General features: G+C 72.2%; 50 protein-coding genes and 1 pseudogene (1 of these 51 only partly in view). 19 read left to right on the top strand and 32 right to left on the bottom strand.

Annotated elements, in window-relative coordinates:
- Window positions 1-1,310 carry the 5' portion of a DUF2252 domain-containing protein gene (locus ACZ53K_RS21830; RefSeq protein ID WP_468839025.1) on the bottom strand. It extends 94 nt beyond the left edge of the window, so 1,310 of the gene's 1,404 nt are visible here — the first part of the coding sequence; its start codon is at window positions 1,308-1,310; the stop codon falls past the left edge of the window.
- Window positions 1,311-1,517: 207 nt separating this feature from the next.
- Between ACZ53K_RS21830 and ACZ53K_RS21825 the strand changes: the two genes are divergently transcribed.
- Entirely contained in the window at window positions 1,518-2,867 is a 1,350-nt protein-coding gene (locus ACZ53K_RS21825; RefSeq protein WP_468839023.1) for a diacylglycerol/lipid kinase family protein, read from the top strand.
- A gap of 30 nt (window positions 2,868-2,897) precedes the next feature.
- On the opposite strand, the gene ACZ53K_RS21820 is transcribed toward ACZ53K_RS21825, so the two are convergent.
- The gene (locus tag ACZ53K_RS21820) at window positions 2,898-3,359 is read right to left on the bottom strand and encodes a DUF7144 family membrane protein (RefSeq protein WP_468839020.1); all 462 of its coding nucleotides are present in this window, start codon (window positions 3,357-3,359) and stop codon (window positions 2,898-2,900) included.
- Between the two features lie 179 nt (window positions 3,360-3,538).
- Here ACZ53K_RS21820 and ACZ53K_RS21815 point away from each other — a divergent pair, with 179 nt between their 5' ends.
- The gene (locus ACZ53K_RS21815; RefSeq protein WP_468839017.1) at window positions 3,539-3,832 is read left to right on the top strand and encodes a hypothetical protein; all 294 of its coding nucleotides are present in this window, start codon (window positions 3,539-3,541) and stop codon (window positions 3,830-3,832) included.
- A gap of 193 nt (window positions 3,833-4,025) precedes the next feature.
- Window positions 4,026-4,439, top strand: a complete 414-nt coding sequence (locus ACZ53K_RS21810; protein WP_468839014.1) for a response regulator transcription factor — start codon at window positions 4,026-4,028, stop codon at window positions 4,437-4,439.
- Here ACZ53K_RS21810 and ACZ53K_RS21805 read toward each other — a convergent pair.
- The 3 genes from ACZ53K_RS21805 to ACZ53K_RS21795 all read right to left on the bottom strand — a co-directional run bounded on the left by ACZ53K_RS21805 (window position 4,345) and on the right by ACZ53K_RS21795 (window position 7,899).
- Complete coding sequence (locus ACZ53K_RS21805; RefSeq protein WP_468839012.1) at window positions 4,345-6,741, bottom strand: winged helix-turn-helix domain-containing protein; 2,397 nt, start codon at window positions 6,739-6,741, stop codon at window positions 4,345-4,347. The genes ACZ53K_RS21810 and ACZ53K_RS21805 overlap by 95 nt on opposite strands.
- Before the next feature lie 121 nt (window positions 6,742-6,862).
- Entirely contained in the window at window positions 6,863-7,348 is a 486-nt protein-coding gene (locus ACZ53K_RS21800) for a DUF1269 domain-containing protein (protein ID WP_468839009.1), read from the bottom strand.
- A gap of 2 nt (window positions 7,349-7,350) precedes the next feature.
- Window positions 7,351-7,899 (bottom strand): DUF1269 domain-containing protein, encoded by a 549-nt coding sequence (locus tag ACZ53K_RS21795; protein ID WP_468839006.1) that lies wholly within the window; start codon window positions 7,897-7,899, stop codon window positions 7,351-7,353.
- A gap of 132 nt (window positions 7,900-8,031) precedes the next feature.
- Here ACZ53K_RS21795 and ACZ53K_RS21790 point away from each other — a divergent pair, with 132 nt between their 5' ends.
- Genes ACZ53K_RS21790 through ACZ53K_RS21780 form a run of 3 tightly spaced genes read left to right on the top strand, consistent with a single transcriptional unit; the run spans window position 8,032 to window position 13,648 of the window.
- Window positions 8,032-9,483: a hypothetical protein gene (locus tag ACZ53K_RS21790; RefSeq protein ID WP_468839003.1), complete on the top strand. Its 1,452-nt coding sequence runs from the start codon at window positions 8,032-8,034 to the stop codon at window positions 9,481-9,483.
- Window positions 9,480-12,167 carry an MGH1-like glycoside hydrolase domain-containing protein gene (locus ACZ53K_RS21785; protein WP_468839000.1) on the top strand — a complete coding sequence of 896 codons (2,688 nt, stop codon included), beginning with the start codon at window positions 9,480-9,482 and terminating at the stop codon, window positions 12,165-12,167. Before ACZ53K_RS21790 ends, ACZ53K_RS21785 begins: the two co-directional genes overlap by 4 nt.
- Window positions 12,164-13,648, top strand: coding sequence for an alpha-amylase (locus ACZ53K_RS21780; RefSeq protein WP_468838997.1), 1,485 nt, complete (start codon window positions 12,164-12,166; stop codon window positions 13,646-13,648). The genes ACZ53K_RS21785 and ACZ53K_RS21780 overlap by 4 nt, the downstream gene beginning before the upstream one ends.
- 37 nt (window positions 13,649-13,685) lie before the next feature.
- Here ACZ53K_RS21780 and ACZ53K_RS21775 read toward each other — a convergent pair whose 3' ends face one another.
- The 3 genes from ACZ53K_RS21775 to ACZ53K_RS21765 are packed head-to-tail and all read right to left on the bottom strand — an operon-like array spanning window position 13,686 to window position 16,820.
- On the bottom strand, window positions 13,686-15,455 hold the full coding sequence (locus ACZ53K_RS21775; protein ID WP_468838994.1) for a SulP family inorganic anion transporter: 1,770 nt from the start codon (window positions 15,453-15,455) through the stop codon (window positions 13,686-13,688).
- Complete coding sequence (locus ACZ53K_RS21770; RefSeq protein WP_468838991.1) at window positions 15,452-16,384, bottom strand: polyphosphate kinase 2 family protein; 933 nt, start codon at window positions 16,382-16,384, stop codon at window positions 15,452-15,454. The genes ACZ53K_RS21775 and ACZ53K_RS21770 overlap by 4 nt, the downstream gene beginning before the upstream one ends.
- A 13-nt stretch (window positions 16,385-16,397) precedes the next feature.
- Window positions 16,398-16,820 (bottom strand): DUF7144 family membrane protein, encoded by a 423-nt coding sequence (locus ACZ53K_RS21765; protein ID WP_468838988.1) that lies wholly within the window; start codon window positions 16,818-16,820, stop codon window positions 16,398-16,400.
- A gap of 188 nt (window positions 16,821-17,008) precedes the next feature.
- Here ACZ53K_RS21765 and ACZ53K_RS21760 point away from each other — a divergent pair, with 188 nt between their 5' ends.
- Window positions 17,009-18,418, top strand: coding sequence for an MFS transporter (locus ACZ53K_RS21760; protein WP_468839284.1), 1,410 nt, complete (start codon window positions 17,009-17,011; stop codon window positions 18,416-18,418).
- 17 nt (window positions 18,419-18,435) lie between these two features.
- Here the strand turns inward: ACZ53K_RS21760 and ACZ53K_RS21755 are convergent, their stop codons facing one another.
- The 3 genes from ACZ53K_RS21755 to ACZ53K_RS21745 form a co-directional block, all read right to left on the bottom strand.
- Entirely contained in the window at window positions 18,436-18,921 is a 486-nt protein-coding gene (locus tag ACZ53K_RS21755) for an RDD family protein (RefSeq protein WP_468838986.1), read from the bottom strand.
- Window positions 18,918-19,499, bottom strand: a complete 582-nt coding sequence (locus ACZ53K_RS21750) for a hypothetical protein (protein ID WP_468838984.1) — start codon at window positions 19,497-19,499, stop codon at window positions 18,918-18,920. The genes ACZ53K_RS21755 and ACZ53K_RS21750 overlap by 4 nt, the downstream gene beginning before the upstream one ends.
- Window positions 19,500-19,596: 97 nt before the next feature.
- The gene (locus tag ACZ53K_RS21745; RefSeq protein ID WP_468838981.1) at window positions 19,597-20,907 is read right to left on the bottom strand and encodes a phytase; all 1,311 of its coding nucleotides are present in this window, start codon (window positions 20,905-20,907) and stop codon (window positions 19,597-19,599) included.
- Window positions 20,908-21,207: 300 nt separating this feature from the next.
- Here ACZ53K_RS21745 and ACZ53K_RS21740 point away from each other — a divergent pair.
- Window positions 21,208-22,485 (top strand): annotated as a pseudogene (locus ACZ53K_RS21740) (MFS transporter); the annotation flags it as partial.
- On the opposite strand, the gene ACZ53K_RS21735 reads toward ACZ53K_RS21740, so the two are convergent.
- Entirely contained in the window at window positions 22,382-23,230 is an 849-nt protein-coding gene (locus ACZ53K_RS21735; protein WP_468839281.1) for a glutamate racemase, read from the bottom strand. The pseudogene ACZ53K_RS21740 and the gene ACZ53K_RS21735 overlap by 104 nt on opposite strands.
- Window positions 23,231-23,696: 466 nt before the next feature.
- Between ACZ53K_RS21735 and ACZ53K_RS21730 the strand changes: the two genes are divergently transcribed.
- Window positions 23,697-23,930, top strand: coding sequence for a hypothetical protein (locus ACZ53K_RS21730; RefSeq protein ID WP_468838979.1), 234 nt, complete (start codon window positions 23,697-23,699; stop codon window positions 23,928-23,930).
- 102 nt (window positions 23,931-24,032) lie between these two features.
- Here the strand turns inward: ACZ53K_RS21730 and ACZ53K_RS21725 are convergent, their stop codons facing one another.
- Complete coding sequence (locus ACZ53K_RS21725) at window positions 24,033-25,196, bottom strand: PP2C family protein-serine/threonine phosphatase (protein ID WP_468838976.1); 1,164 nt, start codon at window positions 25,194-25,196, stop codon at window positions 24,033-24,035.
- A gap of 99 nt (window positions 25,197-25,295) precedes the next feature.
- Here ACZ53K_RS21725 and ACZ53K_RS21720 point away from each other — a divergent pair, with 99 nt between their 5' ends.
- Window positions 25,296-25,820, top strand: a complete 525-nt coding sequence (locus ACZ53K_RS21720) for a MarR family winged helix-turn-helix transcriptional regulator (RefSeq protein ID WP_468838973.1) — start codon at window positions 25,296-25,298, stop codon at window positions 25,818-25,820.
- A 191-nt stretch (window positions 25,821-26,011) separates the two neighbouring features.
- The gene (locus ACZ53K_RS21715) at window positions 26,012-26,407 is read left to right on the top strand and encodes an STAS domain-containing protein (RefSeq protein WP_468838971.1); all 396 of its coding nucleotides are present in this window, start codon (window positions 26,012-26,014) and stop codon (window positions 26,405-26,407) included.
- Window positions 26,408-26,467: 60 nt separating this feature from the next.
- Here the strand turns inward: ACZ53K_RS21715 and ACZ53K_RS21710 are convergent, their stop codons facing one another.
- Complete coding sequence (locus ACZ53K_RS21710) at window positions 26,468-26,893, bottom strand: SRPBCC family protein (RefSeq protein WP_468838968.1); 426 nt, start codon at window positions 26,891-26,893, stop codon at window positions 26,468-26,470.
- A gap of 312 nt (window positions 26,894-27,205) precedes the next feature.
- On the opposite strand from ACZ53K_RS21710, the gene ACZ53K_RS21705 reads away from it, so the two are divergent.
- A complete protein-coding gene (locus tag ACZ53K_RS21705) occupies window positions 27,206-27,643 on the top strand; it encodes an ATP-binding protein (protein WP_468838965.1) in 438 nt (145 codons plus the stop codon).
- Here the strand turns inward: ACZ53K_RS21705 and ACZ53K_RS21700 are convergent.
- The 5 genes from ACZ53K_RS21700 to ACZ53K_RS21680 are packed head-to-tail and all read right to left on the bottom strand — an operon-like array spanning window position 27,635 to window position 31,925.
- Window positions 27,635-29,152: a PP2C family protein-serine/threonine phosphatase gene (locus ACZ53K_RS21700; protein WP_468838962.1), complete on the bottom strand. Its 1,518-nt coding sequence runs from the start codon at window positions 29,150-29,152 to the stop codon at window positions 27,635-27,637. The two genes, ACZ53K_RS21705 and ACZ53K_RS21700, sit on opposite strands and share 9 nt — an antisense overlap.
- Window positions 29,149-30,177 (bottom strand): SpoIIE family protein phosphatase, encoded by a 1,029-nt coding sequence (locus tag ACZ53K_RS21695; protein ID WP_468838959.1) that lies wholly within the window; start codon window positions 30,175-30,177, stop codon window positions 29,149-29,151. The genes ACZ53K_RS21700 and ACZ53K_RS21695 overlap by 4 nt, the downstream gene beginning before the upstream one ends.
- On the bottom strand, window positions 30,162-30,650 hold the full coding sequence (locus ACZ53K_RS21690; protein WP_468838956.1) for an ATP-binding protein: 489 nt from the start codon (window positions 30,648-30,650) through the stop codon (window positions 30,162-30,164). The genes ACZ53K_RS21695 and ACZ53K_RS21690 overlap by 16 nt, the downstream gene beginning before the upstream one ends.
- Complete coding sequence (locus ACZ53K_RS21685; protein ID WP_468487823.1) at window positions 30,634-31,044, bottom strand: STAS domain-containing protein; 411 nt, start codon at window positions 31,042-31,044, stop codon at window positions 30,634-30,636. The genes ACZ53K_RS21690 and ACZ53K_RS21685 overlap by 17 nt, the downstream gene beginning before the upstream one ends.
- Window positions 31,041-31,925: an STAS domain-containing protein gene (locus ACZ53K_RS21680; RefSeq protein ID WP_468838954.1), complete on the bottom strand. Its 885-nt coding sequence runs from the start codon at window positions 31,923-31,925 to the stop codon at window positions 31,041-31,043. Before ACZ53K_RS21680 ends, ACZ53K_RS21685 begins: the two co-directional genes overlap by 4 nt.
- Window positions 31,926-32,203: 278 nt before the next feature.
- Between ACZ53K_RS21680 and ACZ53K_RS21675 the strand changes: the two genes are divergently transcribed.
- A complete protein-coding gene (locus tag ACZ53K_RS21675; RefSeq protein ID WP_468838951.1) occupies window positions 32,204-33,094 on the top strand; it encodes an RNA polymerase sigma factor SigF in 891 nt (296 codons plus the stop codon).
- Window positions 33,095-33,268: 174 nt separating this feature from the next.
- On the opposite strand, the gene narI is transcribed toward ACZ53K_RS21675, so the two are convergent.
- The 9 genes from narI to ACZ53K_RS21630 form a co-directional block, all read right to left on the bottom strand.
- Window positions 33,269-33,970 (bottom strand): respiratory nitrate reductase subunit gamma, encoded by a 702-nt coding sequence (narI, locus tag ACZ53K_RS21670; RefSeq protein ID WP_468838948.1) that lies wholly within the window; start codon window positions 33,968-33,970, stop codon window positions 33,269-33,271.
- On the bottom strand, window positions 33,967-34,581 hold the full coding sequence (gene narJ, locus ACZ53K_RS21665; protein ID WP_468838945.1) for a nitrate reductase molybdenum cofactor assembly chaperone: 615 nt from the start codon (window positions 34,579-34,581) through the stop codon (window positions 33,967-33,969). Before narJ ends, narI begins: the two co-directional genes overlap by 4 nt.
- A complete protein-coding gene (narH, locus tag ACZ53K_RS21660; RefSeq protein ID WP_468838942.1) occupies window positions 34,578-36,179 on the bottom strand; it encodes a nitrate reductase subunit beta in 1,602 nt (533 codons plus the stop codon). The genes narJ and narH overlap by 4 nt, the downstream gene beginning before the upstream one ends.
- Complete coding sequence (locus ACZ53K_RS21655) at window positions 36,179-39,865, bottom strand: nitrate reductase subunit alpha (protein ID WP_468838940.1); 3,687 nt, start codon at window positions 39,863-39,865, stop codon at window positions 36,179-36,181. Before ACZ53K_RS21655 ends, narH begins: the two co-directional genes overlap by 1 nt.
- A gap of 958 nt (window positions 39,866-40,823) precedes the next feature.
- Window positions 40,824-41,471, bottom strand: a complete 648-nt coding sequence (locus ACZ53K_RS21650; RefSeq protein ID WP_468838937.1) for an acetoacetate decarboxylase family protein — start codon at window positions 41,469-41,471, stop codon at window positions 40,824-40,826.
- Between the two features lie 260 nt (window positions 41,472-41,731).
- Window positions 41,732-42,832 (bottom strand): aminotransferase-like domain-containing protein, encoded by a 1,101-nt coding sequence (locus ACZ53K_RS21645; protein WP_468838934.1) that lies wholly within the window; start codon window positions 42,830-42,832, stop codon window positions 41,732-41,734.
- A gap of 90 nt (window positions 42,833-42,922) precedes the next feature.
- Entirely contained in the window at window positions 42,923-44,044 is a 1,122-nt protein-coding gene (locus tag ACZ53K_RS21640) for an alpha-hydroxy acid oxidase (RefSeq protein WP_468838931.1), read from the bottom strand.
- A gap of 150 nt (window positions 44,045-44,194) precedes the next feature.
- Window positions 44,195-44,962 carry a TSUP family transporter gene (locus tag ACZ53K_RS21635; protein ID WP_468838928.1) on the bottom strand — a complete coding sequence of 256 codons (768 nt, stop codon included), beginning with the start codon at window positions 44,960-44,962 and terminating at the stop codon, window positions 44,195-44,197.
- A 57-nt stretch (window positions 44,963-45,019) separates the two neighbouring features.
- Window positions 45,020-46,009, bottom strand: coding sequence for a TauD/TfdA family dioxygenase (locus ACZ53K_RS21630; protein ID WP_468838925.1), 990 nt, complete (start codon window positions 46,007-46,009; stop codon window positions 45,020-45,022).
- Between the two features lie 673 nt (window positions 46,010-46,682).
- Here ACZ53K_RS21630 and ACZ53K_RS21625 point away from each other — a divergent pair.
- Both ACZ53K_RS21625 and ACZ53K_RS21620 read left to right on the top strand, forming a co-directional pair.
- On the top strand, window positions 46,683-47,045 hold the full coding sequence (locus tag ACZ53K_RS21625) for an STAS domain-containing protein (protein WP_468838923.1): 363 nt from the start codon (window positions 46,683-46,685) through the stop codon (window positions 47,043-47,045).
- A gap of 72 nt (window positions 47,046-47,117) precedes the next feature.
- Window positions 47,118-48,086, top strand: a complete 969-nt coding sequence (locus ACZ53K_RS21620; RefSeq protein WP_468838920.1) for a DUF5995 family protein — start codon at window positions 47,118-47,120, stop codon at window positions 48,084-48,086.
- Here the strand turns inward: ACZ53K_RS21620 and ACZ53K_RS21615 are convergent.
- The 3 genes from ACZ53K_RS21615 to ACZ53K_RS21605 are packed head-to-tail and all read right to left on the bottom strand — an operon-like array spanning window position 48,058 to window position 51,126.
- Window positions 48,058-48,588: a hypothetical protein gene (locus ACZ53K_RS21615; RefSeq protein ID WP_468838918.1), complete on the bottom strand. Its 531-nt coding sequence runs from the start codon at window positions 48,586-48,588 to the stop codon at window positions 48,058-48,060. The genes ACZ53K_RS21620 and ACZ53K_RS21615 overlap by 29 nt on opposite strands.
- On the bottom strand, window positions 48,569-49,879 hold the full coding sequence (locus ACZ53K_RS21610; protein WP_468838915.1) for a phenylacetate--CoA ligase family protein: 1,311 nt from the start codon (window positions 49,877-49,879) through the stop codon (window positions 48,569-48,571). Before ACZ53K_RS21610 ends, ACZ53K_RS21615 begins: the two co-directional genes overlap by 20 nt.
- A complete protein-coding gene (locus tag ACZ53K_RS21605; protein ID WP_468838913.1) occupies window positions 49,876-51,126 on the bottom strand; it encodes an FAD-dependent monooxygenase in 1,251 nt (416 codons plus the stop codon). Before ACZ53K_RS21605 ends, ACZ53K_RS21610 begins: the two co-directional genes overlap by 4 nt.
- 412 nt (window positions 51,127-51,538) lie before the next feature.
- On the opposite strand from ACZ53K_RS21605, the gene ACZ53K_RS21600 reads away from it, so the two are divergent.
- On the top strand, window positions 51,539-52,066 hold the full coding sequence (locus ACZ53K_RS21600) for an LppU/SCO3897 family protein (protein WP_468838911.1): 528 nt from the start codon (window positions 51,539-51,541) through the stop codon (window positions 52,064-52,066).
- On the opposite strand, the gene ACZ53K_RS21595 is transcribed toward ACZ53K_RS21600, so the two are convergent.
- Window positions 52,056-52,937 carry a LysR family transcriptional regulator gene (locus ACZ53K_RS21595; protein WP_468838909.1) on the bottom strand — a complete coding sequence of 294 codons (882 nt, stop codon included), beginning with the start codon at window positions 52,935-52,937 and terminating at the stop codon, window positions 52,056-52,058. The genes ACZ53K_RS21600 and ACZ53K_RS21595 overlap by 11 nt on opposite strands.
- Window positions 52,938-53,152: 215 nt before the next feature.
- On the opposite strand from ACZ53K_RS21595, the gene ACZ53K_RS21590 reads away from it, so the two are divergent.
- The 3 genes from ACZ53K_RS21590 (at window position 53,153) to ACZ53K_RS21580 (ending at window position 56,010) form a co-directional block, all read left to right on the top strand.
- Window positions 53,153-54,127, top strand: a complete 975-nt coding sequence (locus tag ACZ53K_RS21590) for an MBL fold metallo-hydrolase (protein WP_468838908.1) — start codon at window positions 53,153-53,155, stop codon at window positions 54,125-54,127.
- Window positions 54,128-54,241: 114 nt separating this feature from the next.
- Entirely contained in the window at window positions 54,242-55,210 is a 969-nt protein-coding gene (locus ACZ53K_RS21585) for an ATP-grasp domain-containing protein (protein ID WP_468838905.1), read from the top strand.
- Window positions 55,207-56,010: an ATP-grasp domain-containing protein gene (locus ACZ53K_RS21580; protein ID WP_468838902.1), complete on the top strand. Its 804-nt coding sequence runs from the start codon at window positions 55,207-55,209 to the stop codon at window positions 56,008-56,010. Before ACZ53K_RS21585 ends, ACZ53K_RS21580 begins: the two co-directional genes overlap by 4 nt.
- Window positions 56,011-56,100 lie beyond the last annotated feature (90 nt).

Below are 56,100 nucleotides of genomic sequence, written 5' to 3'. Positions count from 1 at the left end.
CGTGCCAGCGCGCGGTCGAAGGTGTCGGAGCGGCCCAGATAGGCGGCGATGGCCACGCGGTCGCCGGACCGGGCGTGGGCCCGGGCCAGTGTCGCGCCGCACAGCCGGCCGAACAGGCACATGACGTCGGGCGACATCGTGTCGGCCTGGGGGATGGCCTTCCAGTCGCGCAGCTGGCGCAGGTAGAAGTCGCGCTGCCGCCCGTCCAGCCCCTCGACCCGTTCCCAGCCGAGGAACAGGTCGCTGGCCGCCTGCATCAGCCGCTGCCCGGAGACGACCCGTTCCCCTTGGTTCACACCGGGGTCCGGGGCGGTATGCGGCGCGAGGACCGACTCCTGCGCCTCCTTGGCCTGGAGGAAGAGGGGGTCCGCGTCGTCCCGGCCGAGCAGCAGCAGGACCCAGCAGCGGGTCCCCACACTGCCGACGCCGACCACTTTGCGGGCCATGTCGACCACGCGGTACTGCGCGAGGAGCGCCTGCCGGTCGGCCTGCAGGGTCCGCGCGTAGCGGTCTACGAGCTCTCGCAACTGCTGCTCCAGGCGGTCGCGTTCGACGCCGGGGAGGAGGTCGCCGAGCGGTACGACGAGGGGCGGGTCGGGCGTGATCCGCAGTTCGCCCTTGACGGAGTGGGCGAGCCGCTCCATCGCCTGGAGGTGGTCGCGGGTGCGGGCCTTGGTGAGGGCCCGGGAGACCCGCCGTCGGGCCTGTTTGCCCAGTTCTCCGCCCAGTGTGGCGTGCAGCTCGTCCGCGTCGATCCGGGCGTACCAGACGTCGAGGTTGCGCATCCCGGCGAACGCGGCCATCGCCTCGCGGTACGCGCGGACCGTCTCCCGGACCACATGTGACCGCTCCGGCGTGCCGAAGCCGTTGGCGCGGCCGGCGATGACGAGGCTGGCCGACAGCCGCTTGACGTCCCACTCCCAGGGGCCGGGCAGCGTCTCGTCGAAGTCGTTGACGTCGAACACCAGGTGCCGCTCCGGGGAGGCGAGCAGCCGGAAGTTCAGCAGGTGCGCGTCCCCGCACAGCTGGGCCGTCAGCCCGGTGGACGGCATGGCGGCCAGGTCGCCCGCCATGATGGCGGCGGCTCCGCGGAAGAAGCGGAACGGGGATTCGAGCATCCGCCCGTACCGGATCGGTATCAGCTCCGGGAGCCTGCTCGCCGACTGCCGTTCGAGCACGGCGACCGGATCGGGCCGGTCCGCGGCGGGGGCGAACTCAGCGTGGCCGGAGCGCGGCGCGAGCGTGCGGGCCGCCCGGCCGAGGGCGGCCCGTTCTTGGGCGGTGAGATGGGTGTGCTCGGTGGCGGACATAGCGGCTCCCTCCTGGGGACACGAAGTTCGGCCCGTACGGCCGGTTCGCCATCACCCGGGCGGTGTGAGGCGGGTGGCGGGGGGAGAACTCCGCGGTGGCCAGGGGTGGAGGCCGGTCCGTTTCCCCTTGGCCCGGTGCGCCGGGCCGTCGCGGGGTCGCCTTGCCCGGGTGATGCCCGTACCGGCCGTCCGGCGCACGGTGGCGGCATGGAACCGACCATGCGAAGGCAGCGGTGGCTGGCGCGGGCGTCACTGGCGGCCGCCGCCGCGGCGGTGCTGGTGCTGGGCGTGTTCGCGGGAATCCGCACGCTCGCCCTGGTGGGAGTCGGACTCGCCGGTCTGGTGGTCACGGCCGCCGCGGTCTGGTGGGCCCTGAGCCGGCGGGGCGTCCTGCGGGTCCTCGCCTTCCTGCTGGCCCTGGCCGCCCCGGCGTGGGTCGCCCTGGAGTTCACCGGCGCCCATCTGGCCTGGGTCGCCGCCCTGTCGGCGGGGCTGTGGCTGGCCGCCGTCGGCGCGGGCCGGGCCGCCCTCGTCCTGCACCACCGGCCGGTCCCGATGCCCGAGCGGCCCGCACCGGAGTTCCGCCACCCCGTCCTGATCATGAATCCGCGCTCGGGCGGCGGCAAGGTCGGCCGGTTCGGGCTGTCCGAGAAGGCCGGGGACCTGGGCGCCGAAGTGCTGCTCCTGGAGGGGCCGGGGGAGACCGACGTGGCCGAGCTGGCCCGCAAGGCCGCGGCCGGCGGCGCCGATCTGCTCGGTGTCGCGGGCGGGGACGGCACCCAGGCCCTGGTCGCCGACGTCGCCGCCGCTCTCGGCCTGCCCTTCCTGGTGATCCCGGCCGGTACGCGCAACCACTTCGCCCTCGACCTGGGCCTGGACCGCGACGACCCGTCGAAGGCCCTGGACGCCCTGCACGACGGCGTGGAACTCCGCGTCGACCTCGGCCGGGCCGCCGGCCGGCCCTTCGTCAACAATGTGTCGTTCGGCGCCTACGCCGAGGTGGTGCAGAGCCCTTCGTACCGCGACGGCAAGTCCCGTACGACCCTGGAACTGCTGCCGGACCTGCTCATGGGCCACCGGGGCGGGCAGCTCACGGCACGCGCCGGGGAGCACGTCTTCGACGGCCCGCAGGCCCTGCTGGTGAGCAACAACCCGTACGGTACGGGCGACATCGCGGGGCTGGGGCGCCGGGCGCGCCTGGACGGCGGTGTACTGGGCTGCGTCGGTGTGCGGGTCAGCAGCGCGGCGCACGCCGCCGGCCTGGTGCGGGGCGGGCGGTCCGCCGGTCTGACGCGGGTGACGGCGGCGCACGTCGTCGTCGACGCCGATCAGGAGCGGATCCCGGTCGGCGTCGACGGAGAGGCACTGCGGCTGCGCGTGCCGGTGCACTGCGAGGTGCGGCCGCTGGCCCTGCGGGTGCTGGTGCCCCGGCGACGGCCGGGTGTGCGGCCGGCCCGGCCGCCGCTGGACTGGCGGCTGATCGTCAGGCTGGGGCTGTACCGGCGCGGAGCCCGCGGGGAACGGCGCGGTGCCGGGGCAGGCGGCGGACGGTTCTGACGGACCTCCGCCGGGGCCCGGCGGGCCTGCCTACAGCGGCGCGTTGTACGCCTTGTGCGCCTCCCGGTGGCCGTAGGTGGCCAGGGACCAGATCACCAGGACGTCGAGAGCGATGATGATCGCCGACCACACGGGGTAGTACGGGGTGAAGAAGAAGTTCTCCAGCGCACTGAAGATCGCGACCCCGATGCCGACGGCACGCGCCCAGGTACGGCCGTTGAAGACCTGGAACGCGGCCGCGACGACGACGAGGCCGGAGACCAGCTGCAGCCACCCCCATCCGTTTATGCTGAAGTCGTAGGCGTAGTTCTGCTGCGCCCGGTAGAAGTTGTGGTCGATGATCGCGGCAAGCCCCGCGATCACGTGGTAGGACCCGATGACGGCCATGATGCACACGGCGAACACGACTCCGCCGAGCGCGACCGGGGATACGTGCGGCTCGGGTCCCGGTGCGCCCTGCCGGCTCTGTCCTGCCGACATCTGCTCGGTCATGCCTGCACCTCCTTGCTCGGTGGGCCGGAGCATCCCCCACGCGGCACCGCGCCCGGTTCACCCGCGGAGGATGAGACCGGGCGGGCACCGGCTCCCCGTCACCCGCCCGAGGTGAGGCCGGGCCGCGCCGCCCGGCGACAATGGCGGGGAGGCCAGTCCGCCCCAGCGGAGGTGACGCCATGGGCGCACAGGCGGGTGCGGGGCCCGAGCGAGCGGGAACGCCGTCCGGCGGCGGCGATTTCGAGATCCGGGTCCGGGGCAGGGTCGGAGCTGCCCTCACATCGGCTTTCGGCGAGCTGACGGTCCGGCTGCGCCCGGCCGAGACGGTCCTGTACGGGGCCGGTCTCGACCAGGCCGCGCTGTACGGCGTCCTCGACCGTATCCAGGCGCTGGGACTGGAGTTGCTGGAGGTCCGCCGGCTGCCCGCTCCGGGCGGCTCCGGCGGGCGGAACACGTGCGCCGAAGGGCCGTAAGAGCCTGTCTTTGAACCCCCGCCTGCGCCCCGACGGGGGCTCAAAGACAGGCTCTAAGGCATCTTCCAATACCGACCTGTCCCGCGCGACGCTGAGCGGGTACCGCCTGCCGCCGGGAGGTAAGGACATGCCTGCTGCGCTCCGTGCCGCGCGAAGATGCCGGATTCCGGCCGGGTCCCGAGGTGCCGGACGGGTGACCGACCTGCGCGGCCGGTTACGGGAACTGGGCTGCGACGCCGGGGCGGCGGACACGGCCGTGACGGCCTGCCTGATGTGGATCGCCGACATCCTCGTGGAGACCGCGGAGGGACTGGGCGATGCGCGGGCCGCGGAGGCGCTGGTGGACGAGGCGGCGGCGGTGCTGGTGTCGGCGCCCCGGCGAAGCCGTGCCGTACCGCACCCGGCGGCGGCCGAGCCGCTGACGGACCGCGAACTGACCGTGCTCCGGGCGCTGCGGACGGAGCTTCCGCTGCGGCGGATCGCCGACGACCTCTTCGTGTCGTACAACACCGTCAAGAGCCATACCCGCGCGGTGTACCGCAAGCTCGGTGCCCACTCCCGGGCCGAGGCGCTGTACCAGGCCCGGGAACGGGGGCTCCTCCGGTAGGGGGGCAGCGATCGCCCTCGCCGACGAGCAGTTTCAGCTCGCGGGCCCGCCGGACCGCGGCCGACCGCCGGGTCACCGCGAGCTTGCGGTAGACGCTCTTCAGGTGCGTCTTGACCGTGTTGACCGACAGGTACAGGTCGGTGGCGATCTCCTCGGTCGTCATCATCTGCGCGAGGCGGCCGAGCACCTCCCGTTCCCGCGCGCTGAGCCGCTCGACCGGGTCCGGGGCCACGGGGGCCGGCTCGGGACGGGTCAGGACGCGGGTACGTGAGCCACCGGACGAGTCGAGCACCGCCGCACACACCGGTCCCACCGTGCGCAGCAGTCCCACGGGCAGCCGGCAGTCGGCCACGGTGTCACCGAACCGGCCGGCCGATGAACCGTTCTGCTCCGCCGTCTTGGCGAGCCCCGCCGCCAGCGAGCAGATCTCCGCGACGAACGGGTCGGGCGCACTGCTCAAAGCGGCCCGCGCATACCCGAGTTCGCGACGCGCCTGCGCGGGTTCGCCGCGCGCGAGGCCGATCCAGGCGTGGACGACGTGCAGCGCGGAGCGGGAGCGGTCCCCCGCGGTCCAGGCCGGCAGGGGCGGCTGGGAGGCGTGCGTGGCGAGTTCGCCGGCCGCGCGGAACCGCCCGCGCAACGCCTCCAGCAGGGCGAGCTCGACCAGGCAGTCGCGGCGCAGCACCCCGTTCCCGGCGGCGCACGCGGCCTTGAGACCCGCGGAGAGGGAGACCGAGGCGGCCTGGAGGCTGCCGTCGCGCAGCTGGCCCTGGCCGCGGATCGCCAGGGTGAGTGCCGGGATCTCCGGGTGGGCCGCCAGCGTCGCCCGCGTCAGCCGCGGGCACAGCGACTCCGCCTCGGCAGCCGCGGACCCAGCGGCATCCGGGTGCCGGGAGCGCTGCTGGGCCATGCGGATCACGGCATGGGTCAGCCGGCAGCGGACGATCCGGTCCTCCTGGCAGGCGGGCAGCTCCCCGACGAGCCGCGCGGCGCGCTCCAGGGAGCCGGTACCGGCCGCGTCGTCGCCATGGGCCAGGGCGGCGGCCGCCGCGACGAGCGCGGACTCGGGCTCGTCCGCCTGCGGGGCCTCGGACAGCTGCCGGATCAGCTCGTCCGGCAGGCGGCTCCCGGTCAGCCCGAGAAGCTGCCCGACCGCCAGTTGCCGGACGATCAGCCGGCCGGCGCTGCCGTGGTCGCCGGCCGCGAGCCAGTGCCGTACCGCGTCGGCGAGCAGCTCGTGTTCGCCCAGCCAGGCCGCCGCCCGGCGGTGCAGTTCGGGCACGAGCCCGGGTGTCTCGTGGCGCAGGCACATCCGCAGCACGTCGGCGAACATCCGGTGGCAGCGGTACCAGCCGTGTCCGGCGGGCTGCAGGAAGGAGTTCTCCCGCACCAGCGCCGCGAAGTGGCCCCCCGCCTCCTCGCCCGCCAGCTCGGCCGCCAGCTCGGCGTTGACCAGCTCCAGAACGCTCGTCGTCAGCAGCAGCCGCCGCATGCCCTCGGGCTGTACGTCGAGGACCTCATCCACGAGGTAGCTGACCACCGCCTCGTCGTCCCCGGCGAACTGCGCCACGAACTTCTCCGGACTGGACTGCTTCTCCATGGACATGGCCGCGAGGCGCAGACCGGCGGCCCACCCGTCCGCGCGCTTCCTGAGGGTGCTCACCACTTGACGGGACACCTCGACGCCGTGCTGGGCGAGCAGCGCGGCCGTCTCCCGGTCGTCGAAGGCGAGGTCGCAGGTGCGCAGTTCGGTGAGTTCGCCGGACAGCCGGAAACGGTGCAGGTGCAGGGGCGGGTCCCGGCGCGCGAGCACCACCAGCCGCAGTGCGGGGGCCGCGTGCCGCACCAGGCCGATCACCGTCTCGGCGGTCGGTGAGCCCGGTTCCGTCCGGAAGTCGTCCAGGACCAGCACGACCGGGTCGTGCCGTGCGGTCAGCCCGGCCGTCAGCGCGGCCACGAGCAGCGGACCGCCGGACGCCGGCGCGGACGGCGCCACGTCCGCGCCCACCGCGCCGAGCGCGTCGATCACGCGCGGCCAGAAGACGCCGGGCTGCTCGTCGAGGCCGTCACAGGTCACCCAGGCCACCGGCCCGGGAGGCCGGCCGGTGTGCGCCCACTCCACGGCGAGCGCCGTCTTCCCGGCGCCCACCGGACCGACGACCACGGTCAGCGGCCCGAGGACGCCACCGGAGAGCCGGTCCGTCAGCCGGGGCCGGGGGACCAGCCACCGCGGCAGCGCGGGCACCGTGACCGAGGGAGTGAACAGGGGCCCGCCGCGCTGCTCCTCCGGGCTCGTGTCCATGGGCGGCACCTCGCTCTCGGAGCGGGAGGGTGCGGCTCAGGCAAGTGTGGGGCGGACACGGTGGAAGGAGCAGTGCGGCGGGCGCCCTTTCACCCGGGTGAAGTTCCCCCGGACATGCCACTCACGCCGAGTGCAGCGCCGCGATCAGCTCGTCCTCGCGGTCCTTCGTCAGCGACGTACGGATCACGCTGGGGTTGAAGGGGCGTACGGCCTCCCGCACCCGGTCCGGTGTGGAGCGGCGGACCAGCGCGAACACCGCGGCCCGGCCCGGTTCGAGGGTGCCGGCGATCTCCTTGACGAAGGCGTCGTTGATGCCGACGTCGGTCAGCTTGCCGGCGACCGCACCGGTGGCCGCGCCGACCGCCGCGCCGAACACCGGCATCAGGAACAGCATCCCGAACAGTGTGCCCCACAGGGCACCACCGGCCGCACTCGTCGCGGTGGGGTTGTACGACTGGCGGACATGGATCTTGCCGTCCATGGTCCGCCAGGCCAGCGCCGCATCGTCCAGATCGAGCAGTTCCTGGTGGGACAGGTCCTTGGCGAGCCGCAGCACCGCGTCCGCCTTCTCCTTGTCCGAGAATCCGAGTACGACGAGATCTGCCATCACTACCTCCTGGTGGAAGGGCCGGTTCCCCGGCCCGGCGTGGACGGGGCGGCGGCCGGCTCGCCCAGCCGCCGGGCCGCGGCCGCGAGCTCGGCGGCCACCGGCGCGAGCGCCTCTTCGGTGAGGAACCCCTCCGCGACGGGCACCCCGCCGGTGTCCCGGATGGCCTCCTTCAGACGGGTCGCCCATACGTGTTCGAGCAGGATGAACGCCGCCGCGACGCCCGGCTCCATCGACTCGGCCAGCCCTCCGATCTCGGTGGGGGACAGGCCGAAGGCGCCGCCGTCCGGCGAGGGGACGGCCGCCCGGGTGTCCCGCGGCCGGTCCGCTGTCAGGCCGAGCAGCGCGGCGACGGTCTCGCCCATGCTCTCCGCCTGGTAGTCGAGGGCGAACAGCCGCCCGTTCGGCTCCTTGCGTACGAAGAGCATGTCCAGGACGCGGACCTGGCCGTTCGCCTCCAGGACGCCCAGCTCCTCGATGATCCGGCCCTCGAACTTCGCGTCCGGACCGAACGCGACGGTCAGCAGCTGTACCGGTCCGATCATGGTCATGAGCGCCCTCCTCCGACGAACCCGGTGCAAGACCGCCCCCATCCAGCCGTAGCCCGCCGCCCGCCGCGTCACCCACCACAGGTGAGGGCCGCACGGCGGGGGCTCCGCGACGGTGGGCGGCGGAGGTGCGGCATGGCTCACGAGGGAACGGCGGACGACGGCACGGCCGCCGCGGGTTCCGCGGCCGGCGGTGAGCTGGAGCGCCTGCGGGCGGAGGTCCGGGAGCTGCGGGTCCGTGCCGGTACGCAGCGGCGACGGCGGGTCAGGTTGCTGGCGCTGCGGCGGATCGTCGCGGCCGTGGTGATCGCGCTGGTGGCCGTCTTCACGGTCACCTCGGTCGTCGGGGTGTGGGGCGCCCGCACCGCGCTGAACACGGACCGCTGGGTCTCCACGGTGGGGCCGCTGCCCGAGGACCCGGCCGTCGGCAAGGCCGTCTCCGCCTACCTCGCGGACGAGATCTTCGACCGGCTGGACGTCGAGCGGCGGCTGTCCGACGCGCTGCCGCCGCGGGCGTCGTTCGTCGCCGGACCGGTCACCGGCGCCGTCCACGGCTACGTACGCGACTCGGTCGACAAGCTGCTCGCGACGGAACGGTTCCAGGAGCTGTGGCGCTCCGCCAACCGCTTCGCGCACGAGCGGATCACCGCGGTGCTGGAGCAGCGCAGCGAGGGCGTGCGGGTACAGGGCGACACGGTCACCCTCAACCTGCTCCCGCTGGTCAACAATCTCCTGACCGCCCTGGAGGACCGGCTCCCCACCTTGTTCGGCAAGCGGCTGGACCTGCCCACCCTGTCGTCCGGGGAGGTCCCGGCCGGGCTGCGCGACCGGATCGGGAAGGCGCTGGGCGTGACCCTGCCCGCCGACTTCGCGCAGATCAAGCTCTACGACCGGGAGACCCTGGGGCAGTTGCAGCAGGCCGTGGTGCTGTTCGAACGCGGGCTGGTGGGCCTGGTGCTCGCCGTGCCGCTGCTGCTCGGCCTCGCCCTGTGGGTCTCCCCGAACCGCCGGCGCACCCTGCTCCAGCTGGGCCTGTGGCTCGTGATCAGCGTCACCGCGCTCTCCGCCGTCCTGCGGGCGGTACGGGACCAGCTGCTGGCCCAGGTGCCGTCCGGAACCTACCGCGACGGAGTGCGGAACGCCCTGTGGACCATCTTCACGACGCTGCGCGACCGCGGCGACCAACTGCTGTGGCTCGGTGTCGTCCTGGCCCTCCTGATGTACCTGCTAGGCCCCGGACGGCTGCCCGTCGGCCTGCGCCGTCAGACGGCCCGGGGCGTCCGGGCCACCGGCCGGTTCGCCGTGCGCACCGGCCGGAAGGTCTCCACGGGGAGCGCGCTGCACGCATGGGTACGCGGCCACGCCGACGTGCTCCGGGTCGCTGGCGTGGTCGTCGCGGCCCTGGTCGCGCTGCTGCTGTCGTCCTGGGCGAGCCTCTTCGTGACCGCCGCGGTACTGGCCGCGTACGAAGCGGCGATCACACTCGCACTGCGCGACGGCTCCTCACCCCGGTCAGGTGAGGCGGGCCCCGGCGCGGAGACCGAGCCTGCTGCCGGGGCAGCCCCTGAGGCAGGGAGGCAGGCATGACCACGCAGACGAACACGGGACCGGCAGACCCGTCCGGCGACGACGAACGCCGGCAGCTGTGGGGCCCGTACCTGAGCGAACGTCAGTGGGGCACGGTCCGCGAGGACTACAGCGAGGGCGGCGACGCCTGGTCGTACTTCCCGCACGACCACGCCCGCTCCCGGGCCTACCGGTGGGGCGAGGACGGGCTCGGTGGCATCAGCGACGCCAAGCAGCGCCTCTGCTTCGCCCTCGCCCTGTGGAACGGGCGCGACCCCATTCTCAAGGAACGCGCCTTCGGCCTGACCAACGGCGAGGGCAACCACGGCGAGGACGTGAAGGAGTACTACTTCTACCTCGACAGCACGCCCAGCCACTCCTACCTGCGCTACCTGTACAAGTACCCGCAGGCCGAGTTCCCCTACCGCGACCTCGTGGCCGTCAACCAGGCCCGCGGCCGCCAGGAGTTCGAGTACGAACTGCTCGACACCGGCATCTTCGACGACGACCGGTACTTCGACGTCACCGTCGAGTACGCCAAGGCCGCGGACGACGACGTACTCATCCGCATCACCGTCGCCAACCGCGGCCCCGACGAGGCGACCGCGCACGTACTGCCCACCCTGTGGTTCCGCAACACCTGGTCCTGGCACGAGGGCGCCGACAGGCCGCACCTGGCCGCGGCATCCGGCCCGAGCCGCACGACGACCGTCCGGGCCGTCCACTCCGAACTGGGCAGCTACGAACTGCGCTGCGCCGGCGCGGTCCCGCTGCTGTTCACCGAGAACGAGACCAACCACGAGCGGCTGTTCGGCACACCCAGCCGCACGCCGTACGTCAAGGACGGCATCGGCCGCGCGGTCGTCGACGGTGATGCGGGCGCCGTCAACCCGGCCGGGGAGGGCACCAAGGCGGCCGCGCACTACACCCTGACCGTCCCGGCCGGCGGCGAGGAGACCCTGCGGCTGCGGCTCGCGCCCACCGGCTCCACCCTGTCGGTGGCCCGCGGCTTCGACGCCGTGTTCCAGGAGCGGATCGCCGAGGCCGACGCCTTCTACCGCGACCTGACCCCGCCCGGGGCGGGCGAGGACGAGGCGCGGGTGCTGCGCCAGGCCCTCGCCGGAATGCTGTGGTCGAAGCAGTACTACGGCTTCGACCTGGAGACCTGGCTGGCCGAACACGGCCTGGACCCCTGGAGCCTGCCGCGGCCCGGCATCCGCAACCGCGAGTGGTTCCACATGGTCAGCGACGACATCATCTCGATGCCCGACAAATGGGAGTACCCCTGGTTCGCCGCGTGGGACCTGGCCTTCCACACCGTGGCCCTGTCGGCCGTGGACAGCCGGTTCGCGAAACAGCAGCTCGAACTGCTGCTCAAGGACTCCTACCAGCACCCCAACGGGCAGGTCCCCGCGTACGAATGGAACTTCGGGGACGTCAACCCTCCGGTGCACGCCTGGGCCGCGTACTTCGTCCACCTGATGGAGGAGCGCACCACGGGCCGCGCCGACCCCGCGTTCCTGGAACGCACCTTCCACAAGCTCCTGACGAACTTCACCTGGTGGGTCAACCGCAAGGACCCCGAGGGCCGCAACGTCTTCCAGGGCGGCTTCCTGGGCCTGGACAACATCGGCGTCTTCGACCGCAGCGCGCCGCTGCCCACCGGCGGCCGGCTCGAACAGGCCGACGGCACGGCCTGGATGGCCCTGTACTGCCAGTCCATGCTGCAGATCGCGCTGGAACTCGTCGAACACCACCCCTCCTACGAGGAACTGGTGCTCAAATTCGTCGAGCACTACCTGTGGATCGCCGGCTCCATGGACCGCGTCGGCGACCTCGACGACGGACTGTGGGACGAGGAGGACGGGTTCTACTACGACGTGCTGCGCCTGCCCGACGGCCAGGCCGTACGGCTCAAGGTCCGCTCGATGGTCGGCCTGCTGCCACTGTGCGCGTCGACCGTCTTCCGCCCGCGGCAACTGGAGCGGATACCGGGCCTGGGGGAGCGCCTGCGCAGCTTCGCGGACCGCCACCCCTCCCTCTCCGTCACGCTGGCCTCGGCCCGGGCGGGCGAGACCGGCGGGGCCCGGCTGCTGTCCGTCGTGGACGAGAAGAAGCTGCTGCGGGTCCTCGGCCACCTCCTGTCCGAGGACGAGTTCCTCAGCCCGTACGGCATCAGGTCCCTCTCCCGCCACCATGCCGAGCACCCGTACAGCTTCTGGGTGCACGGCGAGGAGTACCGGGTGTCCTATCTGCCCGCCGAATCCGACACCGGGATGTTCGGCGGCAACTCCAACTGGCGCGGCCCGGTGTGGTTCCCGATGAACGCCCTGGTCATCCGGGGGCTGCTCAACCTGTACGGCTTCTACGGCGACGGGCTGACCGTCGAGTGCCCGACCGGATCGGGCACCCGGATGACGCTGTACGAGGTGGCCGAGGAGATCTCCGGCCGGCTCGCCCGCCTCTTCCTGCGCGACCAGGACGGCCGGCGGCCGGTCTACGGTGGGCAGGAGAAGTTCCACCGCGACCCGTACTGGCGCGACCTGATCCTCTTCCACGAGTACTTCCACGGCGACAACGGCGCCGGCATCGGCGCGTCCCACCAGACGGGCTGGACGGGCCTGGTCGCCACCCTGATGAAGATCTTCGGCACGCTCGCGCCCGGCGACTTCCTGGCGGAGCCGGTCCGGAAGGAGAGGCCATGACCGAGCTGCCCGCGCACCCCGTCGTCCACGAGGTCAACACCCGGGTGTGGCTGCGGGAGATCCAGCGCCGCACCGGGCGTCCGGCCGGTCTCGCCGACGTGCCCAAGGACGCGTGGGACGAGATCACCCCGCTCGGTGTCGACGCCGTCTGGCTCATGGGGGTGTGGGAGCGCAGCCCGCAGGGCCGCGGCATCGCCCTGTGGGACCCGTCGCTGCGTGCCGCGTTCGCCCGGGCCGTACCCGGCATCGGGGAGGACGAGATCGCCGGGTCGCCGTACTGCATCCGGCGCTACGAGGCCGACGCGACGCTCGGCGGTGCCGAGGGGCTGGCCGCCGCACGCGCCGAACTCGACAGCCGGGGCATCGGGCTGCTGCTCGACTACGTCCCCAACCACGTCGCCCCGGACAGCCCCTGGGTGACCGAACACCCCGAGTACTTCGTGCGCGGCAGCGCCGACGACGCACGGCGCGACCCGGCCGGCTACCTCGACACCGGGACCGCCGTCCTCGCCCGCGGCCGCGACCCCTTCTTCCCGCCCTGGCCGGACGTGGTGCAGCTGAACGCCTTCGAGCCCGCCCTGCGCCGGGCGACCGCGGACGTGCTGGGCCGTATCGGGCAGTTCTGCGACGGAGTGCGCTGCGACATGGCGATGCTGCTGATGAACGACATCTTCGCCCGCACCTGGGGGCAGCGCGCCGGGACCCCGCCGCCGGACGACTTCTGGCCCACGGTCATCGGCGACGTACGGCAGCGGCACCCCGGCATGACGTTCGTCGCCGAGGCGTACTGGGACCTCGAATGGGCCCTCCAGCAGCAGGGGTTCGACTTCTGTTACGACAAGCGCCTCTACGACCGGGTCCTGAACGAGGGCCCCGAGTCGGTGCGGCAGCACCTGACGGCAGACGAGGCGTACCAGCGCAAGCTTGTACGGTTCCTGGAGAACCACGACGAGCCACGGGCCGCGGAGACGCTGCACCCGGCCAAGGAGCGCGCGGCGGCGGTCCTGATCGCCACCCTGCCCGGGGCGACGCTGTGGCACGAGGGCCAGTTCACCGGGCGCCGCACCCGGCTGCCCGTCTTCCTGGACCGGCGTCCGGACGAGCAGGCGGACACCGAACTGCGGGCCTTCCACGAGCGGCTGCTGGCCGGCGTGCACCGCAGCGGAATGCGGACCGGACAATGGCGGCTGCTGGAGTGCGCGGGCTGGCCCGACAACGACTCCGGCAAGAATGTGCTGGCCTGGTGCTGGGCGGGCCCCGCCGGACGGTTCCTGACGGCGGTGAACCTCTCGGAGCGGCCCGCGCAGGGACGCGTCCGGCTGCCGTGGCCGGAACTGGGCTCCGCCGGATGGCGGCTGACCGGGCTGCTCGACGGTGCGCAGTACGCACGCACCGGGGACGAGCTGACCGGCCCCGGCCTGTTCGTCGACCTGGACGCCTGGGGCACCCACGTCCTCGCCATCGGCCCGGACCACGACTGAACGGTCCCGGCGACCGCGCCGGCGCTGAGAGCCCGTGTCAGCGCCGGCCGAGCCTGTCGGGCGGCCCGGCCGCGGTCCACCCCGCGCCGGTCCCGGCGCGGAACGCGGTGACGGCGGATTCGACGGTGGGGAAGAACCGGTCGCCGCCCAGGGCGTGGGCCAGCCCGTACCGCCTGAGCTTGCCCAGCACCGGATCCTTCAGCTCGGCGAACACCAGACGGATGTGCCGGGCTTCGAGCCCCTCGCAGAGTTCCTCCAGCACATCGGCCGCGGTGGTGTCCACGTCGGTCACCGGCTCGGCGGCGACCAGCACCCACCGGGGCGGCGGCTCGCCGTGCGTCAGACGCAGCACCTCGTCGCGGAAGGCCTTGGCGTTGGCGAAGAACAGCGGCGCGTCGAAACGGTGGATCACCAGGCCGGGCAGCCGTTCGGCGTCCGGGTAGGAGCGGACGTCGTGGTAGCCCGCCAGCCCCGGCACCCGGCCCAGCACGGTGTTGTACGGCCACCACGCGCGCCGGAACACGTTGAGGATCGACAGGCCGACCGCCACCGCGATGCCGGGCAGCACACCGAGCAGCGCCACACCGAGGAACGCCGCGACCGACAGCAGGAACTCCGTCTTGCGCCGCTGCCACAGCCGTACCGTCCCGGTGAGATCGGCCAGGGACAGCGCGGCCGTGCTGACCACCGCGGCCAGCGCGGGCTGGGGCAGCGCGCGGAACAGGCCGGGGAACAGCACCAGCATGACGATGATCAGTACCGCTCCGACGACCCCGGTGAGCTGGGTACGGGCGCCCGCACGCTCGGCCACGGCCGTCCGCGAGCCGCTCGTACTGACGGGGAAGCCCTGGAACAGCCCTGCCGCCAGGTTCGCGCTGCCGATCGCGCGCATCTCCTGGTTGCCCTGGACCTCCTGTCCGGTGCGGGCCGCGAACGCCGAGGCGTTGGAGATGGTGTCGGCCAGGGACACCAGGGCGATGCCCACCGCCCCGGCGCACAGCGGAGCGAGGTCGTCCCACGCGAGGTGCGGGACGGACAGCGGCGGGAAGCCCGTGGGCAGCGTGCCGACCAGGCCCACGCCGCGTGCGGCCAGGTCGAACAGGGGCGTCGCGGCCATCGCCAGCAGCACCATGACGAGCACCGCGGGCACCTTCGGCAGCCACCGTTGCAGCACCAGGATCAGTACGACCCCGCCCAGGCCCACCACCACGGCGGCGGGCACCGCCTTCCCATCGGCCAGGCCACGAACGAAACCGGACGCCTCGCCGAGCAGCCCGTCGGCATCCGTCGAGAAGCCGCACAGCTTCGGCAGCTGGCCGATCACAATGGTCAGCGCCAGCCCGTTCATATAGCCGATCATCGTCGGCTTGGAGATCAGATCGGCGATGAAGCCGAGCTTCGCCACGCTCGCCAGGACCATGATGGCGCCGACCATCAGCGCCAGCACCGAGGCGAGCGCCACCGCCCGCCCGCTGTCGCCCCCGGCGGCGGCCAGCGGCAGCACCGTGGCCGCGATCATTGGGCCGAGGGAGGAGTCCGGGCCCAGCACCAGGATGCGCGACGGGCCGAAGACGGCGTACGCCAGCAGGCACAGGACGGAGGTGTACAGCCCGTTGATCGCGGGCAGGCCCGCCAGTTCCGCGTACGCCATCCCCTGCGGAACCAGCAGCGTGGTCAGCACGACTCCGGCGACGACGTCCTTGACGAGCCACTGCCGCCGGTACGCCGGGAACGTCCGGAGGCCGGGCGCCACCTCGCGGGCCTTGCCCAGGACCCGGGCGCCCCGGCCGCCGTCGGCGGCCGTCATCGCGTCCGCCAGGCTTCCGCCTCCAGCTTCTCCCTGGCCTGGGCCAGTTCACGCCGGGCCGGCTCGCCGATCTCCGGGTACTGCGGATCGATGCCGATCAGGACATGGGCGAGCACCGCGGCCGCGCAGATCCGCGCGAACCACTTGTGGTCCGCGGGGACGACGTACCACGGTGCCCACCGGGTGCTGGTGGCGGACAGCATCTCGGAGAACGCCCGCTGATAATCGTCCCACCGGGCGCGCTCCCGGGTGTCGGCCGCCGAGAACTTCCAGTTGCGCTCCGGGACGTCGATCCGCTGCAGGAAACGGATCCGCTGCTCCTCCTTGGACAGGTTCAGGAACAGTTTCACGATCCGGAAGCCGTTGTCGGTCAGATACCGCTCCCAGTCGTTGATCTCCCGGAAGCGCCGCTGCCAGAGGCTGCGCCGTCCACCCCGGCCCGGCAGCCGCTGGCGGTCGAGGTGTTCGGGATGCACCCGTACCACCAGGACCTCCTCGTAGTGCGACCGGTTGAAGATGCCGATCTCCCCGCGCCGGGGCAGATGGCAGGCGTAGCGCCAGAGGTAGTCGTGGTCGAGTTCCTCGGCGGACGGCTCTTTGAAGCCGACCACGTGCACCCCCTGCGGATTCACTCCCGTCATCACATGCCGGATCGTGCCGTCCTTGCCTCCGGCGTCCAGCGCCTGCAGACACATCAGCACCCCGTGGGTGCCCTGGGCGGCCAGCCGCCGCTGCTGGTCGGCCAGCAGCTCGACACCGGTCCGCAGCAGCTCCTGGCCGTCCCGCTTGCGCGCGATGCCCGCCTTGTAGCCGGGGTCGAAGTCCTTGCCCAGATCGACCTCCGACCCCGGCTTCACCCGCAGGGGCGCGATGAACTCCGCGATGCGCCCGGCCCACTCGTCCACCGCGCGCACCGCCGGGTCCGGCACGGGTCCGTCCCTGCTACTCGTTGATCGTGTCCCGGCGGACCACGCACAGGGCCCAGATGGTGGTCCCGTACAGCGCGATCAGGGTGATCGACCAGACCGGATAGTAGGGAATGGTCAGGAAGTTGACGATGATCAGCAGTGCCGCGATGCCGATCGCGAGGACCCGGGCCCAGGTGGCCGCCGTGAACAGCCCGAGGCTCACGATGACGGCGATTGCCCCGAAGGCCAGGTGGATCCAGCCCCAGCTGGTCAGGTCGAACTTGAACACATAGTTGGGGGTGTTGAGGAAGACCTCGTTCTCGGCGATGCCCATGATGCCCCGGAAGAGGTCGAGCACACCGGAGATGAACAGCATCACGGCGGCGAAGATCGTCAGGCCGCTCGCGGCGGCGATGACTCCGGCCGATCGGTGGTGCGGGCTGGTCGTGGTGGCCATGACAGGCCCCTCCGTCTCCGAGGCGGGTGCGGATTGCTCCCGCGTCGGCGCCGAGGGTGCTCCGGGTCCCCGGTGCGCGTCGTCACCCCCGGCGGGTGACGACGCGCGATCACCGGGTGGGGACGATGAGCGGCGCCCGGCGGACGGCCCGCGCCGTACGCCGGGCAGCAGCGATCGGAGGCGAGACGATGACCGTACCGACCGGCCCCACCGGCCCGGGAACGGGGACCCGCGGACGCGCACCGAGCACCCCGCGCCAAGTGCTGGCGCCGCTCGCGCTCGCCCAGTTCATCTGCAGCTTCGCCGGCTCCAACATGAACGTGATGATCAACGACATCAGCGCGGACCTGGACACCACCGTGCAGGGCGTGCAGCTCGCGATCACCATGTTCCTGCTGGTCATGGCGGCACTGATGATCCCCGGCGGCAAGCTGACCGACCGCATCGGCCGCAAGCGCTGCCTGGTGGCCGGTCTCGCGATCTACGGCGTCGGCGCCCTGCTCAGCGCGGCCGCGCCCGGCCTCGGTGTGCTCATCCTCGGCAACTCGATCCTCGAAGGCGTCGGGACGGCCCTGCTCATCCCGCCGGTCTACATCCTCACCACGCTCTACTTCACGGACGTCACCGCCCGCGCCCGCGCGTTCGGGGCGATCATGGCGATGGGCGGCATCGGCGCGGCCGCCGGGCCGCTGATCGGCGGGCTCATCACCTCGTGGCTGAGCTGGCGGGCGGCCTTCGTCTTCCAGGCGCTGGTGATCGTGGCGATCGTCGTACTGAGCCGCCGGGTCGCCGACCCGCTGCCCCCGGACCCCACGCGCCCCTTCGACACCGGCGGCGCGGTCCTGTCCGCCGTCGGCCTGGTCCTCGTCGTCGCCGGAATCCTGGCCGCCGACGACAACGGCTGGCTGATGGCGGGACTGCTGCTCCTCGGCGCGCTCGTCCTGGCCGGGTTCTTCCGGTGGATACGGGCGAAGGAGCGCTCCGGCGCCGAACCGCTGCTGTCGACGGGCCTGTTCCACGACCGCACGTCCAACCTCGGCCTGCTCACCCAGCACCTCCAGTGGCTGATCCTGATGGGGGTGTCGTTCGTGGTGGCCGCCTACCTCCAGGTCGTACGCGGCTATGACGCGATCCGGACCGGAGTGATCTTCACGGCGGCCACCGCGGGCCTCCTCGCGGCCTCGCTCGCCGCCGAGCGCTTCGCGAAGCGGCGCACCCCGCGGACCCTCGTCATGACCGGCTTCGCCGTGACGGTCGCCGGTATCGGCACGCTCCTCGCCCTGGCGGGCGAGGCGTCGAGCGCGTGGGCGAGCACACCCGGACTGCTCCTGATCGGCCTGGGGCTCGGGGTGATGCTGACCCCGTCGGTCAACGTCGTGCAGTCCAGCTTCTCCGAGGGGCAGCAGGGCGAGATCTCCGGTCTGTCGCGCAGCGTGTCCAACCTCGGGTCCTCGGTCGGTACGGCGGTCGCCGGCACCATCCTCGTCGCCGACCTGGCGTTCGGCTCCTACGCCGCCGCGCTGATCGTGCTGGCCGTCGTCGGGTGCGGTGGTTTCGTCGCCGCCATGCTGCTCCCACGGCAGTCGGCACCGCGCTGACGCGGCGCCCCCGGCCCTTACGGCCCGGTCCGCCGTACCCGTCCGCCGTACCAGTCATGGACGACCGCGCTGCGCACGACGAGATCGGCCACGGACGCGTTCCGTCTGCTCAGCGGCGCCCAGAACAGCCCCAGCGGCAGTACGACGCACAGTACGGCCCGGAGCAGAGCGCGGCCCGGCCGCAGCCGCTGCCCCGAGCGGTGCACCACCCGCAACCCCATCAGCCGGCCGCCCACGGTCCGGCCCGTGAGCGACCAGCCCGCTGCCAGGTACGCGATGGCGAGACAGCAGCCGAAGGAGCCGGTGAGCTGGTCCGACGGCCTCGGCGCCTCGAACGGCGGCCCGAGCACCAGGTAGCGGATGGTTCCGACGGCCAGTCCGGTCAGTACGGTGATGCCCAGCACGGCCAGGGCGTCCGTGAGGGCAGCGAGGGCGCGGGAGACCAGCCCCGCGGTGCGGCCCTGCAGCCGGGAGGGTGCGCCGGCCGGCGACGGAGGCGTCACGTGGATGTCCGGCCGTTCGGCGCGCCGGTTCCCGGACCCTCGACGGCCCCGCCGTTCCGGGACGGCGGTGACGACGGAACGGAACCCTTCCGCCGCAGCAGCCGGTCGGTGAAGGCGGCCACCTGCCGGTCGGCCCGCGCGCTCCGCAGCCGTACGCTGTCCAGCGCGTCGCCGGTCATGCTGCCGCCCGTGTCCCGGACGATCCTGCCGATGTCGATCTCTTCCAGCACCTGCCGGGTGAGAGCGACCGGATCGGCCCGCTCCAGCGCGGCGTCGATGTCGACCCGGCGCGCGACCCGTTCGACGTCGACCCGGTCGGCGACGCGGTTCACATCCACCCGGTCGGCCACCTTGTCCACGTCCACCCGGGCCACCAGCGCGTCCAGGTCGAGCTGGGCGACGGCCGCGGCGACGACCTGCCGCAGCGCGGCGCGGCCGGCGCGCTCCACCTCGTCACGCACCCCCGCGGCCGCCGCGCCCGCCACCGAACCCACGGCGGCCACGGCCCCCAAGGCGAGCCGTGGCCCGAACAACAGGACAGCGGTCAGCGGGCCTTCAGCGCCGCGGTGTGCACCCATGGCCGCATCGCAGCGCCGCACGGCGGGAAACGCTTCATCCGCCGCGGGTGAACCACGCCCCGGAGCCCGGCCCGCGGGCCGTCGCCCGGCGGGTGGATCAGCCGTCCACGGCCTTCAGCACATCCCCGAGGTCGACGAACTTGAAGTCGGTCGAGGGCCGTTCCCCATCGCCCGGAGCGTCATGACCGTCCTGCACGACGAGCAGCCCCTTCGGGTACCGGCGGCCCAGCGGTGCGGCCAGGGCGGCGGCGCCATCGCACTCCTCCGAGCCGTCGAGGGTGGCCGAGGCGGCGGTGACGCGGAAGCCGCCCTCGTACTCGTTGTCGTCGGATATCTCCCGGTCGTACGCCGCGAAGGTGTTGTCCCCCTGGCTGGACGCCAGCAGATAACCGTCACCCTTGGGCTCGGTGACCAGCGTCAGCCCCTCCACGTCGGCCGTCAGCCGCTTGCCGCCGTAGCCCGGGTCGGCGCCCGCGACACACTCCTCGGTCGCCTCGTCGTACGTGGCCGGGACGCCGTACTCCCGGACCTTGTCGATCAGCTTCGGCTTGCCGGTCAGGTCGGCGCGCAGCCGCCAGATGCCGACGTCCTCCTGGCCCGCGTACAGCGTGCCGTTGTCCGGATCGACCACCATGCCCTCGACCTGCGGGAGTTCACCGGGCTCGGCGCAGGGGGACCAGGATGTGCCGTTCGGGAGGCGGAAGGCGGCGGGCAGGTCCAGAGTGCGGACCTTGCGGTAGCCGACCGTGCCGCCGGCGCCGGGGGTGAGCTCCAGGAGGGCGAGGGTGGTGCGTTCACGGCGGCTGACCAGGGCGTAGGAGCGGCCGGTGGCCCGGTCGGTCCAGGTGGCCAGGCCGTACGCGGTCTGCTGCTTGTCGATCTCCTGCTGGGAGGTGGCGAAGACGGGCGGCGCCGCGGGGTCCGTGACATCGGTGAGCGGGCCGCCCGCCCGGTCGCGGTCGATGCGGTAGAAGCGCAGCCGGTCGCTGCCGCGGTCGCTGGTCACCGCGAGATCGGCGCGGCCGGTGGACAGCCGCAGACCGTGCACGAGATCGACGTTGTTGAAGCGGCCGGGCGCGTGGCCGGTGCCGGGCGCGGCGGGCGCGGGCAGGGACTGCACCTGCCGGGCGTCGAGGTCGTAGATGCGCAGGCCGCCCTTTTTCGCGGTGGCGATCACCAGGCTGCGGTCCGGGTCGGCGGCGTTGCGCCAGATCGCCGGATCGTCCGCGTCGGCGTTGCCACCGGCCTCGTCGTCGTGCAGGGCCGCGGTCTCGGCCCGCGGGGTGACGGCGGGCGGCGCGGCGGACGAGGCGGCCCCGGCCGGGAATGGCACGGCCGTCAGGCTCAGTGCCGTAAGTGCCGTGGCGAGCGCGAGTCTTGCCGTCCGAGCGCGGTGGGAGGTGGCCACGTGAAGGCTCCTTGGTCTCGGGAGGACGGGGGAGAAGCACGGGGAGTCTGCGGCCTCAGAGTGAAGGCTTACCGGCAGGTAATGTGATGAAATCGTGACCGTGAGGTGAACGGCCGGTGTTTTGCCCGTACTTGGAGGCGTCCGGCCACCGCACCCACCACGCTGTCCACAACCAACGGTTGTCTCCCGAGCGAGCGCCGGTTGTTTGCCCCACACCCGCACCACCCGCTTCGATGTCGAAACCCGACGGCCGGCTGTCCGGCCGCCGAGACCATCAAAAGACCAGGAGGAGTGCCGCAGATGTGGGGGGCGATGCCCGGGCCGTCGTTGGGGCGGCGGTTCCGGTGGCTGTGGGCGTCGTACGCGGTCAGCGCGTTCGGGACGGGTATCGCCTTCGACGCGTTCCCCCTGATCGCCATCCTGGTGCTGCACGCCGGGCCCGCCGAGGTGTCGTCGCTGGCGGCGGTGGGGGCGGCCGTGGGAGCGGTGCTGGCGGTGCCGCTCGGTCCGTGGGTGGAGTTCCGCCGCAAGCGGCCGGTGATGATCGCGATGGACCTGGTCCGGTGCGCCGCGCTGGCGAGCGTGCCCGTCGCGTTCGTGCTGGACCGGCTCGGCGTCGTCCAGCTCCTGGTCGTGGCGGTCGTCGTCGCGGCGGCGGAGATCACGTTCCGGGCCGCCGCCGGTGCCTGCCTGAAAGCCCTCGTACAGCCGGCGGACCTGATCGTCGCGAACGGCCGGTTCGAGGCGACGAATTGGACCGCGACCGTGCTCGGACCGCCGCTCGGCGGGGCGGCGGTCGCCCTGTGCGGGCCGGTGGTGACCGTGCTGACCGACGCGGTCAGCTACCTTCTTTCGGCGGTGGGAATCCGGGCGATCGGCGGCGACGAGCCGCGCCCGGCCCGGGCCGGGGCGCCGCCGCGATCGCGCGCCGCCGGTGTGCTCGAAGGGTGGCGGTACATCCTGGCCCACCCGGACCTGCGCCCGCTGTTCTGCAACACGGTCCTGGTCAACGGCCTGACCATGGCGACCCAGCCCCTGCTCGCCGTCCTCATGCTCGGCCCCCTCGGCTTCGCACCCTGGCAGTACGGTCTCGCCTTCGCGGTGCCGTGCGTCGGCGGCCTGATCGGCTCGCGCCTGGCGCACCGGCTGGCCGAGCGCCACGGACAGCACCGGGTCCTGCGCACCGCCGGAACACTGCGCGCCTGCTGGCTGGCCGGTCTGGTCTTCGTCCATCCCGGCACCTCCGGGCTGGTGCTCGTCATGGCCGTCGAACTCGGCATGATCATCTGTATGAGCGTCTTCACCCCGGTGTCCGCGGCCTACCGGCTCAACCTGACACCGGCGGACCGCATCGCCCGGACCCTGTCCGCGTGGACGGTGACCAGCAAACTCACCACCGCGGCGCTGACCGCCCTGTGGGGTGTTCTGGCCACCGTCACCACCCCGCGTACGGCCATCGCGGCCGCCGGCCTGCTCATCCTGGCGACCCCACTGCTCCTGCGCGGGCTCGCCCCGGAGCGAGAGGGGGAAGGGGAGGCGAGAGGTGAGGGCGGTCCCGAAGAAGAAGCCGGCCCTCCGCGTACGTCCGTGCCGAAGGCAGGAGGGGAGCCTCGCGACCGCTGAGGACCGTGGTCAGTGTGCCCGTGGCGGGGGCCTCGGGAGCGGGCGGGCGGCCAATGCGGCGCAGTGCTTGGGCGGCTACCGCTTCGGCCGAGCCGCGGAGGGTGAGGGACGCCAGGCCGGAGGGCCGGACGGCCGCGTGGATGCGGTCGGCGACGAGTTCGTAGTGGGTGCAGCCGCGGACGAGAGTCCGTACGTCGTCCGGGGTGCGCCGTGCGGCGGCGGCGATCGCGAGGCCGATGGCTGCCTCGTCGGCGTGTTCGACGGCGTCCGAGAGACCGGGGCACGGCACCTCGGTGACGGACGCCCCGGCGGCGAACTGCCGGATGAGGGAGCGCTGGTACGGGCTCCCGGTGGTGGCGGGAGTGGCCCATACGGCCACGGGCCCGCCGTTCGAGGCGGCCGGTTTGACCGCCGGGACCGTGCCGATGACCGGCAGTCCGGGTTCGAAGCGGGCGCGCAGGGCCGGCAGCGCGTGCACGGTGGCGGTGTTGCAGGCGACGATGAGCGCCTGCGGGCGGTACGCGGCGGCCGACTCGGCGACGGCGAGCGCGCGGGCCGTGATGTCCTGCGGGGTGCGGGGGCCCCACGGCATACCGTCGGGGTCCGAGGCGAGGAGCAGATCGGCGTCGGGGCGCAGGCGGCGTACCGCGGCGGCTGCCGCCAGCAGTCCGATGCCCGCGTCCATGACGGCGATCCGGATGCGGTACGCGCTCCCGCAGCCGTCCGTACGCCCGTCCCCGTACGCATCCGCCCCGCACGCATCCGTCCCGTAGGCGCTCATGTGCTGTTCTCCCTGCCGGTCGCTTCCGTTGTCCGGTCGGACGTCGGTGCCATCGGCGGGATTCTGTACGGCGGCCGATCGAGGTGACATGGCCAATTCCGTTGAGGTGGTACGGAACGGCGGAAGAAAGGGCACCGCTTGCTTTCCGCGGTGCATTCGCAGGTGCACTCGTAAGGATTCCGTGACCGTGGCAACGGTGTGTCCACGGGCCGGACGGCGTTTCCGGTGGCGGACCGGCTCGTTGGGCGGGGGCGAGCCCTTCCGGGCCGCCGGCGATCCGCTCGTCTTCGAACGATCCGCCGGTCTTCGGCGAGCTGCCGGAAGGCTCGTGCGCGTCCGGGGCACCGGGCTTCGGCGCGAGGAGACCCAAGGAGAGAGGACGACCATGCGACGGATGAGCTTCGCCCTGGCCGCGGCTGTTGCGCTGAGCGGTGTGCTGTTCACCGGGACCGGGCAGGCCGCCGAGGCGGCCGCCACGGCTCAGCCCCGGGCGGAGAAGAGCGGCCCTCCGTTCCCGTACGCCGACTGCCTGCGGGAAGTGAAGAAGCAGTACAAGGGGAAGAAGGACCCGGTGGCCACCTGTGACGCCCTGGTGCGGAAGGGCTGGATCAAGAAGTAGCAGCTCCGGGCCCGCCCCGGCCGCCCGCGGCTCCGGGCCGCGCGCTGTGCGAGGCGCGGCCCGGGGCGCCGCCGGAGGCCCGGCCGTACGGCCGGGCCCGCCTCACCGGCCCCGGTTCCCCGCCTTGCCGAACCAGTCGAGGCAGAGCACCAGCGCGTCGTCCATCGACTCCGCGTCGCGGTATTCGGTCAGGTCGCGCAGGACGGCCCGCGGCACGCTCGCGGCGGGGAGCAGGCTGGTGGCGTGGATCGCGCGGGCGAGGGCGTGCTCGCCGTACTCCTCGCCGGGCGGTGAGACCGCCGCGTACACGCCGTCGCTGACGAAGAGCAGCCGGTCGCCGGGGAGCACCTCGAACTCCTGGGCCACGTACTGCGTCTCCTCGAACATGCCGAGCGGCAGTTGCGGTTCGAGGGGGACGCGGTCGATGGTCCGGCCCCGGCGCCGCCAGAGCTGCGGGGAGCCGGCGTCCACGACCTCCACCCGGCCGGTCGCGAGCCGGAAGCGGAGCAGCAGCGTCGAGACGTAGGCGGAGCCGCGGTACTGCCCGTAGAGGGCCTGGTCGGCGAGGGCGGCCTGGTCGGCGATGCCGATGCCGGCGCGGCGGGCGTTGCGCAGCGCGTTGACCGCGAGGTGGGACAGGACCGACGCCTCGATGCCGGTGCCCATGCCGTTGGTGACGGCGAGGGTCAGCTCGTCCGCGTCCGCGGCCCAGTCGTAGTTGTCGCCGTGGATGGCGTAGGCCGGCTCCAGTTGGGCGCCGATGGCGTACTCCTCGGCCACGCAGGCCCGCGCGGGCAGCAGCTGCCACTGCATCTCGGCGGCCAGGGTGAGCCGGGTCGTACGGCGGACCCGCTGGTAGACGTCGGTGTCGCGCTCGGCGACGAAGATCTCATGGCCGAGCAGGTCCGCCGCGTGGGCCAGGTCGTCGGCGACCCCGGGCAGGTTGCGCTCGGCGGGCAGCCGGACGGTCAGGATGCCGAGGCGTTCGCCGCGGACCGTCACCGGCAGGTGGTGGTCGACGGCGTCCTCGTGCCGGACCTGGCGTTCGTGCCGTTCCTGGCTGCCGAAGGCGCGTCCCTCCGGGGTGTTGGAGATGGACAGTGCGCCTGCGGAGTCCTCGTCGAGCGAGGAGAACGGCCTGAGCACCGTGCCGCCGTAGTCCGCGAGGAACAGGTGTACGGACGTGGCTCCGTAGGCCGTGGCGAGCGCCGCGCGCAGCGCGTCCACCAGGGCATGCGGTGCCGCCGCGCGAACCGCTCTTTCCACATCACAGCTCAGGGTCACGGTTTCTCAAACATTCTTATTCCGGTGGATTTCGACATGGCCGGGCTGACGCGGGCGGCCGGAGGGTGACAGAGTGGTCGTGTGTCCCGTTTCCCCGGTCAGTCGTACCCACGCGAGCAGGTGACCGAGGCCACCCTTGCCGCCTCCGAGTTGCTGGAGGTCTTGTGGGGCCGCGGTCAGGAGACGGCTCGCTCGGCGCAGGTCTCGCCGTCCCAGTTGCGGGCTCTTCTGGTGATCGAGGAACACGAGGGTACTAACCTGCGAGCGCTTGCCGACGGACTTGGCTCGCGACCGCCCGCGGTGAGTCGCCTCTGTGACCGCCTGGAGGCCATGGGCCTGGCCGAGCGATGTCAGAGCGCGACGAGCCGACGGGAGGTCGAGCTGCGGCTGAGTCTGCGCGGGCGGGCGTTCCTGGCGGAGTACCGGGCGGCCCGCACGAGCGAGGTGGCGGCGATCGTGGCCCGCATGGATCCGGCGGCGGTCGCCGACCTGGCGGTGGGTCTGGCCGCGTTCCGCAGGGCGGCCGCCGTACACCGTACGGCCGAGGACGTCCGCCCGGTCGCCGGACGCCGCACACTCGACGCGGACAGCGCGGACAGTGCGTGATGTCATTCAGGCCCCGCTTCTCGATCCGAAGTCACTCCGGGCAGAGCCGTGTTGCTCAGTGACGGGGACAAGATTGTTGCCTTTCTGGAATATTGTCAAACGGCAACAATCGCTTCTATTGTTGATCATCCGATCCGGCCGGACGGCAGTCCGGATCCGGCCACCGAACCGATAACCGTCTGAGGATCACCGTGCAGTCACAGCCCAGCGCAGACCGGCCGACGCGGGTCGTGGTGCGGGAGGGGCGCCGTGCCGGGGACGCGATGGTCGTCACCGTCACCGGCCCGCTCGACATCGACACCGTCGCACCTCTGGAAGAGACCCTCCGCGAGGTGGGCGGCGCCGTGCACGGAGACGGGGCGCGGCCGGTGATCGTCGACCTGTCCGAGGTGGACTTCGCGGACTCCACGACCGTCAATGTGCTGCTCCGGCAGCATGCCGCGCTGGGCACTCGGCTGCGCCTGGCCGCACCCTCGCCCGGGCTGCGCCGGCTCTTCGACCTGACCGGTCTCGAAGGGGTGCTCCCGCTGTACGGGACGGTGGAGGAAGCGGCGGCGGCCGACGGTGTGCCCGGCGCGGGGGAGTAGGCGTACGGCGGAAGCGGCGCCGCCGGACAAAGGCGCCGGCGGACTTCCGGCTCCCGAGGGTCAGATCGCCGCGGCGGTCTCCGCGAGTTTCCGGAATTCCCCGAGGTCGTAGTCGGCGAGGGTGGAGTCCAGGTTGGTCAGGGCGTCCAGACGCTCCACGAAACCTTCCGGCGAGTACGCTATTTGCAGCGTGACGCGGCTTGATGTGTCACTGAGCCGGTGGAAGGTGACGACGCCCGCGTGATGAACGCCCTCCGTCGTTTTCCAGGCAATGCGGTCCTGCGGTTTCACTTCTGTGAGTTCCGCCACGAAATTCTTGTCCGCCCCGGGCAGCGACAGCTGCCAGGCGAAATGCGTTTCGTCCAGGCGCTCGACCAGCCGCACATGGCTCAGGAACTTCGGCCAGTTCGTGACGTCCGACCACAGTGCCCAGCTCAAAGCGACGGGAGCCTTGATGTCCACACTCTCCAGCAGCGAGGACGACATCGCGCTTGCCTCCTTGGTCCCATGAGCGATCGCGGACGGACGTCCGCTCCCACGGCCGCGCAGGGCCGTATCGGCGGATGTCCGGGTTTCCCGGGCCGCCCTGTCACCCATCGGCCCGGAGTTTTTCCGGTACCCCGTCGCGGACGGGGTATCCGGTCTGTGGGGCAGTGCTTACGAGCAGCCCGCCGAGGCCGGATCCGACCCCATGGGGAACGTTGAGTTCCGCATGAACCGGGGTGATTGCACCGTGGCGCGGCGGGAAAGCTGCCTACTTGTACGCCTTACGGTTCAACAGGAAACGAGGTGAGCCCGATGAGCAGCGCCACGGCCCCGCACAGGGTCTCCGCAGCGCCCTCGCTGGTGGTGACGCTGGAGAACTGCCCCGAAGCGGCAGCCGTCGCGCGCGATGTTGCCGGTGACTTCCTGAAAGGGCTGGGACCGCCGCCGGAGCGCGATGCCGCCGACGCCGTCGTGCTGATCGTCTCCGAGCTGGTCACCAACGCCGTCCGGCACACCCACACCCCCACCTGCACCCTGAGCCTGACGGCCGGTCCCGGCACGGTGACGGTGGGTGTCGCCGACTCCAGTCCCCGGCCGCCGTGCGCGCGCAATCCGGACGTACGCGGCGAGGGCGGCGGCTTCGGATGGCCGATGGTCCGCCGCCTCGCCGTCTCCACCGCGGTGGAGATCTCCTCCCAGGGCAAGACCGTCACCGCCGTCGTCGCCCGGGAGGGCAAGCAGTCAGCGTGACCGCGGCGACGGCCGCACGGCCAGGGCCAGCGTGTCGTCGGAGTGCAGGATGACGGTGTGCATGTCCTCGGCGATGGCACCGGGAATCTCCCCGATGGACCGGTTCCGGTGCCGCCGGGCGCTCTCGGCCAGCCGCTGTTCGCCCTCTCTGGGGTCCCGACGGCTCTCGGTCAGCCCGTCGGTGTACAGGACGAGCAGATCCCCCTCCGCCAGCTTGGCGTGCAGCAGACGTTCACTGCCGGGGAACGGATAGCCCACCCCGCGCCCCCGCACCTCCAGATACTCCTCCCCGCCGGCGGCCCGAACGACCAGGGCCGGGGGGTGGCTCCCGTTGGCGAGCAGCAGATCCCCGCTGACCGGGTCGATCCGCGCCAGCAGCACCGTGGCCATCAGCTCCGGGTCGAGCGGTGAGAGGATCTCGTCCGTCCGGGCCACGATGGATTTCAGCGGGTGGCCTTCCAGCGCGAGCGTCCGCACGGCGTGTGTGACGTTCAGCGCACTGCGCGTACTGCGTACGCCGTGCCCGAGCGCGTCGACGACGGTGATGTGGACCGTCCCGTCCGGCAGCGTGAACCAGTCGTAGAAGTCGCCTCCGGTGGGCGCGTCGGTGCCGGCCGGCGCGTAGTGGACGGCCAGCTCCAGCCCGTCCACCGCGATCGGCGGCGGGCGCAGCGCGTCCTCCAGCTCGCGCAGGATGTGGCCGTGGGCCGTGCGCAGTTGCTCGTCGCGCTCCTCCAGCTGCACGTACAGGGCCAGCACGCCGCTGTTCGTCTCCGCCAGTTCGTGCGTCAGCCGGCGCTGGTCGGCGGCGAGGGAGTCCACCCGGGCCAGGGCGACCCGTAGCTCCTCCTCCAGAAGTCGGTTCTCGGTGGCCGGATCGGTTCCCGAGCCGTCCCCGTTGCCGTCAAAGGCTCCGGTCGGCAGGGGCGTGCCGCCGTTGCCCCACGGCCGGCCGCCGCGGCCCGTCGGCGCGTTGCCCGGCAGCCGTTTCGAGGGGATGCGCACTTCGGGGGTCCCGGCCGGGAGCGGTACGTGCCAGGTGGCCGCCTCGGGCGACACCTCGGCGGGAAGCAGCAGTGTGGTCCCGGAAGGCGGCGCGAGGACGGGGGCGGGGGTGCGCAGCGTGACCGCCAGGAATCCGGACCCGGCGGCCGGAGCGGCGGAACCGCCGTCCGCGGAGGCGCCGTCGGCGAGAGCGCCGTCCCGGGAACCGGCGCCCGGGCCCTCGGCGTCTTGGAGTCCGACCGCGACTTCGGCGGTGCTCCCCGAAGCCCCGCCGGAGTCAGCGGAACCCACGCCGGGGGAACCGGCCGAGGAGGAACGATCCGCCGCAGCCGTACGGGCCGACTCCAGCGTGACCCCGTACCCGGCCCGTATCACCGTGTCCGCCAGCGCGCTCACGGACAGCACGAGTCGCGCCCGGGTCTCGACGGGCAGGGCGTTGTCCGCGCCCAGCCGGCGCACGGCGTGGCGCAGCGGCGGCAGCGCATGGAAGGTGTGGCGTCTCACGAGAGTCTCTGGTGGAGGTTGGCGGTGAATACGGTCGCGTCGTCCCGGCTCCGGCGGTGGCCGTGTACGAGGGCCGCGGCCAGCAACGGCGCGGGCAGACGGATGAGGAAGGGGTCCGGGCTGTACGCCCAGCGGTGGTCGATGCCGTCGGTGTGCAGGAGAGCGGTGAAGCGGGGCTCCCACGGCATCTCGCGGACCATCGGCGCCGGCATCTCCAGTCCCGCCACACCGGGCTGGCCGGTCAGGCGGTTCCGGACGTCCTGCTGCGTGAGCGTCAGACACCGTACGTTGCCGATGCCGCAGTACTGCGCACGCCCGGCGTGCAGCCGCAGCAGGCCGACGGCCGCGCCCCGGCTGCGCCGCAGCGCGCGGTGGACGGTGGTCATCAGTCCGGGCAGCGGCTGGTCCGGCGCCCTGGCGAAGGTGCGCAACGCGAGCTGCGCCGCCTCGGCGGCCTCCGGGCCGTGCCCGAGGCCGTCGACCACGATCGCGGTCAGGCCCTGGTCCGTCTCGGTCACCGTGCAGGCGTCGCCGCTGACCTCTTCCCGCTCGGCGGGCAGGCAGACGGCACCGACCGCCCGGCGGCCGGTGTCCGCGTCCTCGGGCGGGGTGAGCCGGGCACAGGCCACCGTGCCGCCGGGCTCGTGGGTGCGGACGGTGAAGCTGGTCGCTATGCGGTTCACACCGCCGATGCCGGCACCGAGCGTCTCGGTCGTCGTGTACCCGTCGGTCAGGCAGCGCTGGAACTCACCCATGCCCGGCCCCCGGTCCGCGGCGAGGATCTCCACGCCGTTGCCCAGCGGCAGGGCCTGGATGTACAGCGCCCCGTCGACCGCGTGCTTGGCGAGGTTGCTGCCCAGTTCGGACGCGATCACCGCGGCCTGGTCGGGCAGCGCCCCCTGGAGCCCGCAGCGCTGTGCGACCGACCGCGCGGTCTGCGCGGCCAGGTGCACGGCGCTGTAGTGGTCGACGGGGACGTACGCCGTCGGATGGACGGTGGGGAGCAGGGTCAACGGTCGGCCCACCGCGTCACGGTCACCTTCGTACCGCCGCCCTCCCGGGTACGGATCTCGAACTCGTCCATCAGGCGCTGCGCGCCGCCCAGCCCGTGTCCGAGACCCGCGCCGGTGGTGTATCCGTCGGTGAGCGCGGCGTCGATGTCGGCGATGCCGGGTCCGGCGTCGTCGACGGTCAGCCGCAGGCCCACCGAGCCGGGCCGGGTCGGGTACTCGATCCGTATCGTGCCGCCACCTCCGTGGATGTAGGCGTTGCGGGCCAGCTCGCTGGCCGCCGTGACCACCCGCGTCTGGTCGACGATGCTGAAGCCCACCGTGAGGGTGGCGTCGCGCACCGCGTGCCGGATCGCGAGCAGGTCCTGTTCGCTGCGTACGGTGAGCACCGTGGGCTCGGCCGGGAGGCCGGCCTGCTCCAGGCTGTCACCGCTCAGCGTGGTGGTACCGGTGCCACCGGTACCGCGGAATTCACCGGGTCCCGTCATGTGGTGCCTCTCCTGAGGGACGGGGACTCTGATGCCAGCCGAGGGCCGCCATGCCGTGTTCCGTGTTCAGGGCGGTTTCCACTCCGGCCAGCCGCAGTCCCAGTTCGGCCAGGGTCATGGCCACCGGGGGGCGCATGCCCGCGACGATCACCCGGGCGCCGAGCAGCCGTGCCATGGTGGTCAGTTCCATCAGCGTCCGGGCCACGAAGGAGTCGATGATCTCCAGGCGGGAGATGTCGATGAGCACACCGCGGGCCCGGTCGGCCGTGATGCGGGTGGTCAGTTCCTCGGTGAAGGCCACCACCGTGGCGTCGTCCAGCTCGTTGAGCAGCCCGGTGACCAGGACGTCACCCAGCCTGAGGATGGGCACTCCGGCCGTGGGCCGGGCATTCATCGCTTCTCCTGCACGCCCGTGGACGTATGGGCGGACGCCTCGTCGGTCAGTTTGACTGCGGCGGCCAGCGCGTCGGCGAGGGTGGTACGGGTCAGGATGGTCGACAGGTCGATGCCGAGCTGCGCGATGGTCTGCGCGATGGACGGCCGGATGCCGCTGATCACGCAGTCCGCGCCCATCAGCCGTACCGCGTTGACGGTCTGCATCAGGTGCTGGGCGACCGCGGTGTCCACGGTCGGCACACCGGTGATGTCGATGATGGCGACCAGCGCCTCGTGCTCCTGGATGGCTTCCAGGATGTTCTCCATCACCACCTGGGTACGGGTGGTGTCGAGCGTACCGATCAGGGGTACGGCCAGGACCTGGCGCCACAGCCGGACGACCGGCGTGGACACCTCCAGAAGCTGCCGGCTCTGCCTGCGGATGATCTCCTCGCGGCCTTCCACGTACGTCTCGAAGGAGAGCGCGCCGGCACTGTCCAGCAGCCGGTTTATCAGTACGGCGGTGGTGAACAGCTCCTCGGTGTCCCGGGTCTGCCGCTGCACCGCCTCCAGGAGCGCTTCCTTGAGCGAGAGGATGGCCAGCGAGGTGACGGTCGGCATGGCGCCGTTCCGTGCTCTGCGCATGGAGACATCGATCACGGCCTGGCGCAGCGGCCGGTCGGTGGCCACCACCCGGTTGGCCGGAACATCGCTTTCCAGGCCTCGCAGGAGGGCGCTCAGCAAGGTGTCCGCCTCTTCCCGGAGTTCGCTCTCGCTGACGATGTCGCGCATCTCTTCCTGCGCCAGCTGCAGCTGTACCCAGCGGTCGGAGACGGTGTCGGTTTCTGCGCGCAGCGCGCCGATGACACGCTCGCGTGCCGCGGCTTCGGTGGAACTCAACCCTTGGTCCTTTCTCGGTGGTTGATGGGAGCACAAGCGCGCGTGGTGTGCTGCTCGTGCGGTGCGTATTCAACCGCACGCGATCTTCGATTGCCGTCCGGCAAATGTTACCGAGGGCGGGTAAGGGCATGGAGGCCGGACCACCACGGTCGCTTTCCCTGTCCCTTCCCGGTCGATCGTCCGCCACCCCTGTGAGCAACTGTTTCCCACTGGCAAGGGTTGAACACCTAAGACTAGGGCAGGTGCACCTGACCGTACGTACTGTGAAGGGTGAAGACATGACCATGCTTGCCGTACAGGACAGTGCAGCGGGGCCGATGACGGCGGAGCCGGCGCAAGTGGCGCCGCAGGCGCCCGAACTGCCCCGGCTTCCGGATGCGACCAAGGTGGCGCCCCGCGACGCGCGGGCCCTGTCGAAGCTCTTCCTGGCCCGGCTGGCCGAGCTGGAGGAGGGGACGGCCGAGTACCAGTACGCGCGCAACACCCTCATCGAGATGAATCTCTCACTGGTGCGGTTCGCCGCCTCCCGCTTCCGTGGCCGGGGCCAGGACCTCGGACACGCGGAGGACATCATCCAGGTCGGAACCATCGGCCTGATCAAGGCGATCGACCGGTTCGACCTCTCCCGTGAGGTCGAGTTCTCCACCTTCGCCGTCCCGTACATCGTGGGTGAGATCAAGCGCTTCTTCCGCGACGCCACCTGGGCCGTGCACGTTCCCCGCCGCGTCCAGGAGCTGCGCGTCGAACTGTCCAGGGCCGGGGAGCAGCTCTCCGCCGACCTGGGCCGCGAGCCCACCGTCCCCGAACTGGCCGCCCGTCTGGAGATCGGTGAGGACGAGGTCGTCGACGCGATCGCCGCCAGCAACGGCTACACGGCGGGTTCGCTGGACAGTACGGGCGACGGTTCCGGCGCGGCCGGCGAGAGCCGTGCCATCGCCGAGGTGATGGGCGACGACGACCCGGCGATGGAGCTGGTCGAGAACCTGAACACGCTCGCCCCTCTCCTGCACGACCTCGACGACCGCCGCCGCCGCATCATCGAGATGCGCTTCGTCCAGGAGATGACACAGGCTCAGATCGGCGCCGAACTGGGCATCTCCCAGATGCACGTCTCCCGGCTGCTCGCCCGGACCCTGGAACAGCTGCGGAAGGGGATGCTGGGTCAGTAGCCGTGCGCCGACGGGCCGGGGTCGCCGTCCTGTGGGCCGCGCTCCGGGAGTGCGCCCGGCGTGCACGTCTTGCCGTAATCGTGGTGAAAAGCCTCATTGTGAACGGTGTACCCGTCTGACCCGTACCGAACCGCCGTCACCACCCCGGTGCGCCTCGGACAGGCGTCCGCTCCCTCACCGGCGGACGTCTGTCCGAGACGCACCGCGCGACCGGTAGACGAGGTACGGGCGGAACAGGTGGCCGACCGGCGCGGTGAAGGCGTGCACGAGACGGCTGAAGGGCCAGAGCGCGAACAGCGCCATGCCCAGGAGGGCGTGGAGCTGGTAGACCAGTGGCGCGTGCGCCATGACCGGCACGTCCGGGGCGAAGGTGAACAGGGAGCGGAACCAGACGGCGACGCCCTGCCGGTAGTCGTACGGATGAGCGCTGGTGGTGGTGGCGGTGGCGGCCAGCCCGGCGATCAGAGTCGCGGCGAGCAGCGGGTGCAGGACACGGTCGGTGCGCAGGGTGGCGGCGCGCACCGCGGGAACGCGGAGCCGCCGGTAGATCAGCACGGCCAGGCCCGCCGTCGTGACCAGCCCGGCGACGCCCCCGACCGCGAGGGCGTTGGCGTGATAGAGCCACTCGTGGATGTGCACGCGTTCGGTGAACGTCTCGGGGATGAGCAGACCGGTGAGATGGCCCGCGACGACGAAGAGCAGACCGTAGTGGAACAGCGGCGAGCCGATGCGCAGCAGGGTGCTCTCGTGCAGCTGGCTGGAGTGGCTGGTGAAGCCGAAGCGGTCGTAGCGGTAGCGCCAGGCGGTGCCCGCGACGAGCAGGGTCGTGACGAGGTAGGGCAGCACGCCCCACAGCGCGGTGTGCAGAGGGTTCACCGTCGGGCTCCTCGGGGCTCGGAGCCGGGGAACGGGTTCAGGCCCACGGTCTCCACGGGTGGGGGCCCGGTACGGGCCAGGCGGCGGGCGGCGGCCCGGTCGGCGGGGCGTGGCCCGGGCAGGGTGCGGCAGACGGCGTCGAGGACGTCGCTGTACGGGCTGCGGTGGTCTTCCAGGGCGAGGCGCAGCAGCTCCAGGGCGGCCCTGTGCTCACGCAGCAGGCCGCGTCCGGCGGCAGGGGCGCGGGCGGCGAATTCCAGCATCAGGGGCAGGTGGTCGGGCAGTTCGTCCGGGGCCGGCTGCCAGCCGCCGGCGCGGTAGCACGCCTTGAGCCGGGCGAGGGTGGCGCCGCGCCGCCGGGTGTCGCCGTCGGTGTAGTACGTCAGGTGCAGGGTGCGGCGGGGGCTGCGGTCGAAGGTGGCGACGTACCGCGCGGCGAGCGCCAGCGGGGGCACGTCCTGTACGCGGTCGCAGAACCGCAGCAGGAGACCGGCCGGTGCGCCCATGGCCGGACGCAGGGCCGCGCGCACACTGTGGTGCCGGGCGGGCCAGTCCGGTCCGGGGTAGGTCAGGAGCAGGGACGCGGCCTGGTGGACCAGAGGGGTGCTCATGCGTCTCCTCGCCGGCGGGGGAAGAGGCCGTCGGGGTGTCCGCGGCCGTTCCAGTTCAGGAGGTTCACCCGGTCCCGCAGCGAGGCGCCCGCGTGTTCGGCCGGCGGCGGCGCGGCGGGCGGAGCGTGGAAGCCCTCCGGGGCGTACATGCCGGGCGCGCCTTCGCCGTCCAGGCTGCAGCCGTCGTTCATGCCGTCGTGGCCGGTTGCGGTGTAGCCGGTCGGGATGACGTACCGCTCCTCGTACTTGGCCACGGCCAGCAGCCGGTACATGGCCTCCAAGGACGCCGTGGTCATGCCCGCCGAGGCGGCGATCGCCGGGTCCTGCTCCTCGCCGAGATTGGCGCGCCGCATGTGCGCGCGCATCGCGGCCAGCCGGCACAGGGCGGCCTCCACCGGCGCCGTGTCGCCCGCCGTGAACAGGTGGGCCAGATACTCCAGCGGGATCCGCAGCGCGTCGATGGCGGCGAACAGCTTGGCCGGGTCCTCGCCGTCGTGCCCGGTGGCGGTCAGCGACTCCACCACCGGCGACAGTGGGGGCACGTACCAGACCATGGGCATCGTGCGGTACTCCGGGTGCAGCGGCAGCGCCACCCGGTAGGTGCTGATCAGTGCGTGGACCGGTGAGTTGCGGGCCGCGGTGACCCAGTCGTGCGGGATGCCGGCGGCCTCGGCGGCGCGGGCGACCTCGGGGTCGCGGGGGTCGAGGAAGCAGGAGAGCTGGGCCTCGTACAGGTCCTGCTCGTCGGGGGTGGCGGCGGCCTCGCCGACCCGGTCCGCGTCGTAGAGGACGACACCGAGGTAGCGCAGCCGTCCCACGCACGTCTCGGAGCACACGGTGGGCAGGCCTGCCTCCAGGCGCGGGTAGCACAGGGTGCACTTCTCGGCCTTGCCGGTGCGGTGGTTGAAGTAGACCTTCTTGTACGGGCAGCCGGTCACGCACATCCGCCAGCCGCGGCAGCGGTCCTGGTCGACGAGGACGATGCCGTCCTCGATGCGCTTGTAGAGGGCGCCGGACGGGCACACGGCCACGCACGACGGGTTGAGGCAGTGCTCGCAGATCCGCGGCAGGTAGAACATGAACGCCTGCTCGTACTCCAGGCGCACCTGTTCGTTCATCTTCTTCAGCACCGGATCGCCGGCGAGGTGTGCGGGCCCGCCGCCGAGGTCGTCGTCCCAGTTCGGGCCGCCGGTGACGGCGGTGGGCCGGCCGTCGGTCAGGGAGCGGGGCGGCGCGGTGGGTACGTCGTCGCCGAGCGGTGCGGTGGTGAGGATCTCGTAGTCGTACGTCCACGGCTGGTAGTACGCGTCCAGTGTGGGCAGCCGGGGGTTGGCGAACAGCCGGGCCAGGCGGCGGGCCCGGCCGCCGCTGCGCGGCACGAGCCGGCCGTGCTTGCGCTGCCAGCCGCCCTGCCAGACGTCCTGGTCCTCGTAGCCGCGCGGATAGCCCTGGCCGGGCCTGGTCTCGACGTTGTTGAACCACACGTACTCGGTGCCGGAACGGTTCGTCCAGGTCTGTTTGCAGGTGACCGAGCAGGTGTGGCAGCCGATGCACTTGTCGAGATTCATGACCATCGCGATCTGTGCCATGACGCGCATCAGTAGCTGACCTCCTGGGAGCGGCGGCGGATGGTGGTGACCGCGTCGCGCTGGTTGCCGGTGGGACCGTAGTAATTGGGGGCGAAGGACAGCTGGGCGTGGCCGCCGATGAGATGGGTGGGTTTGATCATGAGCCGGGTCAGCGCGTTGTGGACACCGCCACGCCGCCCGGTGGTCTGCGACATCGGCACGTTCACCAGGCGCTCCTGCACGTGGTACATGAACACCGTGCCGGGCGGCATCCGGTGCGAGACGACCGCCCGGGCCACCACCACACCATGGGCGTTGACCGCCTCGATCCAGTCGTTGTCCGCCACCCCGACGGCCTCGGCGTCCGCCACGCTCATCCAGATCACCGGCCCGCCGCGGGCCAGGGTCTGCATCAGCAGGTTCTCCTGGTACTCGGAGTGGATGGACCACTTGGAGTGCGGTGTCACATAGCGCACGGTCACCGACTGCCCCTCGGACGCCCCGGGCCGCGGCAGTTCGCCGAGCGCGGCCAGGTCCAGCGGCGGCCGGTAGACGGGCAGCTGTTCACCGAACTCGGCGATCCACTCGTGGTCGAGGTAGAAGTGCTGGCGGCCGGTCAGGGTGTGCCATGGCTTGCCGTGCTCGGTGTTGATCGTGAACGGCGCGTAGCGGCGCTCCGGCCCCTCCTTGCCCGACCACTCGAAGCTCGCCGAGACCTGCACCGGGCGGGCCTGGGTGTCGGAGAAGACGACGCGCCGCTCGGCGACCGAATCGCCGAGGGCCGTAAGCCGGCTGTCCGGGCCGCAGCGTTCGGCGAGGCGCGCGAAGCCTTCGGCGGCCAGCCGTCCGTTGGTGGTGCCGGAGAGGGCGAGGATCGCCTCGCACAGTTTCACGTCCGTGTCGAGCAGCGGCCGGCCGCGCGCCGCGCCGTCGGCCGCCGTACCGCAGCGCCGGGCGAGCCAGTCCGTCTCCGGGCCGGCCTGGACGGTGACGCCCTTGACGGTCATGCCCTGCTCCCGCGGCAGCGGGCCGAGTGCCGCCAGCCGGTCGGCGAGCGCGGTGTAGTCCCGCTCCACGAGCGTGAACCGCGGAGCCGTCGGCCCCGGCGGCGGCGCCTCGCCGGCCGCCGTGTCGTGCTGGAGGGCCGTGGCCACCAGGTCGCAGGCACCGTCCAGACGCCCGGCGGCCAGCCGGCTCACCTCCCGGGCCAGCCCGTGGAAGATCTCGAAGTCGGTACGGGCCTGCCAGGGCGGGCTGATCGCGGGGGAGAAGGCGTGCACGTACGGGTGCATGTCCGTGCTGGACAGGTCGTGCTTCTCGTACCAGGTCGCGGCCGGCAGCACGAGATCGGCGAACAGCGTGGTGGAGGTCATACGGAAGTCCAGCGCCAGCAGCAGGTCGAGCTTGCCGCGCGGCGCCTCGGCACGCCAGGTGACGTCCCTCGGGCGCACCTCCGGCGGTGCTTCCTCGGCGTTCGCGTTGTCGTCGGCGCCCAGCAGATGGCCCAGGAAGTACTCGTTGCCCTTGGCCGAGGAACCGATCAGGTTCGCCCGCCACACCGTCAGCACGCGCGGCCAGTTGGCCGGCGCGTCCGGGTCCTCGCAGGCGTAGGAGAGCCGTCCGGCGTCCAGCTCGTCGGCGACCCACCGGCCGGGGCCCGCTTCCGCGCCGTCCCGGCGGATGCGCCGGCCGAGGTCCAGCGGGTTGGCGTCGAAGGTGGGATACGACGGCATCCAGCCCCGCCGGACCGAGCGGGCCACCAGGTCTGCGGTGTGCTGCCCGGCGAACAGGCCCCGGCCGGCCGGGGAGGCGAGCGCGTCGGCCGGGGCCCGGTCGTGCCGCCACTGGCCGGTGTGCAGATACCAATACGGCGTGCCGGCCATCTGCCGGGACGGGCGCACCCAGTCGGCGGCCGTGGACAGCTGCTGCCAGCCCGTGTACGGCCGCACCTTCTCCTGGCCCACGTAGTGCGCCCAGCCGCCGCCGTTGACGCCCTGACACCCCGTCAGCAGCAGCAGGGACAGGAAGGACCGGTAAATGGTGTCCGAATGAAACCAGTGGTTGGTGCCCGCGCCCATCACGATCATGCAGCGGCCCCGGGTCTGCTCCGCCGTACGCGCGAACTCCCGCGCCGCCCGCACCGCGGCCCGCGCGGACACCGACGTAAGGGTCTCCTGCCACGCCGGGGTGCACGGCACGTCCGCGTCCTCGTACGAGCCGGGCCACTGCCCGCCCAGACCGGGGCGCCCCACCCCGTACTGGGCCAGCAGCAGATCGAAGACCGTGGTGACCAGCCGCCCGCCGACGCGCAGGGCCGGAACCTCCCGTTCCAGCGTGCCCCGCTCCTGGTCGAAACGCGGCAGCACCACCCGCGCCGCGGTCGCGTCCGGCCGCCCGTACAGGCTCAGCCGCGGATCGATCCCGCCCAGGTCCAGGTTCCAGCGCCCCTGGCCGCCCTCGCGCCAGCGGTCGCCCAGCGTCCCGCCCGGTACGGCCGGGGCACCGGTGACCGCGTCGAGGAGAACGGGCATCCACCGCCGGGCCTCCGCGTCGGCGTCCGTGGCCAGTCCGGTGTCCTGCGCCGTGACGAACGGCCCCGGCACCACCCGGACCGCCCCGCCGTCGCCGCTCGTTCCGTGCTCCTCCAGCCCGACGAGGAACGGCAGGTCCGTGAAGCGCTTCACATAGTCGGTGAAGTACGGCACCTGCCGGTCCACGAAGCACTCGCGCAGGATCACATGACCCATCGCCATGGCCAGCGCGCCGTCCGTGCCCGGGTGCGGGTGCAGCCACTCGTCGGCGAACTTCGTCGCGTCCGCGTAGTCGGGGGAGACCACCACGACCTTCTGACCGCGGTAACGCGCCTCGGCCATCCAGTGGGCGTCCGGGGTCCGGGTCACCGGCACGTTGGAACCCCACAGCATCAGGTACGCCGCGTCCCACCAGTCACCCGACTCCGGTACGTCGGTCTGGTCGCCGAAGACCTGCGGCGAGGCGATCGGCAGGTCCGCGTACCAGTCGTAGAACGACAGCATCGGCGCGCCCAGCAGCGACATGAACCGGGCGCCGACCGCGTGCGAGGCCATCGACATCGCCGGAATCGGCGAGAACCCCGCGATCCGGTCCGGACCGTGCTCCAGCAGGGTGTGTACGTGGGCGGCGGCCGCGATCTCCAGCGCCTCCTCCCAGCCCACCCGCACCAGCCCGCCCTTGCCGCGCGCCCGCTGGTAGCGCCGCCGCCGGTCCGGGTCGCCGGTGATCTCCGCCCAGGCCGCCACCGGGTCCCCGAGCCGGTCCCGCGCCTCTCGGTACATCTCCACCAGCACCCCGCGGGCATACGGGTGGCGCACCCGGGTGGGCGAGTACGTGTACCAGGAAAAGGACGCCCCGCGCGGGCAGCCCCGGGGCTCGTACTCCGGACGGTCCGGGCCCGTCGTCGGGTAATCCGTCGCCTGGGTCTCCCAAGTGATGAGCCCGTCCTTGACGAATACCTGCCACGAACACGATCCGGTGCAATTCACCCCGTGCGTCGATCGCACCACCTTGTCGTGGGCCCACCGCTCCCGGTAAGGCGCGTCGTTCACCCTCTGGTCCGTACGGAAAACCGCCCGCCCGTCCGCCGAAACCGGCGCCCGGCTGAGCAGCCGGCCGGCCGCCATGAGCCGCTCGGCCGCATCCGCGGCGGCACGCTGCGCCTTCGCCCTGCCACGCCACATACGAGGGCTCCTCCTGGGGCCGTGTGGCGGACTCGCTCGGCACGCCACTCCACGAAACGCCCTCAGATTCGCCCCGTCGCGGGCTAAAAGAGGGACGCTTTTTCGCCAGTTGGCCAGCTTTGGGAGTTATTTTCCCCGTGCTTTGCCGTGGTTGCCCGGGGGATACCTGAATGACACGTTCTCGTGTTCGACAAAGGGGCGAAGGGGGCGTCGCGGCCGGTTACGGCCGGGGATCCCCGGCCGCCCCGGGGACCGCCCATCCGTCGGCGCCCGGAGGTTCCATGTCGCCGCTGTCCAGGGTCGCCGCGTAATGGATCCGGCCCGGGCGGCGGTCCGCCGGTACCGCGTAGGTGACCTTGCCGCGCGCGCACTCGCCGGCCCGAACCTGCGTTTCGACGGGGAACCGGGGTTGTGGAAATTCGTCAGGTGCCGTCTCGGACGGCGGAACGGATTCTCCGTCACGGAGAATGAGATTCCAGTCGGAGTCGGCGGCGGCCACACTCCCCAATTCCGCACACACCTCTACGTCAAGCGTGGCCCGTACGGAGCTGCCCTTCCCCTCTTCACCGGCCGCCGATTTCTTCCCGGCCGTCATTCCGCCGCCGCCCGTTGACGACTGCCGGTAGCTGAGAACCTTCACCGTGCCGCGCCCGGTACCGTCCTTGCGCCGCCAGTCCAATGAGCGGCCGACGGGCAGAAGCGCAGGGGATGTTGTCTCACCAGTCGGCGTGCTCTTGGCTCCCTCCGAAGGGCCACCGCCGGAAGATGCCGAAGGCGGGACAGGGCTGCTGCAAGCGCTGAGAGCCGCCGCGATCAGCAGCATGGGTAACAGCGGATGGATTCTGCGCATGACTTCTCCATGAGTGGCATCCGGGTAAAACTCGTACGGTCATCTTCACACTTGGGTTTCCCGGAAACCGGACAACAGGAGAATCACGAAACGGCCGACCGCCGGGGCTCAGGCGACCGGTGGCGCGGGATGCAGCGACGGTGCGGACATGAGCATGTTGAACGATGCCGCGCCGAGCCCGAGACGGGTGCCGGACCGGCGGAGCGCGGGCAGCCTCGCGGGCCACTCCTCCACGCGTACCGAAGCGGCCGAAGGACGGGCCGTGAACCGGGCGGTGAACACCGTCCGCGCCCCGTCGAGAGTCCCGAAGCCGGTCATGGGCAAGGGAAGACGGGGGAACGACGGGCCCCTGGCCGACAGGTGCAGGCCGGCGACGAGCCCCCGCTCGTCGGTCACGCGGACCCGTGGCCCGTCCCAGCGGAACTCGGCCGGCTGCTTGGGCACTCCCCAGATACGGCGGCCACCCCACAGCGCCCGCTCGTCGTCGACCCAGATCCAGTGCACGTACAGGCCCACCCGGCGGCCGCGGCGCGCGGGTGTACCGACGATCAGCTCGTCGTAGCCGAGGGTCCCCTCGCGGTACCGGATGACGAAAACGGCGAGCGAGCGGCGCGTCAAGGGCGAGAGGAAGGGTGAGAGGTCCGGGGGAGGGGCCGGGACCGGCTCCGCGGCGGCGAAGAGACCACCCCACAGGTGCCCCTTCATGCGCCAGGGCGGCGGTGGGTCGGGGCCCGGGGCCGTGCCGGAACCGGTCAACTTTGTACCTTGTCCCCTTCTTCCGGCTCGTCGTCGCGCTCTCCCTGCGCCTGGGAGGGGGCGAGGTGCGTCCTCGCGGCCTCGTCCGCGCGTGGCGGCGCGCCGTTCAGCGGTCTGCGGGCTCGCCGAGTACCCGTATCGATCCCCCGCAAACGCCTGCATTTCGGCCGGAAGCCCCCGGCCGCCCCGGTGAGCCGATCACCGGGGCGACCAGGGGCGCCGTGAGATGTTCCGTTCCGAAGCCCGTCCGGCCCCGCCGGTCAGCCCTTCGACGCCACCGCCGCCAGCCGCTCGACGCCGGCGGCGAACTCGTCCGGCTCGAAGGACTGGAACGGCAGCCGCAGGAAGACCCGGCCCTCCGGCGGCGCCGCGTCACCCGGGTAGAAGCCCGAACCCCGGGTCAGCTTCAGGCTGTCGGCCGCCGCGGCCTTCAGGAAGGTGGCCTCGTCCGTGGCGACGGGCAGGTGCACGCTCACGTAGTAGCCGCCGTGCGGCACGGCGAGGAGCGCGTCCTCACCCAGCAGTTCGCGCACGGCCTTGACCGCGCCGTCGTGCCGGGGACCGAGCAGTTCGCGGGTCCGCGCCACGTTCTCCTGGGCCAGGCCCGCTGCCAGCGCGTTCGCGGCGACCGCCTGCAGGAGCGGGGCGGGCGAGAGGTAGGTGCCCTCGGCGAGAGCGGCCAGGGCGCCGAGCGTGGCGGGCTCGCCGATGACGTAACCGACCCGCAGCCCCGGGCTCAGGATCTTGCTCAGTGAACCCATCGTCAGCACCCGCCCCGCGGGCGCCAGCTCGAAGAAGCCGGTGGGAGCCTCGCCGCCGTACCGCAGCTCCCGGTAGGGGATGTCCTCCAGGATCAGGAAGTCATGGGTCTCGGCGAGCTGTACGAGGCGGCGGCGCTTGGCCTCACTCATGGTGACGCCGCTCGGGTTCTGGAAGTCCGGGATGACGTAGACGAGCGCGGGGACCCGCGTCGCCAGCCGGGCTTCGAGAGCGTCCAGGTCCAGGCCGTCGGACCGGAGGGTGATGCCGGAGACCTGCCCGCCGTGCCGTTCGAAGATCTGCACCGCGCGGTCGTAGGTGGGAGCCTCCACGTACACGTCCTTGCGGTCGCCCGCCAGGAGGTGCGCGGCGAGCAGGTCCAGCGCCTGCAGGGAACCGTTGGTGACGAAGATCCGGTCGGCGTCGACCGAGTGGAAGGCCGCGATCTGCTCGCGCAGGGCCGCGTCCCCCGTGTGGTTGCCGATCGGCGCGTACTGGAACACCCGGTCCGCACTGTCCCGCAGGACGGCGGCGGTGTGCTCGGCGAGCTGCCGCGAGGGGATCGCTTCCTGCGGGGGGATGCCACGCGAGAAGTGGAACATCGTGGGACTCCGTTCTCGGAAAGTCGTGAGGTCGTCAAGTCGTCATGCGGATATACGGGGTGGGGAGGGGGTCTCGGGCGGGCGGACTGCTCAGGCCGCCCCGGCCCCAGCGCCGATTCCCACTCCCAGGCCGGCCCCTGCCCTGGTCACGAAGTGCGGCCCCAGCTCGTCGACGTCGGACGCGCCGAGCTGCCGGAGGGTGTCCTCGATCTCCCGGCGCAGGAGCCGCAGCACCGCCTCGACCCCCTCGCGCCCGGCGACGCTGAGGCCCCACAGATACGGCCGCCCCAGGCAGACCGCGTCGGCACCGAGGGCGAGGGCCTTGACGACATGGACGCCGGAGCGGACACCGCCGTCGACCAGTACGGCACACTGGCCGTCGACCTCGGCCGCGACCTCGCTCAGGGCGACCACACTGGGTACCGCCCCGTCCAGCTGCCGCCCGCCGTGGTTGGAGACGATGACGCCGTCCGCGCCGCTGTCGATGCAGCGCCGCGCGTCATCGGCCCGCAGTACGCCCTTCACCAGCAGGGGCAGCCGGGTCCGGGCCCGTATCCACAGCAGGTCTTCCCAGCTCAGCGGCAGCCGGTCGATACGGGCGCCGGCCGGGACCTCGCCCTCCAGGATGCCGAGCGCGCGCAGCGTCCCGAAGTCCACGTGCGCGGGGGTGGCGAACCCGGCGCGCTGGGCGTGCACCCGCAGCGCGGCGTGGCTGGCGTCCACGGTGACGACCAGGGCCGAGGCACCGGCGGTCTCGGCCATGTCGATCGTCGCGGCGATGTCGTCGCGCGACCGGTAGCCGTACAGCTGGAACCAACTGGCCCCACCGGACGACTTGGCGATCTCGGGGAAGGGGACATGGCTGTCCGTGCTGACGACGGGGACGATCCCGGCCGCCTCGGCGGCGAGGGAGGTGGCGATCTCCGCGTCCTCGTGCAGCAGCCGCTGCGGACTCGTCGGCGCGAGCAGGACGGGCATCGCCAAGCGGTGCCCGAGGACGGTCACTTCCGTGCGGGGCTCGGTCTCCGTGCTGGCGAGGACTCTTGGCCGGAGCCAGATGTCGTCGAACGCCGCGATGTTGGCACGGACGGTGCGGTCGGTACCGGCGCCGCCGGCGACGTACGCGCGGCAGCCCTCGTCGAGCACCGCGTCGGCGGCGGCCTCGAAGTCCGGCAGGGTCAGTAATGCGTCGAGATTCCGTACGGTGTCCATGGTGGCGTCTCCGGTCTCTCGTGCCGTGTGTGGCGGATGTGTTCTCGCGTGGTTCCCATCAAGTGCTGGACGTGCTGGACGTGCGGACGTACAGGTCGTGCTGGATGCGCGAGGCGTGCCGTAGAGCACCCGCCCCCCGGGGCCCTCACCTCAGGCGAACTGATCGAACGCCATCTTCGTCACCATGCCGATCACCACGAGCACCAGCACGGTCCGGACGAAGCCGGAGCCCTTCTTCAGGGCCATGCGCGAACCGATCAGCGCGCCGGTCACGTTGCCCACGGCCATCCCGAGCCCGAGCGCCCACAGCACGTTCCCCTGGAGCGCGAAGACCAGCAGGGCACCGAGGTTGGACGAGGCGTTGATGACCTTCGACATCGCCGCGCTCTCCAGGAACTGCGTGGCCAGGAGCGTGGTGAAGGAGATGATGAGGAAGGTGCCCACGCCGGGCCCGAACAGCCCGTCGTAGAAACCGACCACACAGCCGCCGAGGAGTACGGCGGTGACGCGCCGCCGCCGGGTCACCTCGCGGGCCAGCGGCTGGGTGCCGAAGTTCGGCCGCAGCGCCACGAACAGCGCGACGCAGATCAGCAGCACCATGATGACCGGGCGGAAGTACGACGTGGGGACGGTGGCCGCGGACAGGGCGCCGAGTGCGCCGGCCGGTACCGCGCAGGCGGCGGCCGGTACGAGGATCTTCCGGTCCAGGGTGGTGCGCCGCGCGTACATGACGGCGGCGGTCGCCGTGCCCGTGATCGCGGCGATCTTGTTGGTGCCCAGTGCGGTCGCCGGCGGCAGGTGCGGAAAACTGAGCAGCAGTACGGGGATGAGCAGCACCCCGCCCCCGCCGACCACCGCGTCCACCCACCCGGCGGCCACCGCGGCGGTGAGCAGCCCTATGACGTCTATGAAATCCAAGGTATTCCGGTCCTCAGTGCAAGGGGCGTCGCGATCGCAGGGGGGAGGGTGCGGTGCTCAGAGCACGCCCTGGATCTGCTCCATCGGGGGAATGACGCGCTGACGGGGCATCATGTGCTGCGTCCAGCCGAGGATGGAGCGTACGGAGTAGAAGCGGCGCAGCCAGCGGTCCCGGCCGTCGTACCGCGGGACGAACGCGCTCCGGCCGTGCGCCGCCACGTGGTTGTCGACCACGACGAGGTCACCGGGCTCCAGTACGACGTTGTGGCAGACCGCTTCCAGGGCTTCGGCCAACGCCTTCAGCGCCGCGGTCGCCTCCGCGCCGGCGGCGTGCGTGGTGTGCGAGTTGAAGCGCAGGAACGGCCGGTCGTACGGGCCGAAGACGGCGGGGTGCGGGCCGGAGCGCGGCACCGGGCCGGTCCTGCCCCGGGTGAAGGACGCCGGGTAGGAGCTGTAGAACTGCGGGGTGCGCAGCACCGCCACCTGCTCGTCGGTCAGGTGCCGGACGGCTTCGCGTATCGAGGCCACGCGGGTGGCGGCGACGCCTTCGTGGTCCTGGCGCAGGCACAGCAGGCCCAGGTAGTCGGGGCGCAGCGGGTGGTGGACGTTCTCGGTGTGGAAGTCGAAGGCCACCGAGCCGCTGTTCTCGATGCGCTGCTCCTCGCCGGGCACGGCGTGCACGTCGTGGAGCAGCGCTCCGTCCTTCTCGTCCTGGTAGCCGACGAGCGAGCCGAGCAGGTCGGCGACGAGGGTGAGGGTGCCGTCGGTGGGGTGGCCCTGGAGGGCGCCGGAGTGATGGGTGGTGGGGGTGTCCGGGAGGTCTCCGACGGTGAGTCCGCGCAGCAGCAGGAACCCCGAGTCGCCGCTGGTGCCGGCGAATTCGAGCAGTGCGGTGCGCACGGGTTTCGGCAGATCGAGAAGTAGACCGGAAAGCGCCAGCGCGGATGCGTCCGAGGCGCCGGCGGCGAGCTGGGAGAGCCGCCAGAGCTTGTGTGTTTCGGCCTCGGTCAGGCGGTGGCTCTGCTGTTCGGCGAGTGCGGGGGTCACCGTGTCTCCTCGTTCGTGTGTGCTGCGTTCGCGTTGCGTTCTCAGGCCGCGCAAGGGCACGGGCCCGGCCGGCAGGCTTCGGAAAACATGCGCACGTACAAAGGGTGGGCGGGTGATGTGTCGCCCACTATGAGCCGAAAGGAGGGAATGAGACGGAATTTCGCGGTAACAGTAGAGACCGCCTTTCCGGCCTGTCAACGAAAGGTTCCGGTCATCGTGGAGCGCTATTGAGACGGGGTCGGGCGACCGCACTTGCCCGTACATGGCATGGTTGGGTCTTTACGTCGGCTTTGCTCGCTGTAGAGGTTGTAGAGGACATGTGAGGGTCCTGTGGTGGGTGTCGGAACTGCGGCGAGAGCGCCCCGCGGGGCGTTATATGACTCCGTCTCACCCACTGGACACCTTCGGCGCGGCCGAGTTGCGGCCCCTGATTCACGCCACCGCGAGCACATCACTTTTGGCCATCGCGTGGACAACCGGCCATCCAGGATGACCAGAATGTTGCTCTGGCCCCTCCGTGGGGCGCGCGGGCCGCCCGGGGGCTGTCGCGCAGGCGGCGTTATGCTCGGCGACCAGGGGTTGATCGGCTTCCTCGCCGCCGGCCCGGCGTGACGGCCACCGTGAAGGCGATACCGTCGCCCTCCTCGCAACCCCGGAGGCCGGAGAACCGACCGTGCACGACACCTTTCACCTGACGACCCGGCGCGCCGAAGGCGACCTCGCCCTGGCCGCCCTCGCCGGCGACCTGGACCTGACCACCGCTCCCGCCCTGCGCGCCGGAGCCCTCGAACTCATCGGACGGGGCCACCGCCACCTGGTCCTGGACCTGGCGGCCGTCGACTTCTGCGACTCCTCCGGCTTCAACGCCCTGGTGGCGATCTGGCGCTGCGCGAAGGAGGCGGGCGGCACCCTCAGCCTGGCCGCCGTCTCCGGCCGGCTCGCACGGCTGCTGCACATCACCGGGCTCGACACCCTGCTGCCCGCCTACCCCACCGCGGCCGAAGCCCTCGCCGCACACCGCGACGCCACGCCGTGACCCACGCCGGGCCGGGTCGTTCCGTAGACGGGGGGAGTGCATGAGGGAGCGGTGACAAGGAGGCGGGGGTCCATGGCCCGAACGCGCGGCGCATTCTTCAAGCTGTCCACCGTGGTACTGGCAGGGGCGGCGCTCGCGACCGGAGGGCCGGCGCTCGCCGTACCGCCGCCGCGTGCCGACGCCCGGCGTCTGTCCTGCGAGGGGCCGGTGGTCGGATGCGTGCAAGCAGCACGCCGGGTCCTGACCACGGTCCGCGACGAGCTGGGGTGCGATCACCGGGCACCCTTTCCGGTGATCTACGTCCACCTCGAACGCGGCCTGGAGGCCGCCGCAGCCAAACCGGGTGCGTTCGACGACCCGGCCTGGCTGGCCGGAGATCTCAACACCGGTTTCGTCCGGCTGTATCTGGACGCCTACCACGCGGACCGCAAGGGGCGCGCCGTCCCGCAGGCGTGGAAGACGGCGTTCGACGCCGCACGCACGGGTGATGTGAACGCGGGCCAGGACGTCCTGCTCGGCGCCAACGCCCATATCCAGCGCGACATGCCCTATGTGCTGGCCGCCCTCGGTCTCACCCGCCCCGGCGGAGCCTCACGCAAGGCTGACTACAACCGTTTCCAGACGGTCCTGGACCGTGCCTACGCGCCCGCCGTCCAGGAGATCGCCCGCCATTACGATCCGGTGCTGGCCCTGGCGGACGAGCGGTGGAACCCCATCGCCGGTTACACCGCCGGCCGGCTTTTCCGTATGTGGCGGGAACAGGCGTGGGCGCACGCTCGACAGCTCGCCGCGGCCACCACCCCGGCCGCCCGCGACCGCGCCGTACGGCGGATCGAGTCGAACGCGGCCCGGTGGGCGCAGCTGCTGAACACCGTCCACGTACCCGGATACCGCGGAGTGCGCGACGCGTACTGCCGGGCCCACCACCGCGGCGGGGCGGAACGCGGCCGCCCGGTGGGCCGGATGGGACCGGCCGAAGGCGCCGGCGCGACCCGCCCGGCGGGTCAGGTGCTCATGCCACCCCCACGACCGCCGGGTTGAACCGTTCCGCCACATACACCGGATACCGGTCCGGGCTCCTGATCACGTACTCCTTGAAGGCGCACCGGCCAAAGCCCGGCGCCTCGGGCGTGCGCGCGACACCGCAGCGCAGCAGTTCGCGGTGGAGCGCGCGCCGTTCCTCGCGCAGCCGCATACCCAGAGGCGTCGGATCCGTCGGCGGCGGCAGCTGGCCCGACGCGGCCACCGCGGAGACGACGCGGTTGCGGCTGACCGGCCGCCCCATGGGGTCGACGAGCTCGGACAGCCGCTCCAGGAGCCGGGGCATCCGCTCGGCCGCCAGGGCCCGGCGGACCTTGGGCGGCACCGTCGCCGTATCCACCACCCGCTGTTCGACGACCCGCACCCGCAGCGGCATGCCGAGCAGCGCTTCGAGCATGACCGTCGTCGCGCCGTCCCCGGTCAGGAGTATGCGGGTGGCGGACGGGAGCGCGGCGAGGCCGTACCCGGCGGCGGGGAACGCGTCAGTAGTAGAGGAGACCACGGGACCAGTCCTCGTCGGGGCCGAAAAGGCTGCGGGGCTTCAGTACGTCTCCCGGCGCGGACAGCACCTCGACGGGCATCAGCGTGCCCGGCGGCACGGGAGCCACCTCGCAGGCCACGCCCAGCTGCGTCCGTACGGCGCCGGACAGCTCGGCGCAGGCGGCCGCGGCATGCGCGTCCGCCACCTCCACCTCGACGACGAGCCGTTGCGCCTCGGCCCGCGCCCGCCAGAACAGCACGCCATACGCTGCGGGCAGGCGGAACACCAGCTCTTCCAGCCCGACCTGGGAAACCCGCCGCCCGGCGACCTCGAACGCCTGGGACGCGCGCCCCGCGAGCCGGATGACGGGAAGCCAGCTGCCGCACGGGCACGGCTCGTGGCTCAGCTGGACCTGGTCCTCCAGGTTGTAGCGGAGCAGCGGCATGGCCTCGCGGTACAACGGGGTGATGACGAGGTCACCGGTGCCGTCCGGAGTGAACTCCCCGGTGGCCGGGTCGAGGATTTCGGGTACGACACGGTCGGCGTAGAAGTGCCGCCGGCCGAAGCGGCAGGCGGAGGCGAGCGGGCCGACCTCGGTGGCGCCGTAGTCCTCGATCACCGACGCGTCCCACAGCTCGCCCAGCCGCGCACGGCGCGCATCGCTCAGCGGCTCGCCGGCGACCAGCAGCGCGCGTAACCGCGGGAAGTCGGTGCGGGGGTCCAGCCCCGCGGCGCGGGCCGCCGCGGCCCAGATGAGCGGCTCGGTGGGGTTGGACCAGGTGAGGGTGACACCGAGGTCGTGCAGCAGCCGGATCACGCGTGCGTACGGGGTGGCGAAGCTGCGGCTGTCGGCGGGCACCACGGTCGCGCCCCGCATCCGGGCGCCGAAGTGGCCGATGTGCCCGGCCAGCACCATGGCGTACGGGATGCGCACCAGCAGGGTGTCGGCGGCGCCGATGCCGGCCGGCATGCGGTTGAAGCGCTCGCCGATGTCCACCCAGTCGTCCTTCGTGCAGAACGAGGACGTCGCCAGGCCCGAACTCCCGCTGGACTCGTGGTAGGTGGCGACCCGCTCCCTCGGCACCGCCAGCATGCCGAACGGGTACGCGGCGCGCAGGTCCGCCTTGGTGGTCACCGGTACGTCGGCGAGGCTGCCCGGCATCGTCCCGCCCTCCCGCAGGCGGAACCGGTCGCGGTAGAAAGGGGAGTTCGCGGCCTGGCGCAGGGTCGTACCGATACGTTCCCGCTGGAGCGCGTGCAGCTGCTCGAAGCCGCTCCACTTGCGGGGTGCGACCGGTCGCGTCAGTGTCATGGTGCTGTCTGCCTCTCCTGTGGTCGTGCAAGGCGGTCCGCGGCTGTCGCGCCGCGGCCGGGACGGTGCCGGCCGGCGGGGCGTCCGTCGTCCAGCAGTGAGAGCGGCATGATCGAGCGGAGTGCGTCGATCCGGGAGCGCCGCAGTTCCTCGTCGGCCGCCAGCCGGCGGAGCGGGACGAGGGCTTCCGTGAGCCGCGCGGGGTCGCGGGAGTCGAAGACGAGCCGTTTCATGTCGGACGCGATCGGCGAGAACCGGGTACGGAACGCCTCGCGGCTGACGTGTGCGTAACGGTCCAGTACGTCCTCATCGCACTGTCCGAGGACGACGGCGGCCAGGGCTTCACCCAGCGGGAAGGCGTCGTGCAGGCCGGCTGTCAGCCCCATGCCGCCGGTCGGGTTGGTGATGTGGGCCGCGTCGCCCGCCAGCAGGACCCGGCCCACACGGAACCGTTCGGCGGTCCGCTGGTGGGCGCGGTACGGGGCATACGCGACCAGTTCGCAGGCCCGCGGGCCGGGAAGAACGCGCGCGAAATAAGCCTCCAGCCGGTGTGGCAGCGTTTCTTCGGAGAGGGAAGCGTCCTCCGTCCAGGCCACCCGCCAGAGGTTTCCGGCGTCGATACGTACGATGATCGCCCCGTCGTCCGGATCGATGAGGAAATTCGCGTCGGCATAACCGTGTGCCGCGAAGTCGTAACGCATATCCGTGGCGACGAAACGCTCCGGCCAGGTAAAGCCTTCGAACTCCACGCCGAGGGATTTCCGTACCGCGCTGCGGGCACCGTCGGCGCCGACGGCCCAGCGCGCCTCCACCTGCCCACGGCCCTGCCCGTGCGCGTAGCCGACGCGGACCGTTTCACCGGTCTGCCGCACTCCGTCGACCGTGCAGCCGAACCGCACCTCGGCGCCCGGGAAGCGGCGCAGCTCTTCGAGGAGAATGCCGCTGAGCACGTCCTGCCGCAGGATCAGGTTGTACGCGGGCGAGGCGGCCGTACCCGGAGCCGGCATCGGATGGCGGATGCGCTCGCCCGTGCGGTGCACCACGAAGTCACGTCCCCGCAGCGGGATGCCGGCGCGCGCGATGGCGTCGAGCACCCGGAGCCGCGCGAAACCCTCCAGCGTGTGGGCCTGGTGCACCAGGGCACGGGAGAAAGCGCCGATTCCCGGAGCGCTCTCCAGGACCGTCACACCGACACCGGCGACCGCCAGCCCCAGGGCGGTGGTGAGACCGACCGGCCCTGCTCCCACGACAATTACGTCCGGATTCCTCGGCCCGGATGACATGGAAGTCCCTTCCGCCGTGCCGGGGCACGGAAACATCGGTGGAGCATTCGAGTCGGCTGCGCCGCATCGGGAAATACGCCGACCCGGCGCAATGCGCGGGAGGGGCGAATGCCGCCGCTGCTGTCGGCGACAAGAGGATCGGAAAACACAAGAAACCTACGGTGCGTTCCGCGGTAATCCAAGGTTCCGTTTTGACGGTTGGACAGGGGGCGCGGGAGGGAGTGGGAGCGGGAAGGGAGTGGGCGGGCCCCGTTTTCGGGGCTCCGGCCCTGACGTCCCCACCGCTGTCCGGCGCGCGTCGCGCATCTCGTAACCTGCTCTACCGGAAGTCGCACCGGCACGCCGGTCAAGAAGCCCGGTAACTGGGGGAATCTCTATGTCCGCTTACTCACCGCCGCCCGGCCAGGGCGGACCCGGCCCGCACAACCCGCCTCCGGGCGCTCCACCCTCGTACGGGCAGCAGCCGGTGTACGGTCAGCAGCCCGGGTACGGGCAGCCGCCGGCGAACGGCCAGCCCACGTGGCAGGCGCCGGTGCCGCAGCCAGGCACCCCGATGTTCACGCCGACGGGACCCGCACGGCGCCCCTGGCTGCGCCCCGTCATCGCCCTAGGCATCATCGCGGTCGCGGGAGGGGGACTCTGGGCACTGAGCGCGCTGACCGACGACGGCAAGCCCGCGGCCGAGGTCGCACGCAAGGCCAAGGTGGGGCAGTGCCTGGAGAACCGCGGCTCCAAGTCCGACCCGGTGCTCTTCACCATCGGCTGCGAGGAGGCCAAGGCCGACTTCAAGCTGGAGGTCAACCCGGGGCCGAACGGCAAGTGCCCGCCGGAACTGGACGAGTACACCGAGCGGGGCCGCAACGTCGGGTACGTCAAACTCTGCCTGTCCCCGCTCAGCCACTGAGGCCGGAGGTCTGACCGGCCTCCTGCTGCGACACCGCGATCCGTACGAAGGAGCGGACGAGCGGCCCGGGGCGGGTGCCTTTCCAGGCGATGACGAGACGACTGGGCGGCATGTCGGCCAACGGGACCGCGACGAGCCCGCCGGGCAGCGGGTGACCCAGCGGAATCAGCCCCACCGTCCCGCTCCACAGCACGGACTGAAGGCACTCGCGGGCCGTCCGCACGACGGGACCGCTTCGGCGGGCGGCCTGCCGGGGAATCCAGAACGCCGTCCACACGGGATCGGTGCCCTCCGGGAAGCGGAACCACGGGCGGTCGGCCAGGTCGTCGAGCCGCAGGCTGCCGCGTCCGGCCAGCGGGTCGTCGGCCCGCAGGACCACACCGACCGGGTCCGAGCGCAGTACGCGGGTGGTGAGGCCGGTGTCGTCGAACGGCGCGCGGGTCAGGGCCACGTCGGCCAGGCCGGCGCGCAGCCCGGCGGCCGGATCGGTCAGGTCGGCCTCGCGGACGCGGATGTGTACGTGGGGGTGCCGGGCCCGGAAGGCGGCGGCGAGCCGGGTGCCGGCCTGCTCGGCGCTGTCGGCCAGCGTGCCGACCGTCAGGGTGGCCGCACCCGCCGCGGCGGCCACCCGGGCGCGTGCCTGGCAGGCCCGGTCCAGGAGCGTACGGGCCTCGTCGAGGAGCACGGCTCCGGCGGGGGTGAGGGCGACCCCGGTGGGGGAGCGGTCCAGCAGCACGCACCCGAGGTCGGCCTCCAGCTGCTGAATGGCCCGGCTCAGCGGGGGCTGGGTCATCCGCAGCCGTACGGCGGCCCTGCCGAAGTGACGTTCCTCGGCGACCGCCACGAAGTAGCGCAGCATGCGTAGCTCCATCCAGCGACGATACCCGTGCGGTATCGGGGTGACGGAATCGGTGTTGGACGCCGCGGGGTGCCGGGCGGTGGACTCGACGCCGTAAGGGAGCTGCCGCCGCACGGCCCGCCGGGTCGGCGGAACGTACCGGCAGACCCCGGATCCGCAGATGCCGGAGAGCTGAGACAGGCGAGAAGGGCGACATGGCAGGGGCTGGGGCAGGCGAAATGGGAGAGATGGACGCCGTGGGAGAGAAGGGTGCCGTGGATGGGGTGGCCGGTACCGGTGAGGCGGAGGGGGTGGGCGAGTTGGCGGGGCGGCCGCTGCCGGAACCCGTCGTGCGCGTCGCGGGGGCCCAGGAGATCGCCCGGGACGTCGTGGTCATCCCCGACCAGGGGGTGCCGCTCGTACCGAACATCGGGATCATCGGCGGCCGGGACGCGGTCCTGGTCGTCGATACCGGCCTGGGCACGGATAACGCGCAAGCGGTACGGGAGTTCGCGATCGACTACGCACGGGGGCGCAAGCTCTACCTGACGACGACGCACTTCCACCCCGAGCACGCCTTCGGGGCGCAGGTCTTCGCCGGCGCGGCGACCTACCTGGTCAACCACGCCCAGGCCACGGACCTGCGGGAGCGGGGGCCGGGCTACCTGGAGATGTTCCGGCAACTGGGCGAGCCGGTCGCATGCCGGCTGGAAGACGTCGTCCCCGCGCGGCCCGACCACGTCTACGACCGGACCCACGACCTCGACCTGGGCGGCCGGGTGGTGCGCCTGCGGGCCACCGGCCGGGCCCACAGCAGGGGCGACCAGGTGATCGACGTACCCGACGTGGACCTGCTCTTCACCGGAGACCTGGTGGAAGCGGGACAGTTCGCCATCTTCCCCTGGTTTCCGCCGCACGACACGGACGTCTCCGGTACCCGCTGGCTCGCGGTCATGCGGCGGCTGGCGGAATGCAGCCCACGGACCGTCGTGCCCGGTCACGGCGAGGTCGGCGGCCCGCAGCTGCTCGCCGATGTGCGCGACTACCTCGAACTGCTCCGGGACGAGACATGGATACGCCGTGGTGCGGAGGTCAGTGAACAGACCATCGTCGAGGAGGTGACGGACCTGATGATCCGGCGGCACCCGCAGTGGGCGGGCCGGGAGTGGATCGGGAAGGGCGTCGGCTGTCTGTGCTCCGAGCACGCCCACGGCGCGTCCTGAGGGGGGCTGCCCGCCCCCCGTCCCGCCACCGGGGACAGCCCGGCCGATGGGCCATGACATCCTGTGATCTCGCTACGCGCGCCGGCCCGGCCCGGCGGATTACAAGGAAGATCGATGAGGCTCTGCTTCCTGGTGGAGGAACACTACCGGCACGACGGAATGCCGAACGAGGTGATCCGTCAGCTGAGAACCTGGGGGCACCAGGTGGACGCGCTGCGGCCGGGCGGCTCCCTGCTGCGCATGACCGAGGCGGTACGGGCGGGCTCCCACGACGCCTGGGTGCTCAAGACGGTCTCCGGCGGCCCGGGGCTCACCCTGCTCGAAGCGGCGGCCTCGGCCGGGATGACGACGGTCAACGACGCCCGGTCGATACGGCGCGTACGGGACAAAGCGCTGGCCGCGGCGATCGGCCGCAGCCGCGGACTCCCCATACCGCCGACCTACGCCGCGGCGCGGCCCGAACTGCTGGCGGAACTCCCGGCGTCGGAGTACCCGCTGGTGGTCAAGCCCGCCGACGGCAGCTCGGGGCGGGCCGTGCACCTGGTGACGTCGCCGGACCGGCTCGCCGCGATGGCCCCCGAACTGGCGCGGGAGGGCATGCTCATCGCCCAGCCGTATGTGGCCAATTCGGGCATCGACCTCAAGGTGTACTGCGTCGGCGGCGAGCTGTACGCCACCGAGCGCTGCTCCCCGCTGCACCCGGAACTCGCCGTACGGGAACGCCGCGTACCGCTGCCGGCCGAGGTGGCCGCGATCGCCGGCCAGGTCGGGGCGGTCTACGGCCTCGACCTGTACGGCGTGGACGTACTGCTGGGGCCGGACGGCCCCATGGTCGTCGACGTGAACGACTTCCCCAGCTTCCGGCAGGTCCCGGACGCGGTGGCGCGGGTGGCGCGAGCCGTACTCGGACTGGCCCGCGCCGGCGGCGAGGCGCCCGCCCCGGCCGCACTGCCCGTCACCGGTCCGCCGGAGCAGCACGGCGCGCTCAGCGGGCCGACGGCGGCGGCCCGCCCGCACCCCACCCAGCCGTCCCAGCCGCCGGCCTCGGTGCACGTTCCGGCGGCGGCGGGGGAGAGCGCATGAAAATCGGTCTGATAACGGGCGATCCCGGCCATCCACTGCTGGCAGCCACCACCGCCCTCCTCACCCCCGAGCACCAAGTGGAGACACTGGACCCGGACCTGGTGGAGGGCACACCCGAGCTGCGTGCCGACGTTCACCTGCTGAAGGCGCGTACGCCACGGGCCCTCGCCCTCGCCCGCGCGCTGGAGGAGCGGGGTGTCCCCGTGGTGAACTCGGCCGCGGCGACCACGCTGTGCCAGGACCGTACGGTGATGGCCGACCGCGCCCGGCGAGCGGGCCTCCCGTTCGTGCGCACCCGTACCTACGGCACGTTCGCGCAATTGGCCGACGGACCGGGCCTCTCCGGACCCGTCGTCGTCAAGAGCCGGCACAGCCGCAAGCAGGACCTGGTCGCCCGCCTCGACAACGACACACACCTGCGCGAACTCGCCGCCACCCGCCCACGGGAGCCGGTCGTGGTCCAGGAGTTCGTCCCGAACAGCGGCTGGGACCACAAACTGTGGGCGATCGGCGACCGGCTCTTCGCCGCCCTGCGCCGCTCCGAACTCTCACCCGAAGGCCGGGGCCCCACCCGGCCGCTCGCCCTCGCCGACCTGCCGCCCGGCTGGCCGGCCATGGTGCGCCGGGTCGGCGAGGTCTTCGCGCTGGACGTCTACGGCGTGGACGTCATCGACGCGGGCGACGGCGCACCGCTCATCGTGGACATCAACGCCTTTCCCGGCATCCGAGGGCAGGCCGGCGCCCCGGAGGCCCTGGCGGCACTGACGCTGCGCCGCGCCACGGAAGCGCGGGTCGCCTAGGGCGCTTCTGATGGATCTCCGCGGCATCGCGACTCCCCCAGCTACCGCTGGGAGGTGCCCCCAGGCACGCACCCTCGCCGCACGGCGCAA

The sequence above is a fragment of the Streptomyces sp. NPDC033221 genome (genome assembly GCF_055577005.1).
This window is presented reverse-complemented; position numbering and strand designations above follow the sequence as displayed.

Coding starts and splice junctions, on each gene's coding strand:
- ACZ53K_RS21825 (WP_468839023.1), top strand. CDS start 1,518: ATGGAACCGACCATGCGAAGGCAGCGGTGGCTGGCGCGGGCGTCACTG.
- ACZ53K_RS21820 (WP_468839020.1), bottom strand. CDS start 3,359: ATGACCGAGCAGATGTCGGCAGGACAGAGCCGGCAGGGCGCACCGGGA.
- ACZ53K_RS21815 (WP_468839017.1), top strand. CDS start 3,539: ATGGGCGCACAGGCGGGTGCGGGGCCCGAGCGAGCGGGAACGCCGTCC.
- ACZ53K_RS21805 (WP_468839012.1), bottom strand. CDS start 6,741: ATGGACACGAGCCCGGAGGAGCAGCGCGGCGGGCCCCTGTTCACTCCC.
- ACZ53K_RS21800 (WP_468839009.1), bottom strand. CDS start 7,348: ATGGCAGATCTCGTCGTACTCGGATTCTCGGACAAGGAGAAGGCGGAC.
- ACZ53K_RS21795 (WP_468839006.1), bottom strand. CDS start 7,899: ATGACCATGATCGGACCGGTACAGCTGCTGACCGTCGCGTTCGGTCCG.
- ACZ53K_RS21790 (WP_468839003.1), top strand. CDS start 8,032: ATGGCTCACGAGGGAACGGCGGACGACGGCACGGCCGCCGCGGGTTCC.
- ACZ53K_RS21785 (WP_468839000.1), top strand. CDS start 9,480: ATGACCACGCAGACGAACACGGGACCGGCAGACCCGTCCGGCGACGAC.
- ACZ53K_RS21780 (WP_468838997.1), top strand. CDS start 12,164: ATGACCGAGCTGCCCGCGCACCCCGTCGTCCACGAGGTCAACACCCGG.
- ACZ53K_RS21775 (WP_468838994.1), bottom strand. CDS start 15,455: ATGACGGCCGCCGACGGCGGCCGGGGCGCCCGGGTCCTGGGCAAGGCC.
- ACZ53K_RS21765 (WP_468838988.1), bottom strand. CDS start 16,820: ATGGCCACCACGACCAGCCCGCACCACCGATCGGCCGGAGTCATCGCC.
- ACZ53K_RS21760 (WP_468839284.1), top strand. CDS start 17,009: ATGACCGTACCGACCGGCCCCACCGGCCCGGGAACGGGGACCCGCGGA.
- ACZ53K_RS21750 (WP_468838984.1), bottom strand. CDS start 19,499: ATGGGTGCACACCGCGGCGCTGAAGGCCCGCTGACCGCTGTCCTGTTG.
- ACZ53K_RS21730 (WP_468838979.1), top strand. CDS start 23,697: ATGCGACGGATGAGCTTCGCCCTGGCCGCGGCTGTTGCGCTGAGCGGT.
- ACZ53K_RS21710 (WP_468838968.1), bottom strand. CDS start 26,893: ATGTCGTCCTCGCTGCTGGAGAGTGTGGACATCAAGGCTCCCGTCGCT.
- ACZ53K_RS21705 (WP_468838965.1), top strand. CDS start 27,206: ATGAGCAGCGCCACGGCCCCGCACAGGGTCTCCGCAGCGCCCTCGCTG.
- ACZ53K_RS21690 (WP_468838956.1), bottom strand. CDS start 30,650: ATGACGGGACCCGGTGAATTCCGCGGTACCGGTGGCACCGGTACCACC.
- ACZ53K_RS21685 (WP_468487823.1), bottom strand. CDS start 31,044: ATGAATGCCCGGCCCACGGCCGGAGTGCCCATCCTCAGGCTGGGTGAC.
- ACZ53K_RS21675 (WP_468838951.1), top strand. CDS start 32,204: ATGACCATGCTTGCCGTACAGGACAGTGCAGCGGGGCCGATGACGGCG.
- narJ (WP_468838945.1), bottom strand. CDS start 34,581: ATGAGCACCCCTCTGGTCCACCAGGCCGCGTCCCTGCTCCTGACCTAC.
- narH (WP_468838942.1), bottom strand. CDS start 36,179: ATGCGCGTCATGGCACAGATCGCGATGGTCATGAATCTCGACAAGTGC.
- ACZ53K_RS21655 (WP_468838940.1), bottom strand. CDS start 39,865: ATGTGGCGTGGCAGGGCGAAGGCGCAGCGTGCCGCCGCGGATGCGGCC.
- ACZ53K_RS21645 (WP_468838934.1), bottom strand. CDS start 42,832: ATGTTCCACTTCTCGCGTGGCATCCCCCCGCAGGAAGCGATCCCCTCG.
- ACZ53K_RS21640 (WP_468838931.1), bottom strand. CDS start 44,044: ATGGACACCGTACGGAATCTCGACGCATTACTGACCCTGCCGGACTTC.
- ACZ53K_RS21620 (WP_468838920.1), top strand. CDS start 47,118: ATGGCCCGAACGCGCGGCGCATTCTTCAAGCTGTCCACCGTGGTACTG.
- ACZ53K_RS21610 (WP_468838915.1), bottom strand. CDS start 49,879: ATGACACTGACGCGACCGGTCGCACCCCGCAAGTGGAGCGGCTTCGAG.
- ACZ53K_RS21600 (WP_468838911.1), top strand. CDS start 51,539: ATGTCCGCTTACTCACCGCCGCCCGGCCAGGGCGGACCCGGCCCGCAC.
- ACZ53K_RS21595 (WP_468838909.1), bottom strand. CDS start 52,937: ATGGAGCTACGCATGCTGCGCTACTTCGTGGCGGTCGCCGAGGAACGT.
- ACZ53K_RS21590 (WP_468838908.1), top strand. CDS start 53,153: ATGGACGCCGTGGGAGAGAAGGGTGCCGTGGATGGGGTGGCCGGTACC.
- ACZ53K_RS21585 (WP_468838905.1), top strand. CDS start 54,242: ATGAGGCTCTGCTTCCTGGTGGAGGAACACTACCGGCACGACGGAATG.
- ACZ53K_RS21580 (WP_468838902.1), top strand. CDS start 55,207: ATGAAAATCGGTCTGATAACGGGCGATCCCGGCCATCCACTGCTGGCA.